We start from the raw sequence: 54678 nt of genomic DNA, 5'->3' as shown, positions 1-54678 counted from the left end.
ACCCGCGGCGACTCCCTCGACGCGGCCGTCCAGCGCTCCCTCGGCCTGCTCGGCGCCCGCCCCGGCCACCAGGCCGTCACCGACGCCCTCCAGCGCGCGCTCGCGGCCGTCCCGCAGGGCCCGCCCTCCGCGGACGCCGTCGCGGCCCTCACCCCGGGCGACGGCCGCGAAGCCGAGAACGCCCTCGCCGTCGCCGTCTACTGCGCACTCGTCGCCGAAGACATCCCGCACGGCCTGCGCCTCGCCGTCAACCACGGCGGCGACTCCACCGCCGCCGGCGCCCTCTGCGGAGCCCTGCTCGGCGCCCTGCACGGCGAGACCGCCCTCCCGGGCGCCTGGCTGGCCGACCTCGAAGGACGGGCCGCCCTCCTCGAAATCGCCGACGACTTCGCCCTCGAAATGACCCAGGGGCCCTCCCTGCACGGCCCCCACGTCTCCTCCCCCGGCTGGCAGGCCCGCTATCCCACCGGCGCGAGCTGACGCCCCCTCAACAATCCGGCGCGCAGGCCGTAGCGTGGCCCTCCACCGAAGAGCCACGGAGGTGCCCCCAGCCATGCGGATCGCCACGACCATCTTCCTGACCGACCACACCGTCTCCCCCGTCCGCCTCGCCCGCGCTCTGGAGGAGCGCGGGTTCGCCGGGCTCTACCTCCCCGAGCACACCCACATCCCCGTCGCCCGCGACACCGCCGCACCCATGGGCGGAGACCTCCCCGAGGCGTACGGGCGCACCCTCGACCCCTTCGTCGCCCTCGGCCAGGCCGCCGCCGTGACCGCGCGGCTCGCCCTCGGCACCGGCATCACCCTCGTCACCGAGCACGACCCGATCGCCCTCGCGAAGCAGGTCGCCACCCTCGACCACCTCTCCGGCGGCCGCTTCACCCTCGGGATCGGCTACGGCTGGAACGTCGAGGAGGCCGCCGACCACGGCGTCGAGTGGCGCACCCGCCGCGAACTGGTCCGCGACCGGATGGCCCTGATGCGCGCCCTGTGGGCCCCGGAACCCACCGCGTACGTGGGCCAGTTCTCCTCCGTCCAGGCCAGCATGGCCCACCCCAAGCCGGTCCTGCCGCCGCGCGAGCTCGGCCCCGGCCACCTCCTCCACGGCCCCCGCACCCTTATCGGCGGCTCGGCCGGCCCGAAGCTCTTCGCGGCCATCGCCGACCACGCCGACGGCTGGCTCCCCATCGGCGGGGGCGGGCTCACCGAGTCGCTGCCGGTGCTGCGCGAGGTCTGGGAGACCGCGGGCCGCGACCCGAAGACCCTCCAGGTGGTCCCGTACGCGGTCCACCCGAACCCGGGCAAGCTCGCCCACTACGCCGACCTCGGCATCGAGGAGGTCGTCGTCCAGCTCCCGTCGGCGCAGGAGGCCGAGGTCCTGCGCGCCCTGGACGACTTCGCGCAGTACCTCTAATTCGTTCGACGCGGGCGCACGGCCGGTCCGACGATGGCCCCCGAAAGGGGGCTGATCCACATGCCGGGCCAGCAGAAGCGCAAACGAAGCCGGGAACGTGCCCACCGCCGGGCTGCGGCCGTACGCGGCCACTGGCAACCGCTGTTCTCCACGCAGGAGCAGGCGGAGATGAAGGAGTACGTCCGCCGCCTCGCCACCGAGCGCGGGATCTCACCCGAGTGCGTACGGATCGACCAGTTCTGCGGCCGCCTCACCCACCCGTCCACCTACCGGGTGAGCGTCTTCGTCCCGGAGGGTTCCGGGTGAGCTTCCGATGGGAGAGCATCCCGGCCGGCGTCCGCGAACAGGCCGACGCGTACGTCCTCCAGGACCGCTCCATGTACGCCGTCCGGGCGGTCTGGGAGGCCGGCCGTGTCTCGGGGCTCGGCCTCGGGGAGGCCCAGGACCTGGTCGGCGCCCGCTACGCGCACTTCGGCGACCGCGTGGCCCGCACCCCCGACTCCCCGGTCGACCTCGACTCCCTGGCGGCCCGCGCCGCCGGGTTCCCCGGGCGCGTGGTGGCGGTCGAGGCCGTCTGGGACGGGGACACGGTCCACGACTGGTTCGTGGAGCTGCTGGCCGTCACCGACGCCCCGGCCGGGGAACACCACCTGGCCACCGTCCACCGGAGCACGGCCGCCGAGGTGGCCACCCGCTCCGGCACGGCCCTCGCCGACCACCTGGGAGTCCCCTTCCACTTCCACTTCCCGAGCCCGGACCGCCCGGACGACACGGCCCCCCGTTGGCGCCGCTGAAGTCGGCGGCACACATGCGGGCGGACGGCGCCGCTCTCAGTTCGCGATGCGCCGCACGGGCTGCCCCGTGATGCGGGCGATGGTCTCGAAATCCGCGTCCTGGTGGAGGACGGTCAGTTTGTGGTGCTGCGCGGTGACGGCGACGAACAGGTCGACCGGACTCGCGCACTGGTGGCAGCCCTCGTCCGCCATCCTCTGCTGGAGCGCCGAGGTCTCCTCCCATACGGAGTCGCGGGCCACGAAGTACGGGAAGGTCTCCCGGAGCAAGCCGTCGGCCTCGTAGTAGGCCGGGCGGCCTCCGACGGCACGCAGGAACTCCTGGCGAACTGGTTCGCACAGCCCCACGACTCCCGAGGTGACCACCTCGTCCCAGGCGGGAGCGGCCTGCCGGCGGTAGAAGCGGATGAGCGCGCTCGTGTCGATCAGGAAGCTCTCGCTCACGCAGCCGATCGCCTTCCCGGCTCGTCCACTCCGTCTGCGCCGTCGCCACCCTCGATGCCGGAGAAGTCGATCTCGCCATCGACGACCATCTGCCGCATCCGCTCCACCGCGGCTGCTCTGCGGCGTCGATCGGCGATCTCCCGCAGAGCGGCGTTCACGGTGTCGCGCTTGGTCGTGGTGCCGAGGTGCCGGGCGGCCTCCGCCAGGGCTTCGTCGTCCAGGTCGATCACCGTTCGGGACATCGCGACCTCCGGGCTGGGCGTATATACGATTCCCAAAGAAGATATCACCGTCGGCCGAGCTCGGCCCAGACCGTTTTGCCGATCACGCGGTCCGTGACGCCCCAGTCCGCGGCGACGGCGTCGACGATCCGCAGCCCGCGGCCGCCCTCGGCCTGGTCCGCGTGCGGCTGCAGCACGGGCCGCCGCTCCCGGCGGGCGTCGGACACCTCGATCCGCAGCACGCCCCCGAGGAGCGTCAGCTTGAGCTCGAAGTCCCGTCCGGCGGCATTCCCGTGGAGGACGGCGTTGGCGGTGAACTCGGCGACGATCCGCTCCGCGTCCTCGGACAGCGGGCTGCGGTGCGGAATCCCCCAGTCGTGCAGCTCGACCATGGCGAGACACCGCGCGAGGCGGGCCCCGCGCCGGGTGCTGCTGAAACGCTGAGTGAACACGCGTACGGAGGTCTGGGCGGAGCCAGAGGGTGCGGTCATGGCAGCAACGTGCCGGTTGGGCAGGGCAGTTCCCAGAAAGTCGACCGCTACTTTTCAACTGTACGAGTTCACGCTCTGGACAGTGGCGGTCACCGCCCGTGAACCTGAACGCGGGAGGTGACCGCGATGGTGAGTCACGAAGAGAGCGGCGACGGCGAGGTCGAGCCGGACAGCGACCTGCGGAACTTCGGGGAGACCGTGCGGGCCTTCCGCAAACGGGCAGAACTCACGCAGGAGCAGATGGCCGAACGGGTCCGGTACTCGGTCCAATACGTCGGCTCGGTGGAGCAGGGCCGACGGTACCCGTCGGTGAAGTTCGTGAGCCGGTCGGAAGAGGCCCTGGACGCCTTCGGCGTCCTGCGCATCGCCGCGAAGCGGCTGCAACGACAACGTGGGCTCGCGTCGTGGTTCAGGCGCTGGGCGGAGCTGGAGGACGTCGCCGTCGCACTCAATACGTACGAGTGCCGCTCGATCCCGGGCCTGTTACAGACGGAGGCCTACGGGCGCGCCCAGATCGACAACGTCCCTCCGCTCATCACGGCGAGCGAGGCCGAGGCACGCATCACGGCTCGCGCCGAACGGCAGAAGCTGCTGGTGCGGACCCCGTACATCTCGTTCAGCTTCATCATCGAGCAGGCGGTGATCGAGCGGCAAACCGGAGGGCCCGAGGTGACGCGGGAGCAGATCGACCACCTGCTGGAGTGCGGGAAGCTGCCCAACGTCGACATCCAGATCATGCCCACGGTCCAGCCCCTTCACGCGGGCACCGATGGCCCCTTCCGCCTCCTGGAAACCGAGGACAACGAGTGGCTGGGCTACAGCGAGGGACAGAAGACGGGCGTCGTCATCTCCGACGCAAAAGCCATCAGCGTGCTCCATCAACGGTATGCCAAACTTCGCATCCAGGCCCTCAATCCTGCTGACAGCGTGGGCCTGTTGATTCGAATGCGAGGGTCCCTGTGAACAGCTCCCCGTTGCGGTGGTTCAAGAGCAGTTACAGCGGCAGCGAGGGCGACGACTGCGTCGAAGTCGCCCTCTCCTGGCATAAGTCGACGTACAGCGGCAGCGAAGGCGACAGTTGCGTCGAGGTCGCCGCATGCGCCGACGCCGTCCACATCCGGGACTCGAAGGTGACGGCCGGGCCCGAGCTGGCGGTCGCGCCCACGGCCTGGGCCTCGTTCCTGGGCGGCATCATCGGGGCCTGAGCTCCGGCCGGGCGGCGTCAGAGGGAGTCCGGGGGTTTCCCGACAGTCCACTGTCCTTCCGTGTCGGTCCGGTCCGTCAAGGGCGCTCCCTGCGGTCGCGTCGCTTCGCGATGGCCTTCGGCCACCCTTGACTGCCCGGCCCGCCCCGGAATGCCATAAGACTGTCGGGAAGCCCCCGAAGGACGGTCAGGGGGGACGGCCAGGCCAAGAGGTGCGTCAGGGATGCCGACCCCACCACCCGGTTCAGCCACATCCCGCCCCGCCAGAGCCACCATCCCCGGCCGGGCCGGGGGACGCCCCAGATCGCTACGCGCTCCACTCGGCTTAGCGTCCGGCGACCGCCTGTGGCTGGACATAAGCCGCCCACGACCTGCACCAGCCCTTCCGGTCTGGCGCCTGCGGCCTGTTTGTCCCTTTTGGTGGCCGATCGGGACCCTCTAAGGGCCTTGCCTGACTGAGAGGTTGGAAAGTCCGGCATCAGGCTCCCTCTCGACCGTCCTTGGCCCCAAGGCCGCCCGTTCGTCACCCCAAGGCCCGCTCCTCTCCCTCCAACTCCCATTCGTCGCCTCCAACTTCCGTTTCTCGGCCCCAGGCAGGCCGCAGACGCCGAAATGGTGGTCCATGGACGATGTCTGGGCGGCTTATGTCCAGCCCCAGACGGCCGTCGGACGCTGAGACGTGAGGAGCGCGTAGCGATCGGACGCGCCCCCCTGGTCATGGCCGGGGATGGTGGTTCCGGGAGGGAGGTGTTCGGTCGGGGAGGCTTGGCCGCGTATCGCTGAGGGCCCTGCCCTGAACATGTTCCTCCCGGCCATTCCTTCGGGGGCTTCCCGGCAGTCTTATGGCATTCCGGGGCGGGGCGGTCAGTCAAGGGTGGAGCGCAGCGACATCGCGGAGCGACGCGACCGCAGGGAGCGCCCTTGACGGACCGACCCGACACGGAAGGACAGTGGACTGACGGGACGCCCCCGGACACACCACCGACCCCGAGTCATCGAGTCCTGCTCCGGTGACCCACCCCACTCACCCGGCCCCGCCCGTGCAGGCCCCGCCTCCCGAAGCCCCCGACCAGCCGCCCCGGCCCCGCCCCAGAAGCCCCCGCCCCGCCCCCTACGCCGCCTGTAGCGCCAGTGTCGGGGACAGGCGGGCCGCGCGGACCGCCGGGTAGAGGCCGGCCAGGGTGCCTATGGCCAGGGTCGAGGCGAAGCCGCCCGTCACCGCCCAGAGGGGGACCACCCAGGGGAGGTCGCCCGCGCGGGCGTAGGCCGCCGTGGCCGCCGCGCCGAGGGCGATGCCGGCCAGGCCGCCGAGGCCCGACAGGAGCAGGGACTCCGTCACGAACTGGATGCGGACCTGCCCCTTGGTCGCGCCCAGCGAACGGCGCAGGCCGATCTCGTGGCGGCGTTCCAGGACCGAGATGATCATGGTGTTCGCCACCCCGACCCCGCCCACCAGCAGGGCGATCCCGCCCAGGCCGAGGAGGAGGGTGCTGAAGGCGCCCTCCGTGGCCGCCTTCGCCTGCAGCGCCGCCGACGGGTCCGTCACCGAAACCGTGCTCGGCGACTGGGGGTTGGCCGTCGGGGCGATCAGGCCGCGGACCGCCCCGACGCGGTCGTCCGTGGAGCGCTCGTAGATCGCCGTCGGGTGGCCGTCGAAGCCGAGCAGCTGCTCCGCCGCCTCCCAGCCGATCAGCGCCGAGCGCTCGATCTCCGGGGCCAGCGGGATCGGGTCCAGGATGCCGATGACCGTGAAGTACCGGCCGCCGATGAACACTTGCTGCCCCGGCTCGGTGATGCCCAGCCGTTCCGCCGAGACGTTCCCGAGCACCACCGACGGGTAGCGTCCGGTGGCCCCGTTCAGCCAGGTCCCCTTCTGCATCCGTGCGCGCAGGACCTCCAGCAGATCGTCCTTCGCCGCCTTCAGGCCGATGCCGCCCGTCTCCTCCTTCGGGATGTTCTCCGAGCGCCGTACGGACTGCGCGACGTCACCCGTCGTACCCACCGACTCGACCCCCTCGATACGGGAGATCATGCCCGGGGCCTCCTTCGGCAGCTTCGTGTCCTGACCCGAGAACATCGACTGGCCGGGCGTGGCCACCAGCATGTTCGTGCCCAGCTTGTCGAGCTCCCGCAGCAGCTTGGCCTGGCTGGACGAGGACACCCCGACGACCGCGATCATCGTGGCGATGCCGATCGCGATGCCGAGCGCGGACAGGAACACCCGCATCGGGCGCGAGCGCAGCCCCGCCGAGCCGACGTGCAGGACGTCGCGGGGGCCGAGGCGGGCCGGGGTCAGCCTTCGCGAGGCCCTCACCGCTGCGTCACCCCCGCCGTGTTCCACACGTCCGCCACGATCTCCCCGTCCCGGATCCGCACCTGCCGCGGCAGGCTCGCCGCGATCTCCTGGTCGTGGGTGATCACGGCGATGGTGGCACCCTCCGCGTTCAGTTCGTGCAGCAGCTCCATCACCGACCGCCCCGACGCCGAGTCCAGCGCGCCCGTCGGCTCGTCGGCGAGCAGCAGGTCCGGTTCCCCCGCCACCGCCCGCGCGATCGCCACGCGCTGCTTCTGCCCGCCGGACAGCTCGTGCGGCCGGTGCTCCGTCCGGTCCCCGAGGCCCACCCGCTCCAGTGCCCGCGCCGCCCGGCGGCCGCGCTCGGCCCGCGAGAGGCCGGAGTACAGCAGTCCCTCGGCGACGTTCGCCTGCGCGCTGATGCCCGGTACGAGGTGGAAGGACTGGAAGACGAAGCCGACATGGCGCGAGCGCAGCGCCGACAGGGCGCGGTCGGACAGGGTCGCGATGTCGTGCCCGGCGATGGCGACCGCGCCGGCGCTCGGGCGGTCGAGGGTGCCGACGATGTGCAGCAGGGTGGACTTCCCGGAGCCGGACGGGCCTACGATGGCGAGGAGTTCGCCGTTCAGGACGGTGAGGTCCACCCCGCGCAGGGCCTTGACCCCGCCGGGGTACTCCTTGGTGACGCCCGCGAGCTCCACCACGGCTCGCGCGTGCCTGTTCTGCGCCGTACTCGATGTCGCCGTCGTCATGGCTTGGGGATCCCCACCTGCATGCCCTCCTTGAGGGCGTCCCCCTTGACCTCGACGCGGCCCTGGCCGAACATGCCGAGCTCCACGGGTACGTCGCGGACGGCGCCGCCCTCGACGACCTGTACGCCGAAGCCCCCGCCGGACAGCGCGAGGAGCGCGTTGACCGGTACGGAGAGCACGCCCTTGCGGGTCTCGCCGGTGAGCCGGACCGACACCGGGGACTGGTCGGGGCCCTTGATCTCGGAGGCGTTGTCCAGGGACACGCTCACCTCGACCTTCGGCTTCCCGCCGCCGCCCCCTCCGCCCCCGCCGGGGCCGCCGCCGTTCGGGTCGTCCGGGTTCGCCGTGCTGCCCACCGAGTCGATCTTCCCGGTGGCCTCGGCGCCGCCCGGCAGCTTCACGTTCACCTTGTCGCCCGTCTTCGCCGCGCCCGCCTTGGCCACGTCCAGCTGGAAGCGGACCATCCGCTCGGTCCCGGTCAGGGTCATCACCGGCTTGCCCGGCGCCGGCTCGTCGCCGACCGCCGTGTCGTTCTTCTGCACCCGCTGCGGTCCGGCCGCGAACGCGATGTCCTCCTTGCCGACCTCGCCCGTCTCCGGCGCCTTGTGCGCCTTCTGCCAGCGCTTGACCGCCGTCGCCGTACCCGCCGTGAAGGTGCCGTCCTCCGGGTCGAGCCCGGTCCCGTACCCGAGGGCCTGGAGGTTGCGTTTGAGCTGCTTGACGTCCTCGCCCTTGTCCCCGGTCTTCATCTGCCGGTACACGGGGGTGCTCCCGTACATGAGGCGCACCGGCTTGCCGTTGACCTCGTACAGCTTCCCGTCCCGCTCGATCGCCGTACCAGCGCCCGCGGCCCAGGTCAGCACCCCGGGGCCGCCGGCGGCCAGCTTGCGCTCCTGCGCGTAGCCGAGCGTGCCCTCGACCGTGAGGCCCGAGCCGAGGTCCCCGCGCGTGACCGGGGCCGTCGCCTGCGGCAGCCCGTCCGCGCGCCGGTCCTTCGAACCGTCGGAGTCCGACCGCGGCTGGGCGGCCGTCACCGCGTACCCGCCGCCCGAGACGGCGAGTACGACGGCCAGCGAGCCCAGCAGCCATTTACCGCGCCGCCTCACGCGGCGTCGCACTTCTTCTGGGCGTCCTGGAAGGCCTGCTCCTGACCCTCGGGGATCTTGGTGGCGCTCATCGCGCTCCCGTTGAACTCGGGGTCGGGGATGTTCACGCCGTTGTCCCGCATGCACTTGGCCCATTTCAGGGCCTTGTCCTTGTCGGCCTGCGAGACCTGGCCCGACCCGGGTGCCTGCAGCCCGCACGCGTCGAAGGCCTTCTTCACCGCCTCCGGGTCCTCGCTGCCCGAGCCCAGCGTCATTCCGCGCGGGTCCTGGCCGGGCTCCGGGTCGGGGGCGTCCATGCCGTGCTCGCGCAGGCACTTGCGCGTCTTGAGCGCCTTGTCGGCGTCCGCGCCACTGGCGGTGCCGCCGCCGGTCGAGGCGTTCGAAGACGTGCCGTCCTTCTTTCCGTCTTTGGCGTCCTTGGCGTCCGAGCCGGCGCCGCCCGTGCACGCGGTGACGAAGAGGGTCAGGCCGGTGAGGGCCGCGGCCGTGGTCATGGTCATGGATCGATTCATGCGCCAGACCCTGCACCCGGGGCGGGTTTCGCTTCTCTCTCCGATCTTGCTTACGACGAGGAAATGCGAGATTCCGGTAAAGAGGGCGGCATGCGAGTTCTGGTGGTGGAGGACGAGGAATTCCTCCGGGAGATGATCGCCGACGGGCTGCGCCGCGACGCGCTGGCCGTCGACGAGGCGGGGGACGGCCTGGAGGCCCTGCGGCGCCTGCGCCTGGGCGAGTACGACGTCCTCGTCCTCGACCGCGACCTGCCCGGCCTGCACGGCGACGAGGTCTGCCGGCAGGTGGTGCGCGAGCGGCTGCTGACCCGCGTCCTGATGCTGACCGCCTCCGGGACCGTACGGGACCGGGTCGAGGGGCTCGGCCTCGGCGCCGACGACTACCTCACCAAGCCCTTCGCGTACGACGAGCTCCTCGCCCGCGTACTGGCGCTGGGCCGGCGCACCCGGCCCGCCCTGCCGCCGGTCCTGGAGCGGTGCGGGATCGCCGTGGACACCGCCCGGCGCAGCGCGAGCCGCGACGGGCACCGGCTCGCGCTGTCGCGCAAGGAGTTCGCGGTGCTGGAGGCGCTGCTGCGGGCGGAGGGGGCGGTGCTCGGCAACGACGACCTGATCGAGCAGGTGTGGGAGGAGGACACCTCGTACAGCACCAATGCGGTACGGGTGACCCTCAGCAAGCTGCGCGCCAAGCTGGGCGAGCCGCAGCTGATCGAGACGGTGCCGGGGGCCGGCTACCGGATCGCGGGCCCGGGTGCCGGTCCGGCCGCCGCCGTGCCCGCCGCTCCGGCCGCCGGTCCTGCCGTCGCTCCGAGCACCGATCCGCGATGAGAGCAGTGCTCCATTCCGAGCGCGCCCGTCTCACCGCGCTCTACGGCTCCCTGCTCGTCCTCGCCGGCGGCGGCCTCATCGCGCTGATCAACGTCCTGCTGCGGGGCGGCCTCTACACCCGCATCAGCGGGGCCGTCACCACCGCCGTCCCCGGCACGGCCTTCGAGCGCGCCGCCGTCGAAGGCCGGCCGCTCAGGGCGGTCCCCGCCCAGCGGCTCCCGCCCGGCGCCGCCACCCCCACCCAGGAGCAGCTCCGGACGTGGGCCGCCACCCGCAACCTCTCCAGCGCCGTCGAGGCCGCCACCCTCCACGAGCTGCTGGTCGTCTCGCTCATCGCCCTCGCCGTCTTCGCCGTACCGTCGATCTGGCTGGCCTGGTGGATGGCGGGCCGCGTACTGCGGCCGGTCGGCGTCATCACCGAGACGGCCCGCCGCCTTTCGGGGGAGAACCTGCACGAGCGGATCGGCCTCAAGGCCCCGCCCGGCGAACTCAAGCGGCTGGCCGACACCTTCGACGGCATGCTCGACCGCATGGAGAGCCTGGTCGGGGCGCAGCGCCGGTTCGCCGCCAATGCCGCCCACGAACTGCGCACCCCGCTGGCCGTGCAGCGGGCGGCCGCCGAGATCGGGCTGGCCGGGGACCCGCCGCCGGAGAAGGTGGCCCGGATCCGGTCCAAGCTGATCGGCGTCGCCGAGTCGAGCGAGCACCTCGTCGAGTCGCTGCTGCTGCTCGCGGTGTCGGAAGAGGGCCTGGAGACCACGGCCGCGGTGGACCTCGCGGCGCTCGCGGAGGCGGAGCTGTCGGAGACGGAGCTGTCGCAGGCGCGGCTGCCGGAGGGGCAGGCGGCGGGGCAGGTGGCGGGGCCCGGGTCGGCCGGGGGCGCAGGGCTGACCGTCGTCCGGAGCCTCGAGCCGGTCAGCGTGGTCGGCGACCGGGCCCTGTTGGGACACCTGGTGCGGAACCTGCTGGCCAATGCCGTACGGCACAACCGGCCCGGCGGGCGGATCGGCGTGAAGACCTCCGCCGACGGGGTGCTGACGGTGTCCAACACCGGCCCGGTGATCGAGCCCGCCGACGTGCCGCGGCTGCTGGAGCCCTTCCGGCGGCGCGCCGAGCGGCAGCACACCGCGGGAGAGGGCGCCGGGCTGGGGCTCTCGATCGTCGCCTCGATCGCGCGGGCGCACGGCGCGAGGCTGGTGGTGCGGGCCAATCGGGGACCGGGCGGCGGTTTGACGGTCCGGGTGCGCCTTCCGGTCACACCTGCGCCGCACCGGACGGCGTCGCCTCAGGAATCCTGATGATCGCGTGTGTACCGTCGGAGGCATGAGCAAGCACCCCCGAGCCGGCTCCCGCAGTCCCCGTACGTTCCCCGCGCTCCGCGCCCTCCGTTCGCCCCGGCGGGTGGCCGTCGCCGCCGCCGTGGGCCTGCTGGCCTTCGGGGCCGGCTGGATCTACACGGTCCAGGACGACGACCCCGTCGCCCCCGCCTCGGCCAGGACCGGGGACCGCCCGGGGGACGCGGCCCGTCCGCCGTCCTCCGGCGCCGCCACCTCCGACTCCGCCCCGGCCGGCGGAGCCACGCACGCCACCCGCGGGGCCCGCGGCGCCCCCGGGGCACCCGGCGCCCCGGGAGCACCCGGTGCCCCGGCGGCCTCCGGAGCGGCCGGGGCGCCCGGAGCACCGGCGGCCTCCGATCCCGACGACGGCCTGTCCGAGGTCAGCGACGAGACCCGGGCCAAGATCCCGGCCGACGCGCGCCAGCTCCTCCTGGTCTCCGGCAAGGCGAGGGACTCCTCGGAGTCCACGGCGACCCTCTACAGCCGCCCGGCGGCCGGCGCCGACTGGGTCCGGAGCACCGAGAGCTGGCCCGCGCACAACGGTGCCAGCGGCTGGAACTCCGGCGAACGCGAGGACGGGGACCTCACCACCCCCGCGGGCGTGTTCAGCCTGGGCGACGCCGGCGGCCTGCTGGAGAAGCCGCCGGGCACGAAGTTCCCGTACGACCACAACCGGCTGTTCGTGCCCACCGGCCGCGGCGTGAACGGCGAGTCCCTCGCGGGCGCCTTCGAGTACGTCATCGCGATCGACTACAACCGCCGCAAGGGCTTCTCCCCGCTGGACCTGGTCAAGCCGGAGGGCGAGGACAAGGGCGGCGGCATCTGGCTCCACGTCGACCACAACGGTCCCTCGCAGGGCTGCATCGGCATCTCGAAGGAGGCCATGAAGAAGCTCCTGACCACCCTGGACCCGGCGGCGAAGCCGGTCGTCGTGATGGGTCCGGCGGGCTTCTGAGCGCGGGGCCGGCCGGTGGTCGGACCGCCACGCCCGCCGGTGGTCAGGCCGCCACGCCCGCCGGTGGTCAGGCCGCCACGCCGGCCGGTTCCGGACCGGCCGGCACGGGGGCGGCCCGCCGCCCCCGCACCAGCAGCCCGATGTACGCCAGGTCGAAGACGCTGCACAGCACCCCGAGCCCGAGGATGAACGGCGAGTCCTCGACGACCCCGAAGAGCAGCGTCGGGGCGAGCGTTCCGAGCCACTTCGCGACGGCGATGACGAGGGACTGCCCGCGCGCCCCGCGCCGGTCGGCGTAGAGGGCGATGAACAGCCCGGACATCAGCAGGTTCTGCAGGAACGCCGCGTACCGGGTCGCGTCGTGCGTCCCGAAGTGCGCGAGGAACAGCCACTGCACGGCGAAACCGGTGCCGAAGACGAGTACGCTCCACGCCGCGAAGAGCGGCCGCGTCACGAAGGCCGGCAGCTCGGAGCGGCCGAAGCGCAGGTAGGTCCAGATGATGACGACGTCGGCGAGGGCCCACACCACGTTGACCACGCCCTGGGCGGACACCCCGGCGCGGAACTCGCCCACGGCGTAGGTCGCCTCCCACGCGAAGTTCAGCGCGAGCGCGGCCACCGGCATCGCGTACGTCCGGTCCCGCAGCCCGACCCGGATCGCCTCGACGTACACGACGGTCCACGCCACTCCGCTGACCAGCGTCAGAAACAGATCCACGCGCGGCACCCTAGCCAACGCGGCGCGCCCGCACATCCCCCCGGGCGCGCCCGCCCCGTCCGCCGGGCGGGTCGAACCCCTTGCCTGACGGACCGTCAGCTACGACGATGGCCCACGGCGCCGGCGGGATGCGGGTCGGCGGCCGGGGCCCGGTCGGCGGGCCGGGGCGGAAGACGAAGCGGAGGCGGCATGGCACGCGTGTTTGCGGAGGGCCGGCTGGTCTACGGGATGCAGCTCCCGATCCAGTCGCAGAGCACCATCTACGCCGAGCCCTGGGAGGCCTCGGCGACCGCCGCCGATCTCGCCGAGGTGGCGAGGGCCGCCGACCGGGCCGGCTTCGGGTACCTCGCCACCTGCGACCACGTGGCCATCCCGCGGCGCCTCGCCGGCCCCATGAGCACCGTCTGGTACGACCCCGTGGCCACCCTCGCCTTCCTCGCCGGGATCACCGAGCGCGTACGCCTGCTCAGCCACGTCGCGATCCTCGGCCTGCGCCACCCCCTCCTCAGCGCCAAGCAGTACGCCACCGTCGACCACCTCTGCGGCGGCCGGCTCATCCTCGGCGTCGGCGCGGGCCACGTGCAGGAGGAGTTCGAGGTCCTCGGCGTCGACTTCGCCGGCCGCGGGGCCGTCCTCGACGAGACCCTGGACGCGCTGCGCGCCGCCCTCGGGCCCGAGGAGTACCCGGAGTTCGAGGGCGAGCTGTTCTCCTTCAAGGACCTCGGCCAGCTGCCCCGCCCCGCCCAGACCCGCATCCCCGTCTGGGTCGGCGGCTCCTCGCCCGCCGCCGTCCGCCGGGCCGCCGTGCGCGGCGACGGCTGGCTCCCGCAGGGCGACCCCCGCGACAAGCTCCCCGCGCAGATCGCCCGGATCAAGGAGCTCCGCGCGGCGGCCGGGGTCGAGGACCCCATCGAGTTCGGCGCGATCACCGAGGCGCTGTACGTCGGCGAGCCCGGCTGGGACACCGGCCGGCGCACCCTCACCGGCAAGGCGGAGGCGCTCGCCGAGTCCCTGCGCGCGTACGGGGCCCTCGGCGTGGACCAGATCCAGGTCCGCTTCCGCAGCCGCGACCGCGCCGAACTGATCGACCAGATCACCGCGTTCGGGGCCGAGGTCGGCCCGCTTCTCAACGACTGAACCTCGACCGAACGCCTCGACTGAACACCTCGACGACTGGGAGTACGGGCATGGGCAAGCTGGACGGGCGTGTCGTCGTCATCACGGGCGCGGCGCGCGGCCAGGGCGAGCAGGAGGCCCGGCTCTTCGCGGCCGAGGGCGCCAAGGTGCTCCTCTGCGACGTGCTGGACGAGCAGGGCGCCGCCGTCGCCAAGGAGATATCCGAGGAGGCGGGCGAGGACCGCGCCCGGTACGTACGGCTCGACGTGGGTCGGGAGGAGGACTGGGCCGCCGCCGTCGCCACCGCGAAGGAGGCCTTCGGCCCGGTGGACGGACTGGTCAACAACGCCGGCATCCTGCGCTTCAACGAGCTGGTCTCGACTCCGCTGGCGGAGTTCGAGCAGCTGATCCGGGTCAACCAGGTCGGCACCTTCCTCGGCATCAAGGCCTTCGCCCCCGAGATCGAGGCGGCCGGCGGCGGCACCATCGTCAACACCTCCTCGTACACGGGCCTGACGGGCATGGCGTACGTGGGCGCGTACGCGGCGACCAAGGCGGCGATCGTCGGCCTGACCCGGGTGGCCGCCCTGGAGCTGGCCGCCAAGGGCATCAGGGTCAACGCGATGTGCCCCGGCGCGGTGGACACCCCGATGGCCAACCCGGGCCTGCTGGACCCGGCGAACATGAGCGACGAGGCCCGGGACGCGATGGCGGAGCTGTACGGGCGGGTCGTGCCGATGGGGCGGGTGGGCCGGGCCGACGAGATCGCCAGGCTGGCCCTGTTCCTGAGCAGCGAGGACTCCTCGTACATCACCGGCCAGCCGTTCGTCATCGACGGCGGCTGGATGGCGGGCGTCAGCATCATGTGACTCCCGTCCGACCACCATCTGATGAGGCGTCAGGTATTGACGCTCCCGCTTCCCCGGTGGAACAGTCGACTCATCAAATCTGACGACACGTCAGAAATCAAAGGACGGTGAACCCCCTTGGAATTCGGGCTCTTCGTGCAGGGATACGTGCCTGAGGCGCGGTCCAAGGTCGACCCCGAGGCAGAGCACAAGGCGCTGATCGAGGAGACCGAGTACGTCATCCAGGCCGACAAGTCCGGCTTCAAGTACGCCTGGGCCTCCGAGCACCACTTCCTGGAGGAGTACTCGCACCTGTCGGCGAACGAGGTCTTCCTCGCCTACCTCGCCCACGCCACCGAGCGCATCCACCTCGGCTCCGGCATCTTCAACCCGCTCGCGCCGGTCAACCACCCCGTCAAGGTGGCCGAGAAGGTCGCGATGCTCGACCACCTCTCCAAGGGCCGCTTCGAGTTCGGCACCGGGCGCGGCGCCGGCAGCCACGAGATCCTCGGTTTCCTGCCCGGCATCACGGACATGAACCACACCAAGGAGATCTGGGAAGAGACCATCGCCGAGTTCCCCAAGATGTTCCTCCAGGAGGAGTACGAGGGGTTCCAGGGCAAGCACTGGTCGCTGCCGCCGCGCAAGGTCTTCCCCAAGCCGTACGGCAAGGCCCACCCTGCCATGTGGTACGCCGCCGGCTCGCCCTCCTCGTACGCGATGGCCGCGAAGAAGGGCCTCGGCGTGCTCGGCTTCAGCGTCCAGAAGGTCTCCGACATGGAGTGGGTGCTGGAGCAGTACAAGACGGCCATCCAGGAGGCCAAGGCCATCGGCGCGTTCGTCAACGACAACGTGATGGTCACCTCCACCGCGATCTGCGCCGAGACGCACGACAAGGCGGTGGAGATCGCGGTCAACGCGAACATGAACCGCTTCCAGTCGCTGGTCTTCCGCTACCACGACACCTTCCCGCGGCCCGAGGCGATCCCGCAGTGGCCCGAGACGCTGCCCGAGTACAACGCGGAGATCATCGAGCTGCTGATCGCCGAGGAGCTGCTGATCTGCGGGGACCCGTCCGAGGTGCTCGCGCAGTGCAAGCGCTGGGAGCAGGCGGGGGCGGACCAGCTGTCGTTCGGCCTGCCGACCGGGGTCTCGTACGAGGACACGATGAACACCGTCAAGCTCATCGGCGAGCACGTGATCCCGAAGATCGACACGGACCCGGTCCACCGCACCACGCGCTTCCGCCAGGCCGCCTGACCCGGCGGACATTACGGGGGCGGCGTCTTCCCGGACCGCCGCCCCGCACCGGCCCCGGCCGGAGGTCATGCCGAGGCCGCGGCCGGCCCGGCGGCCTCCGGCCGGGGCGCGCGGACGTCCTGGGGACGGCATCCGGGGACGGCACCCGGGAGCGGGGCGCCCGCGGAGGCGCGGCCCACGGACGACGGCCAGCGACACGAACACCGGCAGAGGGGACGTCATGCTCGACCACCTGATCAAGGGAGCCACCGTCGTCGACGGCACCGGCTCCCCCGCCCGCGTGGCGGACGTCGGCCTGCGCGACGGGCGGATCGCCGTCATCGCCGAGCCGGGCACGGTCGCGGAGGAGGCCCGGACCGGCGAGGACGCGCACGGACTCGTCCTGTGCCCCGGTTTCGTCGACCCCCACACGCACTACGACGCCCAGCTCTTCTGGGACCCGTACGCGACCCCCTCCATGAACCACGGCGTCACCACCGTCGCCGGCGGCAACTGCGGGTTCACCCTGGCCCCGCTGCACCCGGACCGCCCCGAGGACGCCGACTACACCCGGCGCATGATGAGCAAGGTCGAGGGCATGGCCCTCAAGGCCCTGGAGGAGGGCGTCGACTGGACCTGGTCCGGCTTCGGCGAGTACCTCGACGCGCTGGAGGGCCGGATCGCCGTCAACGCCGGCTTCATGGTCGGCCACTGCGCGCTGCGCCGGCACGTCATGGGAGCCGACGCGGTCGGCGGACAGCCCACCCCGGAGCAGATGCGGCAGATGCTCGACCTCTTCCACGACGCCATGAACGCCGGCGCCTGGGGCCTGTCCACCACCCAGTCCTCGACCCACTCCGACGGGGACGGCGCCCCCGTCGCCTCCCGGCACGCCAAGCCCGCCGAGCTCCTCGCGCTGTCGAAGGCCGTCGCCGAACACGAGGGCACCCAGCTCGAAGCGATCGTCGCGGGCTGCCTCGACCAGTTCGCCGACGAGGAGATCGACCTCTTCGTCGAGATGAGCGCCGCCGCCGGCCGCCCCCTGAACTGGAACGTCCTCACCATCGACGCCTCCGTCCCCGAACGGGTCCCGCGCCAGCTCATACCGAGCGAGCGCGCCCGCAAGGCGGGCGGCCGCATCGTCGCGCTGACCATGCCGATCCTCACCCCCATGAACATGTCGCTCGGCACCTTCTGCGCGCTGAACCTGATCCCCGGCTGGGGCGAGATCCTCGGCCTGCCCGTGCCCGAGCGGATCGCGAAGCTGCGCGACGCCGGCGTGCGGGAACAGATGCTGCGCCGCGCCGACAGCAAGGAGGCCGGGGTCTTCCGGCGCCTGGCCAACTTCGGCCGCTACGTCATCGGCGACACGTACAGCAAGGAGAACGAGGGCCTGTCCGGCCGCGTCGTGAACGACATCGCCGCCGAACGCGGCCAGGACCCCTTCCACTGCCTGGTCGAGATCTGCGCCAACGACGACCTGCGCACGGTGCTCTGGCCGATGCCCACCGACAACGACCCGGCGAGCTGGGCCCTGCGCGCCGAGACCTGGCAGCACGAGGACGTCATGCTCGGCGGCTCCGACGCCGGCGCGCACCTGGACCGCATGTGCGGGGCCCCGTACACGACCCGCTTCCTGGGGGACTGCCTGCGCGGTCGCAAGCTGGTGCCGCTGGAGCAGGCGGTGAAGATGCTCACCGACGACCCTGCGCAGCTGTTCGGGCTGCGCGAGCGCGGCCGGATCGCCGAGGGCTTCCACGCGGACTTGGTGCTGTTCGACCCGGAGCGGATCGAGGCCGGGCCCGCGACCCTCGTCCACGACCTGCCCGGCGACAGCCCGCGGCTGGACGCCCGCGCGATCGGGATCGTGTCCGTACGCGTCAACGGCGTGGAGACCATCCGCGACGACCAGGTCACGGGGGCGATCCCCGGGACCGTGCTCCGCTCGGGCCGCGACACGAGGACGGTGAGCACGCGATGAGCTCCGACGCACCCCGGAAGCTGTACATCGGCGGCGAGTGGGTCGAGCCGGCCGGCGGACACTACGCCGTGGTCAATCCGGCGGACGAGTCCGTGGTCGGGCTCGCCCCGGAGGCCTCGCGCGGCCAGGTCGAGGACGCGGCGCGCGCCGCCGCCGAGGCCTTCGAGAGCTGGTCCCGTACGAAGCCGGAGGAGCGGGCCGCCATCCTCGACCGGGCCGCGGACATCATGCAGCGCGAGTACGAGCCCTGGTCGGACCTCGCCCGGGCCGAGACGGGCGCGCCGACCGGGATCGCGCGCGGGATGCAGGTCGGGGTCGGGGTCGCGCGCTTCCGGCGGTACGCGAAGGGCGCGCTGGAGCCGGTGGAGCGCGGGCTGCCCCCGCAGGTCACCGAGGCCGGGCCGATGGGGAAGGCGAGCATCCTGGGGGCGCTGGAGGTGCGCCAGCCGGTCGGCGTGGTCACCTGCATCACCTCGTACAACAACCCGTGGGCCAACCCGGCGGGCAAGGTGGCCCCGGCGCTGGCCATGGGCAACACGGTGGTGGTGAAGCCGGCCCCGCAGGATCCGCTGTCGGTGTTCAAGATGGCCGAGGCCCTGCACGAGGCGGGCGCCCCGGCCGGCGTGGTGAACGTGGTCTGCGGCGAGTCGGTCGAGGTCGGCGAGGCCGCGGTGGACTCCCCGTACGTGGACATGGTGTCGTTCACCGGCTCCACGGGCGTCGGGCAGCGCATCGCGGAGGTCTGCGGCCGCTCCATGAAGCGGCAGCTGATGGAGCTCGGCGGCAAGGGCGCGGCGGTCGTCTTCGAGGACGCCGACCTGGACGCGGCGGTGATGGGGATCGGCACCACCTTCTCCTTCTACTCCGGCCAGATCTGCACGGCTCCGACCCGGGTGATCGTGCACCGGTCGGTGTACGAGCGGCTGGTGGAGAAGCTGACCGGCTACCTGGCCTTCATGAAGGTCGGCGACCCGGCGGTGGCGGGCACGGTCGTGGGCCCGGTGATCTCGGCGGCGCACCGGGACCGGGTGGAGTCGTACGTCGAGCTCGGCCGCAAGGAGGGTGCGCGGATCGCGTACGGCGGCGAGCGGCCGGTGGTCGGGGAGGGCCGCGGCTTCTACGTGGCGCCGACGCTGCTGGTGGACTGCACGAACGACATGCGGGTGGTCCGGGAGGAGATCTTCGGCCCGGTGGTGGTGGTCGTCCCCTTCGACGGCGACGAGGACGAGGCGGTCCGGCTGGCCAACGACAGTGATTTCGGGCTGCTGAGCTACGTGTGGTCCGGGGACGCGGCGCGCGCCTTCCGGGTGGCGCGGCGGCTGCGGGCGGGCGGGGTGGGCGTGAACACGATCGGCCGGAACATGGAGGCTCCGTTCGGGGGCTTCAAGCGCTCGGGCGTCGGCCGGGACGTGGGCTCGTACGCGCTGCACGCGTACAGCGAGGTGCAGTCGATCGTCTGGACGAGCTGAGACTCAGGTCACACGGGAAAGTTCAAACCGGCACAAAAGGGGTACTGCTGCGGTTTCCGCATTCCGGAACGGGCTGTCCGCTCCCTGTTGAGCAGGGGGCGGACGCGCGCATGAACCTTGCATTACGGGTTCATGAACCGCCGCAAGCTCTGGATTCGAAGGTGTTCCCGCCGGTAGCCGGTCGGACTCAATCCCTCCGGATATGGAAAACGCAGCCTCTAACGTCCTGACCCATGACACAGCTGGACGTTCGGCCTCGGGTCGGAGACACGGTGAGCGGCGTCGCCGGCGGCGAGGGCGGCGACGGCGACGGCGACGTGCGCGGCAAGGGCCTCGGCAAGGGCTCCGTGGGCCTGGTGGGCAGTGCCGTCATCGGCATCTCCACTGTCGCCCCCGTCTACTGCCTGACCTCGACCCTCGGCTCCACCGCCGGTGAGGTCGGCGTCCAGATGCCGGCGGTCTTCCTGGCCGGCTTCCTGCCGATGCTGCTGGTCGCCTTCGCGTACCGCGAGCTCAACAAGGCCGTACCGGACTGCGGCACCTCCTTCACCTGGACCGTCAAGGCCTTCGGCCCGCGGATCGGCTGGATGTGCGGCTGGGGCCTGGTCATCGCCACGATCATCGTCCTCTCCAACCTGGCGGGCGTGGCCACCTCGTACTTCTGGCTGCTCGCCGGAGAGATCACCGGCAATCCCTCGATCGCGGCCCTGGACGACGACAAGCTCGTCCACATCGCCACCTGCCTCACCCTGATCGCCGCGGCGACCGCCATCAGCTACCGCGGCATGACCGCCACCAAGGGCGTCCAGTACACCCTGGTCGGGCTCCAGCTCGCCGTCCTCGCCATCTTCGTCGCGATGGCCTTCCAGAAGGCCTCGGCGGGCACCTTCGACACCGGCCTGGACTTCTCCTGGCAGTGGATGAACCCCTTCGCGGTCGAGTCCATGGGCGCCTTCACCGCCGGACTCTCCCTCTCGATCTTCATGTACTGGGGCTGGGACGCCTGCCTGGCCACCAACGAGGAGACCACCGGCTCCGCCAAGACCCCCGGCCGCGCCTCGCTCATCGCGATGGTCGTCCTGGTCGGCTCGTACCTGGCCACCGGCATCGCCGCCCAGATGGCCGTCGGCTCCGGCACCTCCGGCCTCGGCCTCGGCAACCCGGAGACCTCCGGCAACGTCTTCGCCGCCCTCGCCGGCCCGGTCATGGGCCCGATGCTCGGCATCCTGCTCTTCGTCGCCGTCCTCGCCTCGGCGACCGCCTCGCTGCAGACCACCTTCATCCCGGTCGCCCGCACGGTCCTGGCCATGTCCACGTACGAGGCCCTCCCGGCCTCCTACGCCAAGGTCCACCCGCGCTTCAAGACCCCGGGCCGCGCCACCGTCATGGCGGGCGTCGCGACCGGCGCGTTCTACACCGTGATGACGCTCGTCAGCGAGAACGTCCTGACCGACACGATCTTCGCGCTCGGCCTGATGATCTGCTTCTACTACTCGCTGACGGCCTTCGCCTGCGCCTGGTACTTCCGCGGCGAACTGCGCCGCTCCGCCCGGGACCTGTTCTTCAAGGGCGTCTTCCCGGTCCTCGGCGGACTCCTGCTCGCCGCCGTCTTCCTCAAGACCCTGATCGACATGTGGAACCCGTCCTACGGCTCCGGCTCCACCGTCCTCGGCGTCGGCAGCGTCTTCGTCATCGGCGTCGGCCTCCTGGCCCTCGGCCTGGTGATCATGCTGGTCACGCAGCGCCGCAGCCCGGCCTTCTTCCGCGGGGAGATCCTGACAAAGTCCACTCCGGCCCTGGTGGTCGAGGACTGACCCCGCCCCACACTTGAGGAGTCCCCCCGCGGCCCGGACCGATCCCCCCGATCCGGGCCGCGGACCCAACACCGGACGTCACCCCAAGGGGGGCCGGGCGGTGACCCGCGGCGGCGGCGGGTCGTTGGGCAGGGCATGAACCCCATGAAGCGCCGCCTCGCCGCCCTGGTCCTCACCAGCGGCGCCGCCCTCGCCCTGAGCCCCCTCGCCGCCCACGCCGACACCACGGGCCCCACCATCGAGGGACAGCCCGTCACCAAGCGCATCGGGGACATCGCCAACCACCCCGGCAAGGTCGTGGACGACACGAAGACGGCCCTCGCCGTGACCGCGTCCGCCGCCGGCTCCGCCACCCACGCCACCGACAGCTCCCTCGCGGGTGCGGGCAACGCCGTCGACGGGCTCCCGAAGGCCCCGTCGGTGCGCTGACCGCGGCCCGTCGCGGCGGGCCCTCAGGAGGAGTCGGTCGTTGAGCAGGCCATGATCCTGTGGCTGCTCAACACCTTCAGCACGTTCACCCTCGGCGTCCTCCTGGTCGGCGGCTTCGTCGCCCTCGCCGTCGGCGGCAGCCTCGCCGCCCGCCGCCGCTTCCCGCACCTGGCGGGCGGCGAGCACAACGAGATGGTCGGCGTGGCCCTCGGCATGTTCGGAGCGATCTACGGCATCATCCTCGCGTTCGTCGTCGTCACGCTCTGGACCCAGCTGGAGAACACCCAGACCGTCGTCGCCACCGAGGCCACCGACCTGGCCCTCGTCGTCCGCAGCGCCGAGGCCTTCCCGCCGGCCGAACGCGCCCGCGTGGAGAGGGCGGTGGGCGACTACGTGCACGCCGTCGTCGAGGTCCAGTGGCCGATGATGCGCGACGGCCGCCCCAGCTACGACGCGACCGCCGAGCAGACGCACGGGCTGTACCGGGCGCTCCAGGCGTACGAGCCCGCCGGCGCCCGCAGCGAGACCTTCTACGAGGAGGCCGCGAGCCGCCTCAACGACGTCGCGGCGCAACGCCGGGCCCGCATCACGATGGCCGAAACGTCCCTGCCGGTGCTGCTCCAGGTGCTGGTGTACGGGGGCGCCCTCGTGATCCTCCCGCTCACCTTCCTCTTCGGCCTGCGCAGCCTGAAGATGCAGCTGCTGTTCGTCTCGGCGGTGGCCGGGCTGATCGGCTTCAGCCTGCTGCTGGTGATGGCCCTGGACCGCCCCTTCGCAGGCGACCTGAGCGTCACCCCGACCCCGTACAAGGAGGCGGCACTGTCCCAGTTCTGGCCGCGGTAGACGGTGCGGCCGCGTGGCTCCGATCGGCCACCAAGCACCGGTCTCCGGTTGTAATCTCGGCCACCCAGGAGGTGCGTATGCCAGAGAACTCTGCTCCGCCGCGGGGCTTACCGGAGCCGTCGGAATCACCTGAGCCACCGGAACCATCCGAACCACCTGAACCATCCGGAGGGGCGCCGGAGAGTCCGGACCGGCAGGCGGACCCACCCGCCCCGGCGGAGGGGGATCCCGCCGCAGAGCTGCAATCCGTGCAGCCATCGGACGACAGCGCGCGGTGGAGACGCTTCCTGCCGCTGGGCGACGGGAACTTCACCGCCACGTACATCGTCGCCCCGGTGCTGGTGGCGGCCATCGGACTGGGGATAGCCGCCGGCTTCGGATGGATCGGCGACCTGTTCGAGGAAGAGAAGCCGCCCCTGTACGTATCGGGTACCCGCTCGCCCCTGGCCGCCGTCACCACCGCGCCGGCTCCTCAGTCGTCCGCCGTCTCCTCGCCGCCCGCGACCGTGACGCCCGCGGCGGGCGCCCCTTCGCCCGTGCCGTCGGCCGGGCAGGCGGAAGCGGAGAAGCAGGGCATCTCGTATCAGCAGGAGTACCTGTGCCCATGGAAGGCATGGGTCGTGAACAAGCCGCCCAGCGCCTTCGGGTCGCTTCCCGTGGGGAAGGACAACCAGCCCGATCCCGCCCTCATCAACGAGCACACCGCCGCGGATCCGGGTATCACGCACCTGGTCATCGACGTGCAGCCGGCCGACAGCAGGCCGATGCTGGTCAAGGAACTGCGCATCAAGATCCTCAAGCGGAGCCCGGCGCCTGCCGCTGCCACGGCGACACTGGTCGGCTTGCAGAGCGGACAGTGTGGCGAGGGCCCGGCGACCTTGGAGGCCGCAGCCGACCTCGACGGGACGGCAGACTTCGCCACCGTGAGGGTCACGGAGGGCAGTTCGCTGCCCCAGGAACTGGCGGACGGCAGAACGCTCCACATCGACCTCAGGGTCCGCACCCGCGCGTGTGACTGCGTCTGGGTCCCGGAGATCGTCTGGGGGCAGGACGGCAAGGTGCACAGCACGGAGTTCCGCATCGACGGAAAGGACTTCCACACTGCCGCCACCACGGGACTCCAGCGCAGGGCCTGGGTGATGGACCTGAACACGATGGCCTGGTCGGAAAGGCCCTTCGACGAGTCGATCCTCAAATAGGGGCGGGGCGGGGGCTGCGCGGGCGGGGTGAGGTGAGTGGGGCGGGGGCTGCGCGGGGCGGGGTCTGTCGACTCGGGGTCGGGAGGGTGTCCGGGGGCGTCCCGTCAGTCCACTGTCCTTCCGTGTCGGGTCGGTCCGTCAAGGGCGCTCCCTGCGGTCGCGTCGCTTCGCGATGGCCTTCGGCCACCCTTGACTGACCGCCCCGCCCCGGAATGCCATAAGACTGCCGGGAAGCCCCCGAAGGAATGGCCGGGAGGAACATGTTCAGGGACGGGCCCTCAGCGATACGCGGCCAAGCCCCGGCGACCGGACACCTCCCTCCCGGAACCACCATCCCCGGCCATGACCAGGGGGGCGCGTCCGATCGCTACGCGCTCCTCACGGCTTAGCGTCCGACGACCGCCTGTGGCTGGACATAAGCCGCCCACGACCGGGACGGGCGTCAGATCGCTACGCGCTCCTCACATCTCAGCATCAGACGACCGCCTTGGGCCGGACCGATTCCTACTCGTTTGATACTCTGGAAGGGTGTCCGAGACGACGTACGGAATCGGTGAAGGGCCGGCGGCCAGAGTGAGCCTCTCGCTGCCTGAAGGAACGGCTGAGGCCATCCGCTCACGGGTGGGCAAGCGAGAGTTCTCCTCCTTCATCGCCGCAGCTGTCGAACGTGAACTGCGCGGTCAGATTCTTGATGAGTACCTGGCCGACTATGAGCAGCGTCAGGGGCCCCTCTCGGCAGAGTCTCAGCAGACCGCCCGCAGGGTCTTCGACGAGGCGTTCGCACAGGGTGGGGAATGGCCCGCCGCAAGCTGAGCCACGAAGGCACTCTGCTTCTGGACAGCGAAGGCCTGTCGAAGCTGGTGAGCGACGACGAGACCGTCGTGGCCCTCGTCGCAGAAGCCAGGAGCCGGGGCATGGAGGTCGTGATCTCCGCACTCACGATCATCGAGGCCGTCCATCGGCGTACCGACAAAGCTAGGCTGAACTGGATTCTCACCGGTGTCCGCGTCATCGCGGTGGGGGACGAAGAAGCCCGACGAGCGTCGGCGCTTCTCATGGAGGCGGGGCTCCACGGCCACAAGTACGCGATCGGTGCGGCGGTGGCGGAGGCCGCCCTCCGCCAACGCCGTCCCGTTGTCGTCCTGACGTCGGATGTCGACGACATGACGAAGCTGTGCGGTGGCCGCGTCCACATCGTCGCCGTCTAGGCCGTCGACCAGCCCCAGGCGGTCGTCGGACGCTATGCCGAGTGGAGCGCGTAGCGATCTGGCGCGCCCCCGGTCATGGCCGGGGATGGTGGTCCGGGAAGGGGATGTCCTGACCGCAGGGTGTGCTGGTCGGCATCTCCAGGGGCCTCTATTGGAACGTGAACCTCCCGGCCATTCCTTCGGGGGCTTCCCGGCAGTCTTATGGCATTCCGGGGCGGGGCGGGCAGTCAAGGGTGGCCGAAGGCCATCGCGAAGCGACGCGACCGCAGGGAGCGCCCTTGACGGACCGACCCGACACGGAAGGACAGTGGACTGACGGGACGCCCCCGGACACCCTCCCGACCCCGAGTCATCGAGTCCTGCTCCGGTGGCCCACCGCACTCGCGCGGCCCCGCCTCCGAAGCCCCCGCCCCCAAGCGCCACCCCGAAGCGGCCACCCCCGTCGTACGCTGATCTGATGAGAACTCCTCGGCAGGCAGCGCGGATTGTCGTCCTCTCCCCCAGCGGGTCGGTGCTCCTCTTCCGGGAGAACAACATCGAAGTCGGCATCCACTGGCTGCCGCCCGGCGGGGGCATCGATCCCGGGGAGACCCCCGAGGAGTGCGTGCGGCGCGAGCTGCGCGAGGAGACCGGGTGGACCGACCTGGAGCCGCAGCGGCTGCTCTGCACCTGGGAGCACGACTTCACCCACCAGGGGATCCCCGTCCGCCAGCACGAGCACATCTACGTCACCACCGGCCCGCGCCGTGATCCCGTACCCGAGTCCCCCGACGCGCACTGGCGGTGGCTGTCGCAGCAGGCCCTGGCCTCGCTCGGGGAGCCCCTGTGGCCGCCGCTGCTCGCGGAGCTGCTGGCCGACGCACCGGCCGAGCCCGTCCACCTCGGCCTGGTGGGCGACCAGGGCCGTACGGCGACGTGAGTCATCGGGCGCCGGCGATCCATCGCCGGACGGCCGCGTTGGTGATGTCGTCCAAGGCGGAGACGGCTTCGATGGCGTGAAGGTCTCCGGCGAACGGCGGGATGCCGGCCGCGGTCAGCGCGGCGTGCAACTCAAGGCGCCGGTGGTGCGCTGCTTCAATTCGGCTTTCAGGCCGCTCCTGCGGGTCCGGGATCGGCACGGAGCTCGCGAAGCGCGCGTCCCCCGCACCGTTCGTGTCCCCCGCGCCCTCCGTACCCCCCGTACCCCCCGTGTCCTCCAAGTCCCGTATGCCGGGGAAGCGGTAGGGGTCGAGTCCCTCCCGTGGTTTCGGTACGCGCGGCGAATCGCGCCACTTCATGTGAGGACCTCCTGGAGCCAGCCTGACGGTGGGGGAGTTGCGGCGGGGTCTGTACCGGCGCGTCGGGGGGACGGGCGCTCACATCCCCTGCTCCTGCAGGGCGTGGGCGCCCGCCGCGATCACCTCGGCGAGCTGGTTGGCGACGGCGACGCTGCATCCGCCGAGCCGGACCAACCCGCGGGCTCCCACCGGCCCGTCGTTGGCGAGGGAGGGGAGCACGATTCCCGCCAGCGCGAGCGCTGCCTGGAGATTGGTGACGGCGTCCAGGCCTGCCTGGTAGGCGGCGTCCTGAAGCCGCTTGTACCGGATTCGTTCAGCGTATGAGGGCTCGTACGCCATGGTTGCTGTCCTCTCTCGGTGGGTGGTGCGCGAGTACGGGGGGGGTGGGACGGTGGGAGGGTGCGGGGCAGTCATCGGGGGCCGTCGCGACCGGATTGCGGACCGCCCGTGACTTATCGGATTCGGTTGTCGTTCCTCAGATGAAAACGATCACTACGGCGGGCTCCGGGAAGGACCACGTTCTCCATGCGGTCAGAGGTCGTGCCTTCGCTCCCGGCGCCGTACGCGGTGGCGCCGTCCCCCTCCTTGTCGGCTCGGCCACGACCGGCTCGGCCACGACCGGCTCGGCGGACTGCGGCCCTGTCCGTCCCGGCGGCCCCGCGCTTCGCCGGGGCATCGTCGCGGCCTTCACCGTCCTCGGCCGCGCCCGACGAGCGGCTGCCGGGCGCGGAACTTCGCGCGGGTGGCCGCGGACCGATGCCGGCCGGGGACTTCCCGGACGTGACCGTCATGCCCCGTAGTGGAGTCTGGGGGCCGGGGAGGGCCTGGAGCCGCGGTGTCGCGGCGTCGGCTGGCGGGGCGGCCGCGTGAGCGTGATCTGGCGGACGAGCTGCTGGAAACAGGCGAGTGCGGCGATGGCGGGCAGGGTCGCCGCGGCCTGAGCGGGGAGCGTCCTCGGCGCCTGGGCCACGCACAGAAGCGTGGCCAGGGTCGAGAACAACAGGACGATGGACCAGGAGTGGACGGCGCGGCGCTGGTGCAGGGCCGCCCTGAGGATGGACAACGAAGCGACCATCCAGGGGCCGTAGATCAGCAGCGGCCACCAGCTGACCACGTCGTGGCCGGTGTGGGGCGCGGCGCTGTGCCGTAGGGCGTCGCAGATGGCGAGCCCGCTGAAGATGCTCACCACGGCGGCGATGAGAGCGACCAACACGGACGTGCACAGACTGCCCGTGCGCATGAGGGCCACTGCCGGCGCCTTCGCCCGTACGGTTCGGCGGCGGTGCCCCGCGGATGCTTCCGCCGGCCTGATGCCCGGCGCTCCGGCCACCCGCTCGGTGGCGCTCATCGCGTCGTTCACTTCATCGAAGACGACCCGGTCGAAGGACTGCGTCTGGTCGCCCATGCTTCCCTGAAGCAGACAGGCGAGCTCCTCCGCCGGATCCCACGCGCCGTTCTCCTGGGCCGTCCCGAGCGGCGAGTACCCCATGCCGGTGTGCTGTTCGGGATCCACCACCGGCCGGAACGTGCGGGCATCGGGCTGGGTGGGGAAGCCGGTCCAGTCGTGATGACCGTACGGTTCATACAAGGGAGCCCTGCCTCATTCGGCCGTCAGTGCCGCACGTCCCGGATGCGGCCGCGCCGTGCGACCGTCGATTGAACTCGTGGCGGATCGAGCTCATCGCTTCCAGGAAATCCTCGAAGATCGACGACGAGTAATTCAGTTCGATTTTCAGACCTTCATGGTGGAGAGTCGCGGCCTCGTCCTGGGCTCGGCCCGATGAAGCCGGTGTGAATGTCCACTTACCCATCCGGGAGACCCCTGGGCGAACGGGGTCATCCTCTTCTTCCGAATGCCGATGGAAGATTGCACTGCGGTTTGCTGTTGTCATAGTCCAACCAACGCTTCCGGCGCCGGGCAGGGTGTGAGCCATGCGGGTGATGGTGACGCAGCCCACACCCGTGGACCGTTTCCTTTCACCGCTTCCGCCATCGCGGCGAACCGTCAGGAGCAGGGTTCACCGCAGCTCAGGGCGGTGATGGCGAGGATTGGACCGGGGTGGACCGGGGTGGGCCGGAGGGCCGGATCGCGCCGGCCGGCCTCCCCCTGGCGTGGGTTTCGGTATCGGCCGTGTGGGGGTGGCGCGACCACCGTGCTGCCAGACGGCGCGCTTTCGCCCGCCCCGCCGCGGAACCGGTCCGCATGAAGGAAATAGGAAATTACTACAACCGGACAGGGTGCTGCACATGGCTGCAATGAGGGCGCGGGGCATTACCGTGCATATGCCGCTGCGTTATGTGGAGATGTTGCCGAGGGCTCGAGCACGGGCCCCGTTGCGCGAATCCGTCACCGGAAGGGACCCGCTGTGGCAGACATGTTGGTGAGGCTCGTGCTGATCTGTGCAGTACTAGGTGCGTTCTGGAGCGCAATGGCATCGTCGGGGGTGGGCCGAATGCGGCACAGGGACGCCCTCGAACTGAGGCGCCAGCAGCACTTCAGGTACGTCTTGGAGCGGAACGCGAATGCCCCCTGGCTCTTCCGGCACGAAGTCCCGGAGGCTGCCGCCCCGGTGCGGGAACCCGTCGGCGGCGCGGCGTGTTCCGCCTGCGGAGCCCTGGCCGGGTGGGAAGGCGGGACCCCTGGCTGAGCGTCGGCGCCGCTCCCCGCTCACGAGGTGCGCGTGTGGATCCGGATGGTGTCGCGGATGAACTGGCGGCTCTGTTCGGGTGCGAGTGCTTGTGCTTGGAGGTAGTCGTACATGAAGTGGTAGGGCCGACGGTCCGCGGGCTTCTCCAGGTAGAGATCGCTGGTGAAACGCTCCAAGTACACGACTCCCGCGTCGTTGTCGGAGAACGTGAGGATGGAGAACTGCCCCGAGAGACCGGGGTGGGCTCCTGCCGCGTGCGGGAGGATCTGCACGGTGATGTGCGGCTGGGCGCTGATGCGGTCCAGATGTTCGAGCTGTTCGCGCATGACCTCGGCGGTGCCGACGGTGCGATGTAACGCCGATTCGTCCAGGACGACCCATAAACGGAAGGGGCGGGCGGGGTGGTGGGCGCGGTGCTGGCGCCGCAGCCGCACTTCAAGGCGGTTGGCGGCCTGTTCGGCCGTGATGTGAGGGTTCGTTTCCCCGATGACCGCCTCGGCGTAGGCCGGCGTCTGCAGCAGACCGGGCATCACCAGTGGCTCGTACGAGTGAATGGAGACGGCCTCCGTCTCCATGCCGACGAACACGCCGTAGGGCACGTCGCCGTAGGCGACCCACCAGCCCTGCCGGCCCGATTCCTTCGCCATCCGCATCAGCGAGGCGACGAACGACTGGTCGGTGACGTCGTACAGTTCGCAAAGATCGCGCACGTCGCGGGGGTTGATGGCACGACGCCCCGTCTCCAGAAGGCTGATCTTGGACTGGGACACCAGGAGCAGAGCGGCCACTTGCTGGGACGTCATGCCCGAGGCCCGACGCAGCCGCCGAAGTTCCGCGCCGAGGCGAAGCCTTCTGACGGTGGGGCTTCCGTTCGCCGCCATGGGCGGTTTTACCTCCAACTACACGAACTCACACAGAGATGCAGGGCCCACGGCAACCGGCAAAAGCATTCTGCTTACCCGAAGCGGCGAGGGGCACACCCGGATGGCGAAGACCACCTATCCGGCCCAACGGGCTACGCCCGGACCGGCTCCCGCAACGGCGGGCGTCCCCGCGCCCGGCGCCGCCCGACGTCCGGCGCCGTCCGCCCACAGCCTCTGCGACGCCCGTCGTGACCCAAGCGCGGCCGCGTTCCCGCCGCCCTGCGGGCGTCGTGCCAGGTGACACCGATCCAGTCCTTCGAGCGGTCGAGTGGCCGATTGTTTACGGCCATGCACCATCGTACCCAAACCGGAACCCCCTCACCGACGGACCGTCAGTTCCGAAGGGGAGGCCCGATCGTGGCCCCGATGGCGCGGATCTCGAACCGCCCCTCGGGCTACGGAAGAGCGGCGCGCGGACCGCGCGGACCGCTCAGCGGGTCGCCGCCGTCGCCTTCGCGTACAGCGTCGCCGCGTACTCCCCCAGGATCGTGCTCGTGGAGACGTCGTCCGTGTCGCCGCCCGTCAGGATCCCGATGATCTTGCCGTCCTTCCCGAGCCAGGCGCTGCCGCTCGTGCCGCCGGGGAAGTCAGCGCAGTCGAAGCGCTGCTCCGTCGGGGTCTCGCGGATCGCCGACGCGGTGCACGTGCGCGGGACCTTGCGGTCCGCCGGGTAGCCGGTGACGGTGATCTCCTCGCCCGAGCGGCCCGTGGTGTCCAGGGTCGCGGCGCCCGTGACGTCCTCGATGTTGCGGCCCGAGGCGTCCGGGGCGAGGCGGGCGAAGGCGAGGTCGTAGTCGTCGTCGGAGTCCTCGGACCAGCGCGGGTCCTCGAAGACCTCATCGATGGTCCAGGCGCCGTACGGGGCTCCGCCGTTCGCGTACGCGGGTGCGAAGACAGCGCCCGCGTCGCCGTGCTTCCCGGCGAGCAGGCAGTGCCCGGCGGTGACGATCAGGTTCTTGCCCGGGCTGTGCACCACGGTGGCGGTGCAGAAGTGGTCACCCTGCACGCCCCCCTCGAACAGGGCGCCGGTGAAGGCGGCGGGGCTGCCCGGCCGGGGTGTTCCCGAGGTGTTCAGCTGCGGCTGCTTCGCTGCTTGCGATCGCGAAGAGGCGCTCGGAGAGGGCTTCGCCGGGGCAGCCGCCTTGACGTGCGCCTCCGGCCGGCCCTCCGCAGCCGGCACCACCTTCGTCATGACGGCGGACGCGCCCAGCGCCGCCACCGCGCACAACACTCCGGTCACCACGGTCCGCTTGTCCACCGCCACCGCCCCTCCCACTTTGCTCCGGCGAAGCATGCCTTGATGTTCGCCTTCGCCGCAAGGGGACCCCGAACTCCCGGCCGTGCACCGGACCGTGCGCCTGCCCGTGCACCGGCCCGCGCTCCCGTCTACGCCCCGGCCCACAGCCCTTCGGGCGTCAGGCCCAGCAGGTCGATCGCGTTGCCGCGCACGATGCGGTCCACCACGTCCGGCGCGAGGTGGGACATCTGGGCCTCGCCCACCTCGCGCGACTTCGGCCACGTCGAGTCCGAGTGCGGGTAGTCGGTCTCGTAGAGGACGTTGGCGACGCCGATCGAGTCCAGGTTCTTCAGGCCGAACGGGTCGTCGAAGAAGCAGCCGAAGACGTGCTCCGCGAAGAGCTCCGACGGCGGCCGGTGCACCTTGTCCGCGACGCCGCCCCAGGCGCGGTTCTCCTCCCACACCACGTTCGCGCGCTCCAGGATGTACGGGATCCAGCCGATCTGGCCCTCCGCGTACATGATCTTCAGGTTCGGGAAGCGCTCGAACTTGCCGCTCATCAGCCAGTCGACCATCGAGAAGCAGCAGTTGGCGAAGGTGATGGTGGATCCGACGGCCGGCGGCGCGTCCGCCGAGGTCGACGGCATGCGCGACGAGGAGCCGATGTGCATCGCGATGACCGTGCCGGTCTCGTCGCACGCCTCCAGGAAGGGGTCCCACTCGTCGGTGTGGACGGACGGGAGGCCCAGGTGCGGCGGTATCTCCGAGAAGGCGACCGCGCGCACGCCGCGCGCCGCGTTGCGGCGGACCTCGGCCGCCGCCAGCCGGGCGTCCCAGAGCGGGATCAGGGTGAGGGGGATCAGGCGGCCGCGGGCGTCCGGGCCGCACCACTCCTCCACCATCCAGTCGTTGTACGCCCGTACGCCGAGCAGCCCGAGCTCGCGGTCCTTGGCCTCGGTGAAGGTCTGGCCGCAGAAGCGGGGGAAGGTCGGGAAGCAGAGGGCCGACTGGACGTGGTTGACGTCCATGTCCGCGAGGCGTTCGGGAACCGAGAAGGAGCCCGGGCGCATCTGCTCGTACGTGATGACTTCGAGCTTGATCTCGTCGCGGTCGTAGCCGACGGCGGTGTCGAGGCGGGTGAGGGGGCGGTGGAGGTCCTCGTACACCCACCAGTCGCCGATCGGGCCGTCGTCGCCCTTGGCCCCCATGACGGGTGCGAACTTCCCGCCGAGGAAGGTCATTTCCTTCAGGGGCGCGCGAACGATGCGGGGGCCGGTGTCCTGGTATTTGGACGGGAGCCGGTCCCGCCAGACGTGGGGAGGTTCAACCGTGTGGTCGTCCACCGAGATGATCTTCGGGAAGGTCTCCATGCGGACTACGGTAGCGTCGATCTGACGAACCGTCAGCTAGTTGGGGAGTGATCGGTCCGACACGGGCTGACGGGTAAGCGCAAGACAGGGCAGACTGGCCCTTACACCGACGGAAGGCAGGGGGGACGACAGATGGACGGCATACCGGCCATCCCGCACCAGCGGAACCACCCCGAGGCAGCCCGGCGCCATTCCGCTGCCGCGCCGGACGCCACGACCGGGGTTCGGCCTGACTTCACGACCGCTCACGCCACGGACACCGGGACCGGCGCGCCCGCCCCGGACGGGACGTCCGCCCCCGCCGGCGCGCCCTCTGTCGGCGCGCCCTCCGCCGGCACGCCCTCCGCCGGCGCGCCCTCCGCAGGCGCGGCCACCCCGGCAGGCACACCCGCCTCGACCGGCACGCCCACCCCGCCCGCGGCCGACCCGGCCCCGTCCCCCGACCCCTGCCGCTTCGCCGTCCTCGGCCCCATCCGCGCCTGGCGCGGCGGCGAGGCGCTGCCCTCGGGCACCCCCCAGCAGCGTGCCCTGCTCGCCGCGCTGCTGCTGCGCGGCGGCCGCACCGCCACCGCGCCCGAGCTGATCGACGCGATCTGGGGCGAGGACCCGCCGCAGCAGGCCCTCGCCACGATCCGTACGTACGCCTCCCGCCTGCGCAAGGTCCTCGCGCCCGGCATGCTCGTCACCGAGTCCGGCGGCTACGCCATCCACACCCCCGCCGACGCCCTCGACCTCGACGTCGCGCGCAGCCTCGCCTCCGACGCCGAACAGGCCCGCGGCACCGGGGACCGCATCCTCGCCCGTACGCTCCTCGACCGCGCGCTCGACCTCTGGGACGGCGAACCGCTCGCCGGGGTCCCCGGCCCGCACGCGGACACCGAGCGCACGAGGCTCCAGGAATGGCGCCTCCAGCTGCTGGAGACCCGCCTCGACCTCGACCTGGAGGTCGGCCACCACGCCGAGGCCGTCTCCGAGCTCACCGCCCTCACCGCCGCCCACCCGCTGCGCGAAAGGCTGCGCGAGCTGCTCATGCTCGCCCTGTACCGCAGCGGCCGGCAGGCCGAGGCACTCGCCGTGTACGCCGACACCCGCCGGCTCCTCGCCGACGAACTGGGCGTGGACCCCCGACCCGAACTCGCCGCGCTCCAGCAGCGCATCCTTCGCGCGGACGCCGAGCTCGCCTGCGCCGAGGACCCGGCACCGGCCGCCGCGCCGGCTCTCGTGAGGCCTGCCCAATTGCCCGCCACCGTCGCCGACTTCACCGGTCGCACCACCTTCGTCAACGAACTCGGCGAGATCCTGTCCGGCGTCGGCGGCCAGGTCATGGCCGTCTCGGCACTCGCCGGCATCGGCGGCGTCGGCAAGACCACCCTCGCCGTGCACGTCGCGCACGCCGCCCGCCCGCACTTCCCCGACGGCCAGCTCTACGTCGACCTCCAGGGCACCGAGCCGCGGCCCGCCGAGCCCGTCGCCGTCCTCGGCTCCTTCCTGCGCGCCCTCGGCACCCCCGACACGGCCATCCCGGACAGCGCCGCCGAGCGGGCCGCGCTCTACCGCTCCACGCTCGACGGCCGCCGCGTCCTGGTCCTGCTCGACAACGCCCGCGACGCCGCCCAGGTCCGCCCGCTGCTGCCGGGCACCGCGGGCTGCGCCGCGCTCGTCACCAGCCGGGTCCGCATGGCGGGCCTCGCCGGGGCCCATCTCGTCGACCTCGACGTGATGAGTCCCGAGGAGGCCCTCCAGCTGTTCACCCGGATCGTGGGCGCGGAGCGCGTCGGCGCCGAACGCCAGGCCGCCCTCGACGTGGTCGGTGCCTGCGGGTTCCTGCCGCTCGCCATCCGCATCGCCGCCTCCCGGCTGGCCGCCCGCCGCACCTGGACCGTGTCCGTCCTCGCCGCGAAGCTCGCCGACGAGCGCCGCCGCCTCGACGAGCTCCAGGCCGGCGACCTCGCCGTCAAGGCCACCTTCGAGCTCGGCTACGGGCAGCTGGAGCCCGAGCAGCAGCGCGCGTTCCGACTCCTCGGCCTCGCCGACGGGCCCGACATCTCGCTGGCCGCCGCGGCCGCCGTACTCGACCTGCCCGAGTACGACACCGAGGACCTCCTCGAAGCCTTAGTGGACTGCTCCCTCCTCGAATCGGCCGCGCCCGGCCGCTACCGCTTCCACGACCTCGTACGGCTCTACGCGCGTGCCTGCGCCGAACGCGACGAGCAGCCGCCGAGCGGCCGGGACGCCGCCCTGGACCGGCTGCTGGACTTCTACCTCGCCACCGCCTCCGCGGTGTACGCGGTGGAGCGCCCCGGCGACCGGCTGCCCGCCCACCTGTCGGCCACCCACTACCCCGGCCTGCGCTTCGCCGAGCCGCGCGCCGCCCTCGACTGGCTGTACGCCGAGGCGGACCCGCTGCTGGCGTGCGTCCGGCAGGCCTCCGTACGTTCGACCGGGCGGGCGGACGTGCTGCGTCGGGCCGTCGACCTGCTGTGGGCGGCGAAGGACCTCGCCGAGTCGGGGGCCAACTCCAAGCAGTACGAGTCCGCCGCCGTGGCCCTGCGCGACGCCGCGCACGCCGCGAAGGACCCGCACGCGGAGGGCCGGGCCCGCACCACCCTCACCAACGTCCACCTGGTCGCGGGCCGCTTCGGCGAGGCCGACGAGGAGGCCCGCCAGGCCATGGACCTCGCCCGCGAGGCCGGCGACCCGCTGCCCAGCTGCTGGGCGCCCAACGACCGCGGGATCATCGCCCTCTACCAGGGCCGGCACGCCGACGGCGAGCGGTACCTGCTGGAGGCCATCGAGAACTTCCGCGCCGACGGCAACCACATCGGCGAGGCCAGCGCGCTGTGCAACCTGTCCCGGATCCACGTCGAACTGGGGCGGCTGACCAGCGCCATCGACCTCGCCGAGCAGGGCATCGCCATATACGACCGGATGGGCCTGACGCTGCGCCTGGCCAACGGCCGCTACGCGCTGGGCATCGCCCTCACCAAGGCCGGGCGGCTCGGCGAGGCGCAGGACCAGCTCACCGAGGCGCTCTCGCTGTTCCACGACAACCGCCAGCCGCTGTGGGAGGGTGTGACGCACTTCCGGCTCGCCGTGGCCCATCTGGCCGCGCACCGGCCCACGCTGGCGGCCGCGCACGCCGAACAGGCCATCGCGCTGCGCGGGATCGGCGGGGAGTGGCGGCGGGCGACCGTGCTGACGGTGCTGGGCAAGGCGCTGCGGCGGCTGGGGCAGCGGGACCGGGCGCGGGTGTGCTGGCGGGACGCGGAGGTCGTCTTCAAGCAGCTGAAGTCCGCGGAACTGGCCGAAGTGCAGGCCCTGCTGGCCGCGGAGATTGCTGCCTGACCGTCCTGAGCTGCGGCGATCGGCCGCCGGTCGTGGGCCGGTCGCAGGCCGCCCGGCCGGTGATCGGCTGATGAATGAGGCATTCATCGTTCGTTTATCGCCGCCCGCCAAGATGGGTACATCGACTCACCGCGTCGGGGGGCGCGAGAGTCGGCTGGAGGACCACCCGTTCGGCGGTCCGCGGGGGAATCGCCGAACGGGCCCGACCCATCCATCAGGAGAACCGATGACGACGAACGAGAACATCCTGCCGAACGACGGCGACATGAAGCCGATGGACAATCACGCGTCCGGCATCGAGATCAAGCCGCTCGACGACAGCCTTGCACCGGGCGTCGACATCACGCCGATGGACAATCACGCCTCCGGCATCGAGATCAAGCCGCTGGAGAAGAAGCCGGCTTCGGGCGAGGACATCGTGGCGATGGACAACCACGCCTCCGGTCCGCGTCCGTAAGACGTCCCACGGGGGATAACGGGGGACGGGGGGCCGGTTCCACGGGGGATGTGAGGAACCGGACCAACGGGGGGGCCACGCGGGGATTCGGGGGAACCCCACGTGGTCACGGGGGAGCACGGCCCGGTGGGGTCACGGGGGAACCACCGGGAGTACGGACAACGGGGGAGCAACACAAGGACGGCGGCCGCGGTGGCCCGGAGGGGGAGCCACCGCGGCCGCCGTCGCATGCCCGCGTCCGGATGCGGGGAAGTCAGCCGCGCTGGAGCAGCAGTTCCACGCCCCGGGCGGCTTCGAGCAGCGCCGGCGACAGCCGCTCCAGCTCCGCCCGCGTGGTCAGGGCCGCGGCCGCGGTGAGGCTGATGCCGCCGACCGGGGCGCCGTCGCGGTCGAAGACGGGCGCGGCCAGGCAGCGTACGGGCGGCGTCCCGGTCCGGGTCCGGGGCAGGTGCAGGGGCCCGGTCACGGCCCCGGTCCCGGTCACGGCCCCGGTCCCGGCTTCGGTTCCGGGCTCGTCCTCGGCGTCGTCGAGGGCGTAGCCGCGGTCGCGTACGACACCCAGCCCGGCGGCGGTGCACGCCGACACTCCGGCGGCCCGCAGCACCGCCTGCGCCTCCTGCGCCGGGAGGTGGGCCAGGACGGATCGGCCGATGGCGGTGGAGTGCAGGGCGGCGCGCATGCCGACGCGGGCGGGGCTGCGGAAGGGCCGGCCGCTCTCGGTCTGCCGGATGTAGGTGAGCGCGGCGCCGTGGCGCAGCGCCAGGTGGACGGCGTGGCCGGTCCCCCGGTGCAGGAACTCCAGCAGTTCGACGATGCCCTCGGGCCGCTCGGCGCAGACCCCGGCGGCGACCGAGCGCAGCCGCAGGCCCATGCCGTAGCTGCCGTCCCCGTCGGTGACGGCGTAGCCCTGTTCGACGAGCGAGGCCAGGATCCGGTAGGTGCTGGACTTGGGCACGCCGGAGGCGGCGGCGACCTCCGCGAGCCGGTGCGGCCCGCCGGGCGCGCTCAGCGCCTCGATGATCCGCAGGGTCTTCTCCGGAGCGCTGCTGCCGGCCGTCGAGCTCCGTACGGCGCTCACCACGAGAACCCCAAGCTTTGGCAAAATGGACGTTTTCTACTGTACGTCACGAGAAGACCGTTTTATCACCATGCCGATGATCACGCGGGAGCGCCCCGGTCCCGGACCTCCCCTCACTAGGCTGGGCCCGTGTTCACCTCACAGGGACCCACCGTCCGCGAGCTCGCCGTGCAGGCCCTCTCGTCCGTCGAGCGCGGGTACGACCTGCTCTCGCCCAAGTTCGACCAGACCCCGTTCCGCACCCCCGACCGCATGCTCGACGCCGTCGAGGAGACGCTGGCGCAGCGGGAGGGCTCCTTCGGATCCGGGCTCGACGTGTGCTGCGGGACCGGCGCCGGGCTCGGCATGCTGCTGCGGCTGTGCCGGGGCCGGGTGACCGGGGTGGACCTGAGCGCGGGCATGCTGGCCGAGGCCGCGCGGGCACACCCCGACGAGCGCGTCGACCTCGTACGGGCCGACGCGCGGGCGCTGCCGTCCGGGCCGGCCCACGCGTACGACCTGGCCGTCAGCTTCGGGGCCTTCGGCCACTTCCTCCCGGCCGAGCGGCCCGCCCTGTTCTCCGGCGTGCACGCCGCGCTGCGGCCGGGCGGCCTCTTCGCGTTCCCGATCGGGGCGCCGATCCCGCCGAGCTCCCCCGTGTGGTGGGCGGTGGCGGGCTTCGACGCGGCGATGCGCGTGCGCAACGCCGTGTGGCGGCCGCCGTTCGTCATGTACTACCGGACCTTCCCGCTGGGCGGCGTCCGCGCCGACCTGCGCGCGGCCGGCTTCACGGTGGAGACCGCCCCCCTGGAGCACTTCGGCCGCCGCGACGACGGAACCCCGCGCTGGCGCCTGGTCCTGGCCCGCAAGGCTGACTAGAGCGCCGGTACCGGCACGCCAGGCCCACTAGGCTGGCTCCGCACTCTCTGGAGGACACCATGTCAGCCGAGCTCCCCGAATGGATGCTCCCGCCCCGCCCGAGCGGCTGGGAAGCGGACGACCTCGACCACTGGCCCCAGGCCCCTCGGCACACCGAGCTCATCGACGGAGCGCTGATCTTCATGCTGTCCCCGCAGCGGTCCTGGCATTCCCGACTCGTGGGAAGGCTGACCGCGAGGCTGGAGCAAGCAGCGCCCGACGGCATGGTCATCGAGCGGGAGATGACCATCCGCCTCGACAAGAGGAGCCGTCCCGAGCCTGACATCCTGGCAGCGACGGTCGCCTACGACCCCGACCGCACCCGCTACCTCCCCGATGAGGTGGTCCTGGTGATCGAAGTGGTGTCCGAGGAGTCGGCCGACCGCGACCGTTCGATCAAGCCCTTCAAGTACGCCCAGGCTGCGATCCCCCACTTCTGGCGGGTCGAGGACGAGCAGGGCGAGCCCGTCGTACACGTCTACGAGCTGGACACCGTCACCCGGACGTACGTCCCGACCGGGATCCACCGTGACCGGCTCAAGGTGGCGGTGCCGTTCCCCGTGGACCTCAACCTGGGCACGCTCACCCCCTGACCAGGCGGGCGCGGAGTTCGCGCTTGAGGACCTTTCCGCTCGCGTTGCGCGGGAGTTCGGCGACGAACTCGACCTCGCGCGGGACCTTGTAGTTGGCCATCTCGCGGCGGGACCAGGCGATCAGGTCGTCGGCGGTGAGGGTGGAGCCGGGGCGGCGGACCGCGTACGCCCTGCCGACCTCGCCGAGGCGCGGATCGGGGACGCCGACGACGGCGACGTCGGCGATGTCCGGGTGCAGGCCGATGAGTTGCTCTATCTCGGCGGGGTAGGCGTTGAACCCGCCGACGATGAACATGTCCTTGATCCGGTCGGTGATGCGCAGGTTGCCCTCGGCGTCGAGGACCCCGACGTCGCCGGTGCGCAGCCAGCCGTCGGGGGTGACGGCCTCGGCGGTCTCGGCCGGGTCCTCGAAGTAGCCCCGCATGACGTGGTGGCCCCGTACCCACACCTCCCCCGCCGTGCCGGCGGGCCGGGCGCGCCCGTGCTCGTCGGCGACCCTCACCTCGGTGTCCGGGATGGCCCGTCCCGAGGTCGAGGCGATGACCTCGGCCGGATCCCCGCGGCGGCACATGGTGACGATGCCGCTGGCCTCGGAGAGCCCGTACGCGGTGAGCACGGTGGCGATGTGCAGTTCGCCGCGGAGCCGTTCGACGAGCCGGAGCGGGACGACCGCGGCGCCGGTGACGACCAGGCGCAGCGCCGACAGGTCGTGCTGGTCGCGCTGGGGGTGGTCGAGGAGGGACTGGTGGAGGGTGGGCGGGCCGGGGAGTACGGAGATCCGCTCGGCGGCGATGTTGGCGAGGACGGTGTCCACGTTGAAGACCGGCTGCGGGACCATCGTGGCGCCGCGCATCAGGCAGGCGATGATGCCGGCCTTGTAGCCGAAGGTGTGGAAGAAGGGGTTCACGATCAGGTAGCGGTCGCCCTCGCGCAGGCCGGCGAGCTCGCTCCACACGTCGTAGCAGCGCAGCGACTGGGCGTGGGTGATGACGGCGCCCTTGGGACTGCCGGTGGTGCCCGAGGTGAAGATGATGTCGGAGGGGGAGTCCGGGCGGATCGATTCGGCGCGCTCGCGCACGGCGTCGGCGCCGGTCCCGTCCCCGCCGGCCAGGAACTCCTTCCAGGTGAGGAAGGACTCCGGGGCGTCCTCGGCGAGGACGACGACCTGTTCGAGGTGCGGCAGCCCGGGCAGCGGCCCGCGGCCCTCCCCCTCGGCGGCGGCGCGGCGCAGGGAGGCGACGTACGAGGTGCCGAGGAAGGTGCCGGTGACGAAGAGGAGCCTGGCCCGGCTGCGCCGCAGGACGTACGCGGCTTCGGAGCCCTTGAAACGGGTGTTGAGCGGGACGAGGGCGGCGCCCGCCGAGACCGCGCCGAGCGCGGAGACGATCCACTCCAGGGTGTTGGGGGCCCAGACGGCGACCCGGTCGCCCGGCTCGATCCCGGCGGCGATGGCGGCGGCCGCGGCCCGCTCCACGCGCTCGCCGAGCTGCGCGTAGCTGATGCGGACGCGCCCGTCGACGACGGCCTCGCGCTCGGCGTACTCCGCGGCCGCCGCGCGCACCAGTCCCGCGATGGAGCCCCAGCGAAGGTCCCCCCGCGCGTCTTCGGTCATCGCACACCCCTCCCAGTAGCTGACTATCCGTCAGATTAGCTGTAGCCTTCGCGGCTGTCAGTACTGGTGCAGCCCCGGAGGTGGCGATGGCGGCAACACTCAAGGACGCTACGGCGATAGTGGGGATCGGCCAGACCGCCTTTGCCAAACGTCTCCCCGAGTCCGAGAAGGAACTGGCCTGCCGCGCCATCCTCGCGGCGCTCGCGGACGCCGGAATAGCGCCCTCCGAGGTCGACGCGTTCTCCTCCTACACGATGGAGGAGACCGACGAGGTCGAGGTCGCCAAGGCCATCGGCGCCGGCGACGTCACCTTCTTCTCCAAGATCGGCTACGGCGGCGGCGGTTCCTGCGCCACCGTCGGCCACCTCGCGGCCGCCGTCGCCACCGGGCAGGCGAGCGTGGGCGTCGCCTGGCGCTCGCGCAAACGCGGCTCCGGCCCGCGCCCCTGGAAGAACACCGCGGTCCAGCTGCCCACCCCCGGCCAGTGGACCCGCCCCTTCGGGCTGCTGCGCCCCGCCGACGAGATCGGGATGCTGGCCCGGCGCTACATGCACGAGTACGGCGCCACCCGCGACCACCTCTTCAACGTCGCCATGGCCTGCCGCAACCGGGCCAACGAGAACCCGGCCGCGATGATGTACGAGCGCCCGCTGACCCGCGAGATGTACATGACCTCGCGCATGATCAGCGACCCGCTCTGCCTCTTCGACAACTGCCTGGAGACGGACGGGGCACTGGCCTGCGTCATCGTGAGCGCCGAGCGCGCCCGCGACTGCCGCCGGAAGCCCGTGTACGTCCACTCCGTCGCCCAGGGCCTGCCCGCCCAACACCACGGCATGGTCAACTACTGGAACGACGACCCGCTGTCCGGGCCCGCCTGGACCGCCGCCCGGCACCTGTGGAAGCAGGCCGACTTCGGGCCCCAGGACGTGGACGTGGCCCAGATCTACGACGCCTTCACCCCGCTCATCCCGCTGTCCCTGGAGGGCTACGGCTTCTGCGGGCGCGGCGAGGGCGCCGCGTTCACCGAGGGCGGGGCCCTGGAGATGGGCGGCCGGCTCCCGATCAACACCGGGGGCGGCGGACTGTCCGAGGCCTACGTGCACGGCTTCAACCTGATCAACGAGGGCGTCAAGCAGCTCCGGGGGATCTCCACCGCCCAGGTGCCGGACGCCGCGACCTGCCTGGTGACGGCGGGCGAGGGTGTCCCGACGTCCGCGATCCTGCTGAGGAGCTGACCCGATGACCACCACCACCTCCGCTTCCGCGGACGAGCTGCTCCTGCCCGTCCCCGACGAGGACGGCGCCCCCTTCTGGGAGTACGCGGCCCGGGGCGAGCTCCGCGTCCAGGCCTGCACCGCGTGCGGCAGGCTCCGCTTCCCGCCCCGGCCGTGCTGCCCGCACTGCCAGTCCTTCGACTCCGAGTGGCGGCCGGTGTCGGGCCGCGGACGGATCTGGTCGTACGTCCTGCCGCACCCGCCGCTGCTGCCCGCGTACGCCGCGCAGGCCCCGTACAACGTGATCCTCGTGGAGCTCGCCGACGCCCCGCGCATCCGCCTCGCCGGGAACCTGGTCACCTCGGCCGAAGCCCCTATGAACTCGGTGGACCCGGCCCGGCTGCGCATCGGCGCGCGCGTCCAGGTGGTGTTCGCGCAAACCGGCGGCATGACGGTGCCGCGCTGGGTGCTGGAGAAGCAGTGACGGTACGGGTGGAGCGGGACAAGGCGAGCGGGGTCGCGGTCGTCACCTTGGACCGGGAGCGCAAGCACAATGCGATCGACCTGGCGACGGCCGCCGAACTGGCCTCGGTGTGGCGGGAGTTCCGGTTCGCGGACGACGTACGGGCGATCGTGCTGACCGGCGCCGGGCAGGCGGCCTTCTGCACCGGCATCGACCGCGGGACGGAGGTCCCGCAGCCGCCCTCGCCCTACTCCGTGGACGATCCGCTGGTGGCGATCGGCCCGAAGGCGAACGACCTGTGGAAGCCGGTGGTCGCCGCCGTCAACGGCATGGCGTGCGGCGGGGCGTTCTACCTGCTGGGCGAATCGGAGTTCATCGTCTCCTCCTCGGCCGCGACCTACTTCGACCCGCACACGACGTACGGGATGGTCAGCGCGTACGAGGCCGTGTACATGGCGCAGCGGATGCCGTTCGGGGAGGCCGCCCGGATGTCCCTGATGGGGACCGCGGAACGGCTCTCCGCGCGCCGGGCGTACGAGATCGGCCTGGTCTCGGAGCTGGCCGAGCCCGGGGAGCTGCTCCCGGCGGCGCTGCGGGCGGCCGGGACGCTGGCCGGCCATCCGACGGAGGCCGTACAGGGGACCGTACGGGCCCTGTGGTCGGCGAAGCAGGCCGCGCTGCAGCAGGCGCTTGCGCAGGCCCCGGCGCTGATCTCGCTGGGGAACCTCCCGCCGGAGCGGCAGGCGGACCTGTTCACGGGGCGCCGGGCGGCGCCGGAGCCGCGGATCCGCTAGCAGAAAGAGACGGCCTAGTTGACGGTGCCGACCGCGCAGGAGCCGACGTCGGCCGCCTTGTCCTTCCGGCTCATCGTGGCGGTGACGGTCCGGGTCTCGCGCGCCTTGAGCGAGACCGGGACGGTGGTCCGCTCCACGACGCCGCTCGCGCCCTGGAAGACGACCGGAACGTTGACGAGGCGCGTGGAGTCCACGTCCGAGGTCACCTTGAGGACGGCCTCCGGCTTGCCGGGACCGGCGCAGGTGACGACCGAGGCGTGTGCGGGCGCACCGGCGCTCTTGGTGGGCGAAGGGGTCGACTTCCCGCCGCCGCTGCCGTTGCTGCTGTTGTTGTTGCCGCCGTTGTAGCTGCTGCGCTTCTTGGAGCTGGAACAACCGCCGCCGCTGCCGCCGCCGCTGCTCTTCGAGCCGTGCCCGTGCCCGCTCGACGAAAACCCGGTGAGCGCGAACACGACCGCGACCAGCACCGCGGTGAACCTGATCCGACGTCCAGCCACCATGGCTCGAAACCCCTCCCCTGGACAACGGCGGGCCACGCTATCACCGCTTGCCCCGTTCACAGTTGCCATGCATATGATCAAAGCCGGCCAACGGGGAGGCGCACCATGTCCGGTTCCTTGCGGCGCAGTCGACGGTGAAGACGCTGTAAAAGCTGTGAGGGGATCTGGTGCTGACCTACTACGAAGTCATGACCACGGACCTGGGTCTACTGACGACGGCAGCCGCCAAATGGGAGGAAATGGCGGGCGAGCTGAAGAAGGTCGAGACCCGCTACGGCGATTCCGTGCAAAAGATCACGGTGGGCGGGGAGACCTGGAACGGGGTCAGCCAGCAGACCGCCCGGACCAATTTCGCGGCGACCCGCTACGAGTACACCGCCGCGCAGGCCCAGGCGAAGGCGATCGGGAGCCTGCTGCGCGACGCGCACGAGAAGTTCACCGACCTGAAGCAGAAGCTGGAGAGCGCGCGCGACGACGCGATAGCCGCCGGCATGACGGTCTCCGAGCAGGGTCACGTCGCGTTCGACTGGTCGAAGCTGACGCCCTCCGAGCGCAGCGCGTACCACCACGACCCTGACGGCCAGAAGACGGTCAGTGACGCCGTCGGCAAGTGGCAGAAGCACATCGACGACCGGGTGAAGGCCGTCTCCGAGCTCGACCACAACGTCAAGATCGCCCTCAGCGCCGCCGTCATCGACAGCAACAAGGACGCCTTCGGCAAGGGCAACGACGAAACGCTCACCGGCTTCAACCGCTACGCCGAGGGCGACCTGGACAAGGCCCCGAAGAAGCTCGACGAGTCGCTCCCCCGGCCGCCGAAGGCCGACGACGGGCTCACGATCACAGGGCCGGACGCCGGCTTCAAGCTCACCGGCACCAAGTACGGCAAGGAAGGGTCGATGAAGGCGTACGCCGACCTCTTCCACATGAACTACAAGGGCGAGTACAACAACGGCCGGTTCAACCTCGGCGGGGTCGACGACATCTACATCGGAGCCAGGTCCACCGCGAACTGGGGATTCAACGACAAGGGCCTCACCAGCAAGGCCGAGGTCTCGGCCGGCGTCCGGGCGATGCTCGAAGGACACGCCAACTACGGCGTCGTCGGCGGCTACGGGCGCTTCGAGGGATTCGCGGGCGGCGAGGCCTCCGCCAGCCTCGGGGCGGGCAAGGAGGGCTTCAACGCCGGCGTGAAGGCCTTCGCAGGCGAGAAGGCCAGCGTCGCCACGGGCGCGGAGGTCGCCGGACTCGGCGCCGGCGCCACCGCCGAGGGCTGGTACGGCGCGGGCGCGGAAGCCAAGGTCACCTTCGGCAAGGGCGAGGACGGCAAGTACCACTTCGGCGGCAAGGTGGGCCTCGCGCTCGGCCTCGGCGGAGCCGTGGGCGGCGAGTTCACGGTCGACCCGGGCAAGGTCAAGGACGCCGCGGGCGACGCGGCCGACTGGGTGGGCGACACGGCCGGCTCCGTCAAGGACGAGGTCACGAGCTGGTTCGACTGACCGCGCCGGACGCCTGACTGATGTACTCCCCGTACTCCCCCGTGGAAGGAGGGCCTGAGATGCCCACGACCCTGCCGGTGCCCATCGAGTTCGGCTTGCCGGAAGGCTGGGAAGCGGCTCCTCCGGACGAGGTGGGCGCACCCGGCGTGGCGTTCATCGCGCTGTACCCGCACCCCGACGCCGGGTTCACCGCCAACATCACCGTCGACGGCGACTTCCGCCCGGACGGGGCGACACTCACCGACATGGCCGACGAGTCGGTGGAGCGGCTGCGCCGGGCCGACGCCGAATCGGTGACGGTGACCAGCCGCCGCGAGCTCGGCTCCGAGGGCTCGCCCGGGCTGGCGCAGCGGCTGACCCTGACGGCCGTCGCGGGCGGGGTGCGCCGCGACCTCGTCCAGTCCCACGTCTACCTGACCGTCGTGGACCTCGGGAACCCGCACCGGCGCGCGGTGATCCGCCTCGTCCTGACCTCGACGGCGGCGCAGGAGGACGGCGTCCTGCCCGGCTTCCGGACGTTCCTGCGCACGGTGCGCCTGGACACGGGCGAAGGAACCGGCTGATGGGCCGCCTCTGGGACAAGTACATGGGCACCGTGCGGGCCGACGCGGGCGCTTCCGCGATCCCCACCACGGAGCTGCGGGCCGCGCTGCTCGCGCTGAACGGCACCGGTGTGGTCTTCAGCGTCCGCGAGGCGGGCGGCGGGGACGCCGACCTGGTCGCGGACTGGAAGGTGACGGAACCCCCCACCGGAACCGGCCTGAACCGCCGGCAGGTCGAGCGGACCTTCAAGGTGTGGATGCGCCTGCTCCCCGCGGAGCGGGAGGTACGGGCCATGGACGAGCAGTGGGCGGTGACCCGGGCCGGCAGCCCGCCGGGCCGGACCGTGCAGCGCGAGCACGGGCGCGGCCCGATCCGCCACAGGCAGAAGGAGTGGACCTTCGAGCGGGGGCCCGACGGCAGCCGCCGGAAGGTCGAGTCGTTCAGCCTGGACACCCGCGACCTGAAGGACCCGCTGCGCAAGACGGTCCTCGGCGCGGGCTGGACCTGGCACGGGGTCCGCAAGCTCTGACGGCCGGCGGGTGTCCGTGGCCGTGTCCGTGGCCATGGGGCCTCGTACCCCCGGCATGGCGGCGGCCCCGGCCCCCGGTGAGGGGGGCGGGGCCGACCAGCCGGTACGGCGGGTGGTGCGGGGTGGATCAGGCCTCGACGGTGCCCGAGGCGGCGATCTCGATCTTGCCGCGAGTGGCGCCCGAGGGGGTGCCGAGCTTCTCGATGGCGTCGACGATCTCGGAGCCCTCGACGACCTCGCCGAAGACGACGTGCTTGCCGTCGAGCCACGGGGTGAGGACCGTCGTGATGAAGAACTGCGAGCCGTTGGTGTTGCGGCCGGCGTTCGCCATCGACAGCAGGTACTTGCGGTCGTGCTTCAGCGTGAAGTTCTCGTCCTCGAACTTCTCGCCGTAGATGGACTTGCCGCCGGTGCCGTTGTGGTTGGTGAAGTCACCGCCCTGGAGCATGAACTCGGGGATGACGCGGTGGAAGCCCGAGCCCGCGTAGCCGAAGCCGTTCTGGCCGGTGGCCAGCTCGCGGAAGTTGCGCGCCGTCTTCGGGACGACCTCGTCGAAGAGGTTGAAGACGATGCGGCCGGCGGGCTTGCCGTCGATGTTGATGTCGAAGTAAACGTTGCTCATGGGGTCCATCCTGTCACTCCCGGTGCCGCACGCGACTCGGAGGGGCCCGAAAACCCTCACCCGGCCGTACGGGTCCCCGTTCCCTTGGCGGCGTCCAGGGCGTACACGCAGCGGTCCTTGCTGCATGCGTAGACCACGCCCGCCTCGGCCACCGGGGCGCCCGTGATCTCCCCGCCCGTGGCCAGCTTCCAGCGGAGCTGGCCGCCGGCCGCGTCCAGCGTGTACAGGCAGTGGTCGGCCGAGCCGAAGTGCACCCGGCCGTCCGCGACCGCCGGCAGGCCGGTGATCTCGCCGCCCGCCGCGAACCGCCACTTCGGGGTGCCGGTGACCGCGTCGAGCGTGTACAGGGCGCTGCCGGCACCCAGGTGGACGTTGCCGTTCGCGACCACCACCGGGTCCGAGGACTGCCGTGCCTCCGTCGCGATCCGCCAGCGGTCCTGGCCGGTGGCCGCGTCCAGGGCGTAGACCGTGCCCAGGTAGTCGGCGAGGTAGACCCCGCCGCCCGTGACCGCCGCGCCGGGCGCGTAGGCCGGGGCGGCCAGGAAGACCGCCGGGGCCTCGAAGTGCCAGCGGACCCGGCCCGAGGCCCGGTCCACGGACAGCACGCGGGTGCCGGCGGCGATGTAGACGTTGCCGTCGGGGGCCGGGGTGACCCGTACGGGGACGTTGCCGCAGGAGGCGGCGTCGCCGACCGGGTACGACCAGGCCTCGCGGCCGCTGCGGGCGTCCAGGGCGCGCAGCCGCGCGTCCTGCCACACGTACACCGTGCCCTCGTGCAGGACGGGGGCCGCCTCCGGGGTCTCGAAGTCGCTCTGGGCACCGGTCAGCTCCCACAGCTTCTGGCCGTTCGACGCCTCCCAGCCCTGTACGCCGCCGCCGCGCGTGGCGGTGACGACGGTGCCCCGGTCGGCGCGCAGCGCGTACACCCAGGCGTCGGTGTTCAGCCGCCACCGCTCGGAGCCGTCCGAGGCGTCGAGCGCGTAGAGGGAGGGGCCGTCGGAGGCGTGGATGCGGCCGTCGGCGACGGCCATGGACCAGGCGACGTCGCGGGTCTTGAACTGGCGGCGGCCGCTGGCCACGTCCAGCGCGTGCACCTCGAAGGAGGTCACGTACAGCAGGTCTCCGGCGACGGTCGGGGTGCCCCAGACCTCGTTCGACATGCGGAAGCGCCAGGGCCGCCAGCGGCCGCTGTCGGGGCCCGCGGCGGGCGAGGGCACCACGGCCGAGGCGGAGGAGGACGCCGGGGCCCGGCCCGGGGCGGCGGCCGCCGAGCCGCCCGGCGGGCGCACCCAGCCGGTCGCCGAGTCGGCGGCGGCCGCGTGCGCGGCGGGCGCCGCCGCGCTCGCGCGCGGCCCGGGCCCGATCGGCACCGGCGATCCGCCGAGCCGGACCGGCTCGCCGGACGGCGCCGGGGAGACCGGCCGCGGCGGGTGCTGCGGGCGCTGGGGCACGGCCTGGCCGGTGCGCGGGTCGACCCAGGGGTCGGCTCCGCCGGCGCCGCCGGCGCCGCCGCGCGGCTCCCTGCGGTGCGTCGCGGCGTCGGAGCCGCGCCCCGGGCCGCGGCCGGGCGCCGGGACCGGCGCGGCGGCCGTGCGCTGCCCGGCCCGCCGGGCCTCGATCATGGCGACGGCCCGGCCCGGCAGCCACGCCGAGGCGGTACCGCTGTCGTCTCCGCCGTCGAAGAGGTGCGGGGCGAGCTGTGCCTGCAGGTCGGCCGGGGTCGGGCGCTGGGTCGCGTCCATCTGCATGCAGGAGTCGATCAGCGGCCGCAGCTCGTCCGGGAGCCCCTCCAGGTTGGGCTCGTCGCGCAGCAGCATGAACACCGTCTCCACCGGGTTGGCCCCGTGGTACGGCGGATGGCCGGTCGCGGCGAAGACGAGGGTGGAGCCGAGCGAGAAGACGTCGCTGGCGCCCTTGACGCTGCGCGAGTCCTTCGCCTGCTCGGGCGACATGTACGCGGGCGTGCCGACGGCGACGTTCGTCATGGTCAGGCGGGTGTTGGAGACGCCGCTCGCGATGCCGAAGTCGATCACGCGCGGGCCGTCCTCGACGACGAGCACGTTGGACGGCTTCAGGTCGCGGTGGACCAGGCCCGCGCCGTGGATGGACTGCAGGGCCTCGGCGATGCCGGCGGCGAGCCACCGTACGGCCTGGGCGGGCATCGGCCCGCACTCGTTGACGATCTCCTCCAGGGAGGGCGCCGGGACGTACGCGGTCGCCAGCCACGGCACGGCGGCCCGCGGGTCGGCGTCGACGACGGCCGCGGTGTAGAAGCCGGACACGGCGCGCGCCGCCTCCACCTCACGGGTGAAGCGCACCCGGAAGAGCTGGTCCTCGGCGAGCTCGGTCCGCACCGTCTTGATCGCCACCCGGCGTCCCGATGCCGACCGTGCGAGATAGACCAGCCCCATGCCGCCGGCGCCGAGCCGTCCCAGCACCTCGAAGGGGCCGATCCGTCTCGGGTCGTGCTGCGTCAGCTGCTCCACCACTCGCCTCACAATCCCCGTACGGGCCCTCGCCGGGCCCGTTCCCACCTGCACGCGCGCCGGCACGGCGGTCGGCCCCGTGCAGCGTCTCACCCCGGGCGCCGCCCGGGGTCGCGCAACCCCGATTCTGTCAGGCCCGCGCGAGGGGTGCGTCGTCACAGTCGCGGCCGGGCGTGGACGTCCCGTCGGCCGTCCCCTCGCCTGTCTCCTCGGCCGTCCCCTCGGCCGGCCCCCGGGCACCCCTTACCCGAGCGGACCCGTACGGGGCTCGGAGAGCAGGGCGAAGACCGCGCCCTGGTTGTCGGCGACGACCGCGATCCGCCCGTGCGGGGTGTCGAAGGGGTCTGCGGTGACGCGGCCGCCGAGCCGCTTCACCGTCGCGACGGACTCGTCGACGTCCGGGACGGCGAAGTACACCAGGAAGTGCGCCGGCATGATCTCCGGGAACGCGTCGGTGATCAGGCTGCGCCCCAGGACCGCGGTGTCGGCCCCGGGCCGACTGCCGGGCGGGGACCACAGGCGGTACTCGATGCCGCTCCCGGCGTCGTCCTGGTCCTCGGGGACGTAGCCGAAGACGTTGGCGTAGAAGACGTCGACCGCGTCGCGGGCGCGCGTGTAGACCTCGCTCCAGCAGTACGTGTACGGCTCCTGCTGGGCCTCGAAGCCGTGGTGGGTGCCGGGCTGCCAGAGGCCGAAGACGGCCCCGCCGGGGTCGGCGGCCAGCGCGGCGCCGCCGTACGGGCCCACGGGCTGCGGGTCCATGACCATCTGGCCGCCGGAGGCGCGGATGCGGGCGGCGCACGCGTAGGCGTCGACGGTGTAGAGGTAGATCCCCCAGACGGTGGGCATGCGGCCGTCGGGTTTGGGGGCGAGGGCGGCGACGTTGCGGCCGCGGCTGTAGGCCTGGGTGTATCCGCCGTATTCGGGGCCGGCGCCGGCGGAGAAGGTCCACCCGAAGAGCTCACCGTAGAAGCGCTTGCCGGCCTCGACGTCCGGAAGCGAGGCGTCCACCCAGCAGGGTGTGCCCTCCGCGAATGCGGCCATGGCCCGGTTCCTTCCGTTGTGCCCCTCTGTGCCCCTCAGCCATGATCTGCCCGAAAACTTGTCCACAGCCTGTTGATAAGACTAATCGGGGGATTTCTAGAGGAAGCGGGCGGGGTGGGAAGGGCTTCGGTCGCCCGGATTTCGCACCGGATCTGTGCGGGATGCGCCCGGAATCAGCACGTCCGCCGCCCGGAAACCGCCACCCGCAGCGGCCCCGGGCGCCGCCTTCACCCAGGCCAGGCGTCCCGTAACCCCATTTGCAGGCGGCCGAATCGCGCGCGGATCACCCCTCGGTAAGCTGACGGCATGACAGGACAAGTACGCACCGTCGACGGCCGCGTTGCCGGCCGGCGCGGTCAGGCGACGCGGCAGAAGCTGCTCGACTGCCTCAGCGAGATGCTCAGCTCCTCGCCGTACCGCGACGTCAAGGTGATCGACGTCGCCCGCAAGGCCGGCACCTCCCCCGCGACCTTCTACCAGTACTTCCCGGACGTCGAAGGCGCCGTCCTGGAGATCGCCGAGCAAATGGCCACGGAGGGCGCGCAGTTGACGGCGCTCGTCGAGGGCCGCAACTGGGTCGGCAAGGCCGGCTGGCAGGCCGCCGAGGAACTAGTCGAGGGATTCCTGGACTTCTGGCGGCGCAACGACGCGATCCTGCGGGTCGTCGACCTCGGCGCGGCCGAGGGCGACAAGCGCTTCTACAAGATCCGCATGAAGATCCTGAACTCCGTCACCAACTCCCTGACGGAGTCGATGAAGGAGCTCCAGGCCAAGGGCAAGGTCGACAAGGACCTCAGCCCGGCGGCGATGGCGGGCTCGCTGGTCGCGATGCTGGCCGCGGTCGCCTCGCACCAGAAGGGCTTCCAGACCTGGGGCGTCAAGCAGGCCGAGCTCAAGCCGAACCTGGCGCTGCTCGTCCACCTGGGCATCACCGGGAAGAAGCCGACCAAGTAACGGCGGACCCTCCCCGGGTCCGCCGCCCCCTCTCCCAGCCCCTTCCGCCCCTCTCCCTCCCCTGCCGGCCGCCCGCCGCGATCAGCGACGCTCCAGGCGGAACAGCCGGATCTCGCGCTCGATGCGCGCCTGGTACGTCGCGTACGGCGGCCAGAACCCCAGTACGGCCTGCCACGCCGCCGCGCGTTCCGCGCCCTCCAGCAGCCGGGCCCGCACGGCGATGTCCTGACCCTTCCAACTCACGTCCGCCTCCGGGTTCTTGAGCAGGTTCGCGGTCCACGCCGGGTGTCCGGGGCGGCCGAAGTTGGAGCCGATCAGGAGCCAGCTGACACCCCCCTCCTCCGGCATGCAGGCGAGCGGCGTGGTGCGCGGTTCGCCCGTCTTGGCGCCCTTGGCGGTCAGGATCACGCCGGGGAGCATCTGGGCGCTGAGCATGACCTTGCCGCGGGTCAGCTTGTGCACCGCCTTGTCCATGGCGGGGATGAAGTGCGGTGCGAGCTTGGCGAACAGCATGGTCGAGGAGACCTTCTGCATCAGCTTGACGCCTGCTGCCAGTGCCATCAGACGGCCACCTTCTCTTGTGGGGTGGTGAACAGGCCCGAGCGGTGGGCGGCGTGCGCCCGCAGCCGGTGGACGGGGCCGAACAGCAGCTCGTCGGCCGCCGCCCGCTTGAAGTACAGGTGCGCGTCGTGCTCCCACGTGAAGCCGATGCCGCCGTGCAGCTGGATCGCCTCGCCCGCCGTGATCCGCAGCGCCTCCAGGGCCTGGGCCAGGGCGAGGCCGCCCTGGCGCGGGTCCCAGGCGGCGTAGTAGGCAGCCGAGCGGGCCGCCTGGACGTGTACGTAGAGGTCGGCGAGCCGGTGTTTGACCGCCTGGAAGGACCCGATCGGCCGCCCGAACTGCTCGCGCTGGCGGACGTACTCCACCGTCCGGGCCAGCGCCTGCCCGGCCGCGCCCACCGCTTCGGCGGCGAGTACGGCGGCGGCGGTGCGCCCGGTGGCGGCGAGCGCGGCGAGGACCGCGTCGCCGGTGGCGTTGTCGGCGTCCTCGCCGAGCAACTCGGCCGGAGTGTCTCGAAGTTGGACGCGGGCCTGCGGCCGGGTCTCGTCGAGGGTGGCCTGCCGCGCCCTGGCCAGCCCGGGCGCGTCCTCCCGTACGAGGAACAGCAGGGTGCGGCTCCGGGCGAACCCGCCGGTGTGCGCGGCCACCAGCAGGAGGGAGGCGCTGTGCCCGTCGAGCACCTGGGCGGCCTCCCCGTACAGCCGCCAGCCGCCTCCTTCGCCGGGCCGGGCCTGCACCCCGCCGGCGCGGCCCCCGCCGGCCCACTCCCCGGGGGTGTTGTCGCCGGTCAGCGCGAGGGCGGTGGAGAGCGCCGGGCCGGGGACGGCGAGGGCCGCGGTGAGCCCGCCGGCGGCGAGCGCCGGGAGCAGTGCGGAGCGCTGGGCGGCGGTGCCGAGGGCGGTGATCAGCGGTACGGCGAGCGCGGCGGTGGCCAGCAGCGGCGAGGGCAGCAGCGCCCGGCCGGTCTCCTCGCAGGCCAGCGCCAGGTCGGCGGGGGTGCAGCCGACGCCCCCGTACTCCTCGGCGACGGCGATGCCGGGCAGGCCGAGCTGTTGCGCGAGCTGCTGCCAGAGCTCGCGGTCGTGCCCGGCGGCGGTGCGGACGGCGGCCTTGACCTCGTCCGGGCCGCAGCGTTTGCCCAGGATCTCGCGCAGGGTGCGGCGCATCTCGTCCTGCTCCGCGGTGAAGGCGGCATCCATCGTCTGGCTCCTCCTGGGGGCACCTCCCAGCGGTGGCTGGGGGCTCTTCTGACGGGGCGTCATGTTAGGGCGGGCGGCGACAGATGCACAGGGGGTGGGCTAGAAACTGACGTTACGTCAGATGTACGTTCTGATGCATGCCTGGACCCACGCCCGGACCCGCGTCCGGACCCACGACCGAAGCTCGCAACGGACGCCGCAACGGACGCCGCCGGGTCGCCGTCGTCGGCGTCGCCCTCTCCGACTGCGGCCGGGTGGACGGCCCCACCCCGTACGCCCTGCACGCGCAGGCCGCCCGCCGCGCCCTGGCCGACTCCGGCCTGGACCGCTCCGTCATCGACGGCTTCGCCTCGGCCGGCCTCGGCATCCTCGCGCCGGTGGAGGTGGCCGAGTACCTGGGGCTGCGCCCCACCTGGGTCGACTCCACCTCGGTGGGCGGCTCGACCTGGGAGGTCATGGCGGCGCACGCGGCGGACGCGATAGCCGCGGGCCACGCGAACGCCGTGCTGCTGGTCTACGGCTCGACGGCCCGGGCCGACATCAAGGCGCGGCGGCGCACCTCGAACCTCTCCTTCGGGGCGCGGGGCCCCCTGCAGTTCGAGGTGCCGTACGGACACACGCTGGTCTCGAAGTACGCCATGGCCGCCCGCCGCCACATGCACGAGTACGGGACGACGCTGGAGCAGCTCGCCTCGGTGGCGGTCCAGGCTCGGGCGAACGCGGCGACGAACCCGGACGCGATGTTCCGCGACCCGATCACGGTCGACGAGGTCCTGTCCGGCGAGATGATCGCGGACCCGTTCACGAAGCTGCACTGCTGCATCCGCTCGGACGGCGGCTGCGCGGTGCTGCTGGCTGCGGAGGACTACGTACCGGACACGGCGAAGGAGCCGGTCTGGATCCTGGGCTCGGGCACGTCGGTCTCCCACACGACGATGTCGGAGTGGGAGGACTTCACCGTCTCCCCGGCGGCGGTCTCGGGCCGCACGGCGTTCGAGCGGGCGGGGGTGACCCCGGCGGACGTCGACATCGCGCAGATCTACGACGCGTTCACGTACATGACCCTGGTCACCCTGGAGGACCTCGGCTTCTGCGCGAAGGGCGAGGGCGGGGCCTTCGTGGAGAAGGGCCGCCTGCTCCGCGACGGCGAACTGCCGGTCAACACGGACGGCGGCGGCCTGTCGGCCTGCCACCCGGGCATGCGCGGCCTGTTCCTGATCGTCGAGGCCGTCCGCCAGCTCCGCGGCGAAGCGGGCCCCGACCGCCAGGTCACGAAGCGCGGAGGCCGCCTCCCGCAGCTGGCGGTGGCGTCGGGCACGGGAGGCTGGTTCTGCTCATCGGGAACGCTGATCCTGGGGCGGGGGTAGGGGGCGGGGGCTGCGTAGGCGGGGTCGGGTGAGTGGGGCGGGGCTTCGGGGGGCGGGGCCTGCGGGGGCGGGGCCGGGTAAGTGCGGCGGGGCTTCGGGAGGCGGGGCCTGCACGGGCGGGGCCGGGCGAGTGCGGCGGGGCACCGGAGCAGGACCCGATGACTCGGGGTCGGTGGTGTGTCCGGGGGCGTCCCGTCAGTCCACTGTCCTTCCGTGTCGGGTCGGTCCGTCAAGGGCGCTCCCTGCGGTCG

At 72.1% G+C, this 54678-nt stretch carries 56 protein-coding genes (1 of these 56 only partly in view); 33 read left to right on the top strand and 23 right to left on the bottom strand.

Annotation, left to right across the window (positions count from 1 at the left end; translation table 11 throughout):
- From ACFYZS_RS38245 to ACFYZS_RS38230, 4 genes are all read left to right on the top strand, one after another.
- Positions 1-480: the end of an ADP-ribosylglycohydrolase family protein gene (locus ACFYZS_RS38245; protein ID WP_389023533.1), read on the top strand. 840 nt of this gene lie to the left of the window's left edge; only the last 480 of its 1320 coding nucleotides appear in the window; the start codon falls outside the window, past its left edge; the stop codon is at positions 478-480.
- A 73-nt stretch (positions 481-553) separates the two neighbouring features.
- Positions 554-1414, top strand: a complete 861-nt coding sequence (locus ACFYZS_RS38240) for a TIGR03619 family F420-dependent LLM class oxidoreductase (RefSeq protein ID WP_389023530.1) — start codon at positions 554-556, stop codon at positions 1412-1414.
- A gap of 60 nt (positions 1415-1474) precedes the next feature.
- Positions 1475-1720: a hypothetical protein gene (locus tag ACFYZS_RS38235; protein WP_389023527.1), complete on the top strand. Its 246-nt coding sequence runs from the start codon at positions 1475-1477 to the stop codon at positions 1718-1720.
- Positions 1717-2208: a hypothetical protein gene (locus ACFYZS_RS38230; RefSeq protein WP_389023524.1), complete on the top strand. Its 492-nt coding sequence runs from the start codon at positions 1717-1719 to the stop codon at positions 2206-2208. The genes ACFYZS_RS38235 and ACFYZS_RS38230 overlap by 4 nt, the downstream gene beginning before the upstream one ends.
- 36 nt (positions 2209-2244) lie before the next feature.
- On the opposite strand, the gene ACFYZS_RS38225 is transcribed toward ACFYZS_RS38230, so the two are convergent.
- The 3 genes from ACFYZS_RS38225 to ACFYZS_RS38215 are packed head-to-tail and all read right to left on the bottom strand — an operon-like array spanning position 2245 to position 3361.
- The gene (locus ACFYZS_RS38225; protein WP_389023521.1) at positions 2245-2649 is read right to left on the bottom strand and encodes a PIN domain nuclease; all 405 of its coding nucleotides are present in this window, start codon (positions 2647-2649) and stop codon (positions 2245-2247) included.
- Complete coding sequence (locus ACFYZS_RS38220) at positions 2646-2891, bottom strand: type II toxin-antitoxin system VapB family antitoxin (protein ID WP_389023519.1); 246 nt, start codon at positions 2889-2891, stop codon at positions 2646-2648. The genes ACFYZS_RS38225 and ACFYZS_RS38220 overlap by 4 nt, the downstream gene beginning before the upstream one ends.
- 44 nt (positions 2892-2935) lie before the next feature.
- On the bottom strand, positions 2936-3361 hold the full coding sequence (locus ACFYZS_RS38215) for an ATP-binding protein (RefSeq protein WP_389023516.1): 426 nt from the start codon (positions 3359-3361) through the stop codon (positions 2936-2938).
- Between the two features lie 126 nt (positions 3362-3487).
- Here ACFYZS_RS38215 and ACFYZS_RS38210 point away from each other — a divergent pair, with 126 nt between their 5' ends.
- Both ACFYZS_RS38210 and ACFYZS_RS38205 read left to right on the top strand, forming a co-directional pair.
- Entirely contained in the window at positions 3488-4324 is an 837-nt protein-coding gene (locus ACFYZS_RS38210) for a Scr1 family TA system antitoxin-like transcriptional regulator (protein ID WP_389023513.1), read from the top strand.
- Positions 4321-4566, top strand: coding sequence for a DUF397 domain-containing protein (locus ACFYZS_RS38205; RefSeq protein ID WP_389023511.1), 246 nt, complete (start codon positions 4321-4323; stop codon positions 4564-4566). Before ACFYZS_RS38210 ends, ACFYZS_RS38205 begins: the two co-directional genes overlap by 4 nt.
- Positions 4567-5676: 1110 nt before the next feature.
- On the opposite strand, the gene ACFYZS_RS38200 is transcribed toward ACFYZS_RS38205, so the two are convergent.
- From ACFYZS_RS38200 to ACFYZS_RS38185, 4 genes are read right to left on the bottom strand one after another with little or no spacing between them, the layout of a single operon-like run.
- Positions 5677-6879: an ABC transporter permease gene (locus ACFYZS_RS38200; RefSeq protein ID WP_389023509.1), complete on the bottom strand. Its 1203-nt coding sequence runs from the start codon at positions 6877-6879 to the stop codon at positions 5677-5679.
- Positions 6876-7610 (bottom strand): ABC transporter ATP-binding protein, encoded by a 735-nt coding sequence (locus ACFYZS_RS38195; RefSeq protein ID WP_389023507.1) that lies wholly within the window; start codon positions 7608-7610, stop codon positions 6876-6878. The genes ACFYZS_RS38200 and ACFYZS_RS38195 overlap by 4 nt, the downstream gene beginning before the upstream one ends.
- On the bottom strand, positions 7607-8716 hold the full coding sequence (locus tag ACFYZS_RS38190; RefSeq protein WP_389023504.1) for a peptidoglycan-binding protein: 1110 nt from the start codon (positions 8714-8716) through the stop codon (positions 7607-7609). Before ACFYZS_RS38190 ends, ACFYZS_RS38195 begins: the two co-directional genes overlap by 4 nt.
- Positions 8713-9216, bottom strand: a complete 504-nt coding sequence (locus ACFYZS_RS38185; protein WP_389023502.1) for a hypothetical protein — start codon at positions 9214-9216, stop codon at positions 8713-8715. The genes ACFYZS_RS38190 and ACFYZS_RS38185 overlap by 4 nt, the downstream gene beginning before the upstream one ends.
- Before the next feature lie 102 nt (positions 9217-9318).
- On the opposite strand from ACFYZS_RS38185, the gene ACFYZS_RS38180 reads away from it, so the two are divergent.
- The 3 genes from ACFYZS_RS38180 to ACFYZS_RS38170 are packed head-to-tail and all read left to right on the top strand — an operon-like array spanning position 9319 to position 12348.
- Positions 9319-10056 carry a response regulator transcription factor gene (locus tag ACFYZS_RS38180; RefSeq protein ID WP_389023499.1) on the top strand — a complete coding sequence of 246 codons (738 nt, stop codon included), beginning with the start codon at positions 9319-9321 and terminating at the stop codon, positions 10054-10056.
- On the top strand, positions 10053-11354 hold the full coding sequence (locus ACFYZS_RS38175; protein WP_389023496.1) for a sensor histidine kinase: 1302 nt from the start codon (positions 10053-10055) through the stop codon (positions 11352-11354). The genes ACFYZS_RS38180 and ACFYZS_RS38175 overlap by 4 nt, the downstream gene beginning before the upstream one ends.
- Before the next feature lie 25 nt (positions 11355-11379).
- Entirely contained in the window at positions 11380-12348 is a 969-nt protein-coding gene (locus ACFYZS_RS38170; protein ID WP_389023493.1) for a L,D-transpeptidase family protein, read from the top strand.
- Positions 12349-12415: 67 nt separating this feature from the next.
- Here ACFYZS_RS38170 and ACFYZS_RS38165 read toward each other — a convergent pair whose 3' ends face one another.
- Positions 12416-13066, bottom strand: a complete 651-nt coding sequence (locus ACFYZS_RS38165) for a hypothetical protein (protein ID WP_389023490.1) — start codon at positions 13064-13066, stop codon at positions 12416-12418.
- Positions 13067-13255: 189 nt separating this feature from the next.
- On the opposite strand from ACFYZS_RS38165, the gene ACFYZS_RS38160 reads away from it, so the two are divergent.
- The 12 genes from ACFYZS_RS38160 to ACFYZS_RS38105 all read left to right on the top strand — a co-directional run bounded on the left by ACFYZS_RS38160 (position 13256) and on the right by ACFYZS_RS38105 (position 26131).
- Complete coding sequence (locus tag ACFYZS_RS38160; RefSeq protein WP_389023487.1) at positions 13256-14203, top strand: LLM class F420-dependent oxidoreductase; 948 nt, start codon at positions 13256-13258, stop codon at positions 14201-14203.
- A gap of 50 nt (positions 14204-14253) precedes the next feature.
- Entirely contained in the window at positions 14254-15051 is a 798-nt protein-coding gene (locus ACFYZS_RS38155) for an SDR family NAD(P)-dependent oxidoreductase (protein ID WP_389023484.1), read from the top strand.
- A 117-nt stretch (positions 15052-15168) separates the two neighbouring features.
- On the top strand, positions 15169-16290 hold the full coding sequence (locus ACFYZS_RS38150) for an LLM class flavin-dependent oxidoreductase (protein ID WP_389023481.1): 1122 nt from the start codon (positions 15169-15171) through the stop codon (positions 16288-16290).
- 220 nt (positions 16291-16510) lie between these two features.
- Positions 16511-18250: an amidohydrolase family protein gene (locus tag ACFYZS_RS38145; RefSeq protein WP_389023478.1), complete on the top strand. Its 1740-nt coding sequence runs from the start codon at positions 16511-16513 to the stop codon at positions 18248-18250.
- Complete coding sequence (locus tag ACFYZS_RS38140) at positions 18247-19719, top strand: aldehyde dehydrogenase family protein (protein ID WP_389023475.1); 1473 nt, start codon at positions 18247-18249, stop codon at positions 19717-19719. The genes ACFYZS_RS38145 and ACFYZS_RS38140 overlap by 4 nt, the downstream gene beginning before the upstream one ends.
- Positions 19720-19952: 233 nt before the next feature.
- Positions 19953-21533, top strand: a complete 1581-nt coding sequence (locus ACFYZS_RS38135; protein WP_389023472.1) for an APC family permease — start codon at positions 19953-19955, stop codon at positions 21531-21533.
- 135 nt (positions 21534-21668) lie between these two features.
- Positions 21669-21962, top strand: coding sequence for a hypothetical protein (locus tag ACFYZS_RS38130; protein WP_389023469.1), 294 nt, complete (start codon positions 21669-21671; stop codon positions 21960-21962).
- Between the two features lie 51 nt (positions 21963-22013).
- The gene (locus ACFYZS_RS38125) at positions 22014-22805 is read left to right on the top strand and encodes a DUF4239 domain-containing protein (RefSeq protein WP_389023466.1); all 792 of its coding nucleotides are present in this window, start codon (positions 22014-22016) and stop codon (positions 22803-22805) included.
- Positions 22806-23053: 248 nt separating this feature from the next.
- On the top strand, positions 23054-24004 hold the full coding sequence (locus ACFYZS_RS38120; protein WP_389023463.1) for a hypothetical protein: 951 nt from the start codon (positions 23054-23056) through the stop codon (positions 24002-24004).
- A gap of 528 nt (positions 24005-24532) precedes the next feature.
- Complete coding sequence (locus ACFYZS_RS38115; protein ID WP_389023460.1) at positions 24533-24817, top strand: hypothetical protein; 285 nt, start codon at positions 24533-24535, stop codon at positions 24815-24817.
- Positions 24799-25212: a DNA-binding protein gene (locus ACFYZS_RS38110; protein WP_389023457.1), complete on the top strand. Its 414-nt coding sequence runs from the start codon at positions 24799-24801 to the stop codon at positions 25210-25212. Before ACFYZS_RS38115 ends, ACFYZS_RS38110 begins: the two co-directional genes overlap by 19 nt.
- 457 nt (positions 25213-25669) lie before the next feature.
- Positions 25670-26131, top strand: a complete 462-nt coding sequence (locus ACFYZS_RS38105) for an NUDIX hydrolase (RefSeq protein WP_389023453.1) — start codon at positions 25670-25672, stop codon at positions 26129-26131.
- Between the two features lies 1 nt (position 26132).
- Here the strand turns inward: ACFYZS_RS38105 and ACFYZS_RS38100 are convergent, their stop codons facing one another.
- The 7 genes from ACFYZS_RS38100 to ACFYZS_RS38070 form a co-directional block, all read right to left on the bottom strand.
- The gene (locus tag ACFYZS_RS38100) at positions 26133-26330 is read right to left on the bottom strand and encodes a hypothetical protein (RefSeq protein ID WP_389023450.1); all 198 of its coding nucleotides are present in this window, start codon (positions 26328-26330) and stop codon (positions 26133-26135) included.
- Positions 26331-26567: 237 nt separating this feature from the next.
- Positions 26568-26828, bottom strand: coding sequence for a hypothetical protein (locus ACFYZS_RS38095; protein ID WP_389023448.1), 261 nt, complete (start codon positions 26826-26828; stop codon positions 26568-26570).
- A 448-nt stretch (positions 26829-27276) separates the two neighbouring features.
- Positions 27277-28077 (bottom strand): hypothetical protein, encoded by an 801-nt coding sequence (locus ACFYZS_RS38090; protein ID WP_389023445.1) that lies wholly within the window; start codon positions 28075-28077, stop codon positions 27277-27279.
- A complete protein-coding gene (locus ACFYZS_RS38085) occupies positions 28070-28423 on the bottom strand; it encodes a hypothetical protein (RefSeq protein ID WP_389023442.1) in 354 nt (117 codons plus the stop codon). Before ACFYZS_RS38085 ends, ACFYZS_RS38090 begins: the two co-directional genes overlap by 8 nt.
- A gap of 734 nt (positions 28424-29157) precedes the next feature.
- The gene (locus ACFYZS_RS38080; protein ID WP_389023439.1) at positions 29158-30018 is read right to left on the bottom strand and encodes a helix-turn-helix domain-containing protein; all 861 of its coding nucleotides are present in this window, start codon (positions 30016-30018) and stop codon (positions 29158-29160) included.
- Positions 30019-30490: 472 nt separating this feature from the next.
- A complete protein-coding gene (locus ACFYZS_RS38075) occupies positions 30491-31318 on the bottom strand; it encodes a trypsin-like serine peptidase (protein WP_389023436.1) in 828 nt (275 codons plus the stop codon).
- Positions 31319-31446: 128 nt separating this feature from the next.
- Complete coding sequence (locus tag ACFYZS_RS38070; RefSeq protein ID WP_389023433.1) at positions 31447-32667, bottom strand: amidohydrolase family protein; 1221 nt, start codon at positions 32665-32667, stop codon at positions 31447-31449.
- Positions 32668-32799: 132 nt separating this feature from the next.
- Between ACFYZS_RS38070 and ACFYZS_RS38065 the strand changes: the two genes are divergently transcribed.
- Both ACFYZS_RS38065 and ACFYZS_RS38060 read left to right on the top strand, forming a co-directional pair.
- The gene (locus tag ACFYZS_RS38065; RefSeq protein WP_389023430.1) at positions 32800-36012 is read left to right on the top strand and encodes a BTAD domain-containing putative transcriptional regulator; all 3213 of its coding nucleotides are present in this window, start codon (positions 32800-32802) and stop codon (positions 36010-36012) included.
- 226 nt (positions 36013-36238) lie between these two features.
- Positions 36239-36469 carry a hypothetical protein gene (locus tag ACFYZS_RS38060; RefSeq protein WP_389023427.1) on the top strand — a complete coding sequence of 77 codons (231 nt, stop codon included), beginning with the start codon at positions 36239-36241 and terminating at the stop codon, positions 36467-36469.
- A 253-nt stretch (positions 36470-36722) separates the two neighbouring features.
- Here ACFYZS_RS38060 and ACFYZS_RS38055 read toward each other — a convergent pair whose 3' ends face one another.
- Positions 36723-37547 carry an IclR family transcriptional regulator gene (locus ACFYZS_RS38055; RefSeq protein ID WP_389023424.1) on the bottom strand — a complete coding sequence of 275 codons (825 nt, stop codon included), beginning with the start codon at positions 37545-37547 and terminating at the stop codon, positions 36723-36725.
- Positions 37548-37676: 129 nt separating this feature from the next.
- Here ACFYZS_RS38055 and ACFYZS_RS38050 point away from each other — a divergent pair, with 129 nt between their 5' ends.
- Together ACFYZS_RS38050 and ACFYZS_RS38045 are read left to right on the top strand one after the other, a co-directional pair.
- Positions 37677-38405: a class I SAM-dependent methyltransferase gene (locus ACFYZS_RS38050; protein ID WP_389023419.1), complete on the top strand. Its 729-nt coding sequence runs from the start codon at positions 37677-37679 to the stop codon at positions 38403-38405.
- A gap of 59 nt (positions 38406-38464) precedes the next feature.
- Positions 38465-39037, top strand: coding sequence for a Uma2 family endonuclease (locus ACFYZS_RS38045; protein WP_389023416.1), 573 nt, complete (start codon positions 38465-38467; stop codon positions 39035-39037).
- Here ACFYZS_RS38045 and ACFYZS_RS38040 read toward each other — a convergent pair.
- Positions 39027-40649, bottom strand: coding sequence for a FadD3 family acyl-CoA ligase (locus ACFYZS_RS38040; RefSeq protein WP_389023412.1), 1623 nt, complete (start codon positions 40647-40649; stop codon positions 39027-39029). The genes ACFYZS_RS38045 and ACFYZS_RS38040 overlap by 11 nt on opposite strands.
- A gap of 86 nt (positions 40650-40735) precedes the next feature.
- On the opposite strand from ACFYZS_RS38040, the gene ACFYZS_RS38035 reads away from it, so the two are divergent.
- The 3 genes from ACFYZS_RS38035 to ACFYZS_RS38025 are packed head-to-tail and all read left to right on the top strand — an operon-like array spanning position 40736 to position 43123.
- Positions 40736-41887: a lipid-transfer protein gene (locus ACFYZS_RS38035; protein WP_383343105.1), complete on the top strand. Its 1152-nt coding sequence runs from the start codon at positions 40736-40738 to the stop codon at positions 41885-41887.
- A 4-nt stretch (positions 41888-41891) separates the two neighbouring features.
- Positions 41892-42350 (top strand): Zn-ribbon domain-containing OB-fold protein, encoded by a 459-nt coding sequence (locus ACFYZS_RS38030; protein ID WP_389023407.1) that lies wholly within the window; start codon positions 41892-41894, stop codon positions 42348-42350.
- Complete coding sequence (locus tag ACFYZS_RS38025) at positions 42347-43123, top strand: enoyl-CoA hydratase/isomerase family protein (protein ID WP_389023404.1); 777 nt, start codon at positions 42347-42349, stop codon at positions 43121-43123. The genes ACFYZS_RS38030 and ACFYZS_RS38025 overlap by 4 nt, the downstream gene beginning before the upstream one ends.
- Before the next feature lie 14 nt (positions 43124-43137).
- On the opposite strand, the gene ACFYZS_RS38020 is transcribed toward ACFYZS_RS38025, so the two are convergent.
- Positions 43138-43623, bottom strand: a complete 486-nt coding sequence (locus ACFYZS_RS38020) for a hypothetical protein (protein WP_389023401.1) — start codon at positions 43621-43623, stop codon at positions 43138-43140.
- 188 nt (positions 43624-43811) lie between these two features.
- On the opposite strand from ACFYZS_RS38020, the gene ACFYZS_RS38015 reads away from it, so the two are divergent.
- From ACFYZS_RS38015 to ACFYZS_RS38005, 3 genes are read left to right on the top strand one after another with little or no spacing between them, the layout of a single operon-like run.
- Entirely contained in the window at positions 43812-45122 is a 1311-nt protein-coding gene (locus tag ACFYZS_RS38015) for a hypothetical protein (protein ID WP_389023398.1), read from the top strand.
- A 59-nt stretch (positions 45123-45181) separates the two neighbouring features.
- Positions 45182-45685, top strand: coding sequence for a hypothetical protein (locus ACFYZS_RS38010; RefSeq protein ID WP_389023395.1), 504 nt, complete (start codon positions 45182-45184; stop codon positions 45683-45685).
- Entirely contained in the window at positions 45685-46194 is a 510-nt protein-coding gene (locus tag ACFYZS_RS38005; RefSeq protein WP_389023392.1) for a hypothetical protein, read from the top strand. Before ACFYZS_RS38010 ends, ACFYZS_RS38005 begins: the two co-directional genes overlap by 1 nt.
- 127 nt (positions 46195-46321) lie before the next feature.
- Here ACFYZS_RS38005 and ACFYZS_RS38000 read toward each other — a convergent pair whose 3' ends face one another.
- From ACFYZS_RS38000 to ACFYZS_RS37990, 3 genes are all read right to left on the bottom strand, one after another.
- Positions 46322-46816, bottom strand: a complete 495-nt coding sequence (locus ACFYZS_RS38000) for a peptidylprolyl isomerase (RefSeq protein ID WP_389023389.1) — start codon at positions 46814-46816, stop codon at positions 46322-46324.
- Positions 46817-46872: 56 nt separating this feature from the next.
- Positions 46873-49305, bottom strand: a complete 2433-nt coding sequence (locus tag ACFYZS_RS37995) for a serine/threonine-protein kinase (protein WP_389023387.1) — start codon at positions 49303-49305, stop codon at positions 46873-46875.
- Between the two features lie 240 nt (positions 49306-49545).
- On the bottom strand, positions 49546-50346 hold the full coding sequence (locus tag ACFYZS_RS37990) for a VOC family protein (protein WP_389023384.1): 801 nt from the start codon (positions 50344-50346) through the stop codon (positions 49546-49548).
- A 306-nt stretch (positions 50347-50652) separates the two neighbouring features.
- Between ACFYZS_RS37990 and ACFYZS_RS37985 the strand changes: the two genes are divergently transcribed.
- Positions 50653-51300, top strand: coding sequence for a TetR family transcriptional regulator (locus ACFYZS_RS37985; protein ID WP_053790587.1), 648 nt, complete (start codon positions 50653-50655; stop codon positions 51298-51300).
- An 81-nt stretch (positions 51301-51381) separates the two neighbouring features.
- On the opposite strand, the gene ACFYZS_RS37980 is transcribed toward ACFYZS_RS37985, so the two are convergent.
- Positions 51382-51861, bottom strand: a complete 480-nt coding sequence (locus ACFYZS_RS37980; RefSeq protein ID WP_389023381.1) for a nitroreductase family deazaflavin-dependent oxidoreductase — start codon at positions 51859-51861, stop codon at positions 51382-51384.
- Positions 51861-53060: an acyl-CoA dehydrogenase family protein gene (locus tag ACFYZS_RS37975; protein ID WP_389023378.1), complete on the bottom strand. Its 1200-nt coding sequence runs from the start codon at positions 53058-53060 to the stop codon at positions 51861-51863. The genes ACFYZS_RS37980 and ACFYZS_RS37975 overlap by 1 nt, the downstream gene beginning before the upstream one ends.
- A 137-nt stretch (positions 53061-53197) precedes the next feature.
- Here ACFYZS_RS37975 and ACFYZS_RS37970 point away from each other — a divergent pair, with 137 nt between their 5' ends.
- Positions 53198-54427, top strand: coding sequence for an acetyl-CoA acetyltransferase (locus ACFYZS_RS37970; RefSeq protein WP_389023375.1), 1230 nt, complete (start codon positions 53198-53200; stop codon positions 54425-54427).
- Positions 54428-54678: the final 251 nt, after the last annotated feature.

Origin of the sequence: Streptomyces sp. NPDC001903 (genome assembly GCF_042891345.1) — a bacterium.
Classification (GTDB): Bacteria; Actinomycetota; Actinomycetes; order Streptomycetales; family Streptomycetaceae; genus Streptomyces.
This window is presented reverse-complemented; position numbering and strand designations above follow the sequence as displayed.

Bases quoted from the DNA above. Each gene is read 5' to 3' on its own strand.
- ACFYZS_RS38175 (WP_389023496.1), top strand. From the start codon at position 10,053: ATGAGAGCAGTGCTCCATTCCGAGCGCGCCCGTCTCACCGCGCTCTAC.
- ACFYZS_RS37985 (WP_053790587.1), top strand. From the start codon at position 50,653: ATGACAGGACAAGTACGCACCGTCGACGGCCGCGTTGCCGGCCGGCGC.
- ACFYZS_RS38130 (WP_389023469.1), top strand. From the start codon at position 21,669: ATGAACCCCATGAAGCGCCGCCTCGCCGCCCTGGTCCTCACCAGCGGC.
- ACFYZS_RS38080 (WP_389023439.1), bottom strand. From the start codon at position 30,018: ATGGCGGCGAACGGAAGCCCCACCGTCAGAAGGCTTCGCCTCGGCGCG.
- ACFYZS_RS38045 (WP_389023416.1), top strand. From the start codon at position 38,465: ATGTCAGCCGAGCTCCCCGAATGGATGCTCCCGCCCCGCCCGAGCGGC.
- ACFYZS_RS38000 (WP_389023389.1), bottom strand. From the start codon at position 46,816: ATGAGCAACGTTTACTTCGACATCAACATCGACGGCAAGCCCGCCGGC.
- ACFYZS_RS38125 (WP_389023466.1), top strand. From the start codon at position 22,014: ATGATCCTGTGGCTGCTCAACACCTTCAGCACGTTCACCCTCGGCGTC.
- ACFYZS_RS38170 (WP_389023493.1), top strand. From the start codon at position 11,380: ATGAGCAAGCACCCCCGAGCCGGCTCCCGCAGTCCCCGTACGTTCCCC.
- ACFYZS_RS38215 (WP_389023516.1), bottom strand. From the start codon at position 3,361: ATGACCGCACCCTCTGGCTCCGCCCAGACCTCCGTACGCGTGTTCACT.
- ACFYZS_RS38140 (WP_389023475.1), top strand. From the start codon at position 18,247: ATGAGCTCCGACGCACCCCGGAAGCTGTACATCGGCGGCGAGTGGGTC.
- ACFYZS_RS38005 (WP_389023392.1), top strand. From the start codon at position 45,685: ATGGGCCGCCTCTGGGACAAGTACATGGGCACCGTGCGGGCCGACGCG.
- ACFYZS_RS38235 (WP_389023527.1), top strand. From the start codon at position 1,475: ATGCCGGGCCAGCAGAAGCGCAAACGAAGCCGGGAACGTGCCCACCGC.
- ACFYZS_RS38180 (WP_389023499.1), top strand. From the start codon at position 9,319: ATGCGAGTTCTGGTGGTGGAGGACGAGGAATTCCTCCGGGAGATGATC.
- ACFYZS_RS38155 (WP_389023484.1), top strand. From the start codon at position 14,254: ATGGGCAAGCTGGACGGGCGTGTCGTCGTCATCACGGGCGCGGCGCGC.
- ACFYZS_RS38085 (WP_389023442.1), bottom strand. From the start codon at position 28,423: ATGGCTCACACCCTGCCCGGCGCCGGAAGCGTTGGTTGGACTATGACA.
- ACFYZS_RS38195 (WP_389023507.1), bottom strand. From the start codon at position 7,610: ATGACGACGGCGACATCGAGTACGGCGCAGAACAGGCACGCGCGAGCC.
- ACFYZS_RS38160 (WP_389023487.1), top strand. From the start codon at position 13,256: ATGGCACGCGTGTTTGCGGAGGGCCGGCTGGTCTACGGGATGCAGCTC.
- ACFYZS_RS38020 (WP_389023401.1), bottom strand. From the start codon at position 43,623: ATGGTGGCTGGACGTCGGATCAGGTTCACCGCGGTGCTGGTCGCGGTC.
- ACFYZS_RS37970 (WP_389023375.1), top strand. From the start codon at position 53,198: ATGCCTGGACCCACGCCCGGACCCGCGTCCGGACCCACGACCGAAGCT.
- ACFYZS_RS37990 (WP_389023384.1), bottom strand. From the start codon at position 50,346: ATGGCCGCATTCGCGGAGGGCACACCCTGCTGGGTGGACGCCTCGCTT.
- ACFYZS_RS38240 (WP_389023530.1), top strand. From the start codon at position 554: ATGCGGATCGCCACGACCATCTTCCTGACCGACCACACCGTCTCCCCC.
- ACFYZS_RS38030 (WP_389023407.1), top strand. From the start codon at position 41,892: ATGACCACCACCACCTCCGCTTCCGCGGACGAGCTGCTCCTGCCCGTC.
- ACFYZS_RS37975 (WP_389023378.1), bottom strand. From the start codon at position 53,060: ATGGATGCCGCCTTCACCGCGGAGCAGGACGAGATGCGCCGCACCCTG.
- ACFYZS_RS38060 (WP_389023427.1), top strand. From the start codon at position 36,239: ATGACGACGAACGAGAACATCCTGCCGAACGACGGCGACATGAAGCCG.
- ACFYZS_RS38035 (WP_383343105.1), top strand. From the start codon at position 40,736: ATGGCGGCAACACTCAAGGACGCTACGGCGATAGTGGGGATCGGCCAG.
- ACFYZS_RS38070 (WP_389023433.1), bottom strand. From the start codon at position 32,667: ATGGAGACCTTCCCGAAGATCATCTCGGTGGACGACCACACGGTTGAA.
- ACFYZS_RS38110 (WP_389023457.1), top strand. From the start codon at position 24,799: ATGGCCCGCCGCAAGCTGAGCCACGAAGGCACTCTGCTTCTGGACAGC.
- ACFYZS_RS38065 (WP_389023430.1), top strand. From the start codon at position 32,800: ATGGACGGCATACCGGCCATCCCGCACCAGCGGAACCACCCCGAGGCA.
- ACFYZS_RS38010 (WP_389023395.1), top strand. From the start codon at position 45,182: ATGCCCACGACCCTGCCGGTGCCCATCGAGTTCGGCTTGCCGGAAGGC.
- ACFYZS_RS38015 (WP_389023398.1), top strand. From the start codon at position 43,812: ATGACCACGGACCTGGGTCTACTGACGACGGCAGCCGCCAAATGGGAG.
- ACFYZS_RS38095 (WP_389023448.1), bottom strand. From the start codon at position 26,828: ATGGCGTACGAGCCCTCATACGCTGAACGAATCCGGTACAAGCGGCTT.
- ACFYZS_RS38210 (WP_389023513.1), top strand. From the start codon at position 3,488: ATGGTGAGTCACGAAGAGAGCGGCGACGGCGAGGTCGAGCCGGACAGC.
- ACFYZS_RS38135 (WP_389023472.1), top strand. From the start codon at position 19,953: ATGACACAGCTGGACGTTCGGCCTCGGGTCGGAGACACGGTGAGCGGC.
- ACFYZS_RS38220 (WP_389023519.1), bottom strand. From the start codon at position 2,891: ATGTCCCGAACGGTGATCGACCTGGACGACGAAGCCCTGGCGGAGGCC.
- ACFYZS_RS38145 (WP_389023478.1), top strand. From the start codon at position 16,511: ATGCTCGACCACCTGATCAAGGGAGCCACCGTCGTCGACGGCACCGGC.
- ACFYZS_RS37980 (WP_389023381.1), bottom strand. From the start codon at position 51,861: ATGGCACTGGCAGCAGGCGTCAAGCTGATGCAGAAGGTCTCCTCGACC.
- ACFYZS_RS38040 (WP_389023412.1), bottom strand. From the start codon at position 40,649: ATGACCGAAGACGCGCGGGGGGACCTTCGCTGGGGCTCCATCGCGGGA.
- ACFYZS_RS38185 (WP_389023502.1), bottom strand. From the start codon at position 9,216: ATGACCATGACCACGGCCGCGGCCCTCACCGGCCTGACCCTCTTCGTC.
- ACFYZS_RS38105 (WP_389023453.1), top strand. From the start codon at position 25,670: ATGAGAACTCCTCGGCAGGCAGCGCGGATTGTCGTCCTCTCCCCCAGC.